Source organism: Rhodococcus ruitaii, from assembly GCF_055230935.1.
In genome coordinates this window covers 56,527-114,004 of the sequence record NZ_JBUYWC010000018.1, presented here as the reverse complement: position 1 = coordinate 114,004, position 57,478 = coordinate 56,527, and the positions used below count along the sequence as shown (strand labels likewise).

Genomic DNA, 57,478 nt, shown 5'->3' with positions numbered 1-57,478 from the left:
GTCGGCGCGGAGACCGATGTCGCGAGCACCGGCTCGGTGGACCCTATCGGATTCCCCACCGACGAAGTACCCGACTACGCCGTTCTACTGCTCGACGAGACGAAGGTGCGCGGCTCGAACACGTCGGAGCCGAACGACCGTGGACAGCGGGTGGTCCTCGAATCCATCGGGTCGCTCGACCGCGGCGATCGCCCGGTCGGAATGCAGTGCGCTGCCGGACGCACCAACGGGGTGGCCTGTACCTCCGGTGATGTACTCGTCGACTCGAACCTGATGTCGTCCGCACTACTGATGAAACCGGGTGATTCAGGGGGGCCGCTCGTCCGGGCCGACACCGGGGAATGGATCGGGCTCTCGGTCGGGTACCGGCCCACCGGCAGGGGGTTCGCGGCCTACCAGCGAGCGGATCGGATCATTGAGGAGATCGACACGCACCGCGGAATCGGTGCGGGCTTCGCCCTCGTCGATACTCCCTGAGCAGGTTCAGCTCGGATCGATGTGAGTGGTGATCGAGTCGAAGGCCGGCTTCCGAATGGTTGTCAGGGGCCGACCTGCCCGACGTCGTGGAACACGGCCCCGGGCGAATGGTGCCTGCGGTCGGGGTGAAGGCACCGTTCGCCCGGAGTTCTGGGGGGAGGCCGCCGATCCTGCACGAACAAGCCCCTACGCGAACCCGCGCTCGATGAGGTCGATCGCGCTCTCGTGCAGCAGGGGAGGCGTATTCACCGCTTCCTGACGGACGATCCACCCGTCGGGTCCGGTCGCGTCCCACCTACACAGCACCGTCGCCGTGTACCTGTTCTGCGGGAGCCAGAGGGTGATCGACTGGTCACTCGTCCAGTCCGACTCGTGGATGTCCGATGACGCCGGGCCCTGCGCCACCAATTTGCAGTCGGTGATTCCTTGGTCCTGGCCGATGTGGGCAGTGATCGAGTCGAAATCCGAGGTGACGTACACGTCTCTGGGGTCGTTACCGCCCATCGCGGTCGCGATGCCGGTGCCGGCCAGCGCGAGGGGAATGACGGCAGCTGCCGCCGTCGCGTATCCGAGAATCCTTCTGGAGGTCATGATCGGGTCCCTGTCGGTCGGTTCCGGCGTTCGGTGACACCGAGATGCACAGTGGGCTGGACTCATCGTCGCGCTGGAAGGCGCTCGAAACATCCGTCGAACGACGTAGTGGATTCTCGGGTATCCACCTGAAACGGACATGACCGACCTAATCTTGATCTCATGGAGGACGGTCGGACGCATCGTGCGGTTCTGGTCCGATCCCTCGCCGATGATGTACGCCGATACGTTCGTCGTACCGAGCACGGCGCGCTTGCGCTGGCCGGTTCGGTCGGTCTCGGAAAGACCACGATTCTTCGTGAACTCGCCGGCGAGCTGGACGATATCCGTGTCGTGACGACAACGGCAGACGAGCTGGACTCGCGCGCGGCCTTCTCCGTAGTCGGCCGCCTGTTCGCCGCGGGGGCCGACAGGCCGCTCGACCCGAAGCCCTTCGGATACGGCGTCGACAACCTCGATGAGATCTACGCCGCCGGCCCTGTCGCGCTCATCGTCGACGACGCGCATCTCGCCGATGGCGAGTCCCTGACCTTGTTGCATCGGATCAGCGCGGTCTCGGGCCGATTGCCGCTCGTGGTGATACTGGCCTACCGGCGGGTGCCGGAACGGGCGGCACTGACGATGTTCGCTGCACAACCTCATGTGCAGGCGGTCGAGCTCACCCCGCTCGGTTCCGACGAGGTCGCCGCCGTCGTGCGTCGGTATCTCGGTGGCAATCCCGCTCCCGACCTCACCCGGTATCTCGCCCATACCGGTGGGAACCCGCTCCACGTCGGTCAGCTCGTCGACCTACTCACCCGCGGCGGGCACACCGTGGCCGACGCGGAATCCGGACTGATCACGCTGCGTGGAACCGATGCGGAATTGTTCGATCAGCTCGGTACGAGTATTCGCTCGCATCTCGCGCGACTGCCCCCACGGGTACGCGACCTCGTGCAGGTGCTGGCTGTCGCAGACGGGCCGATGGCCGTCGACGAACTCGCGGATATCGGCGGTGAGGCACCTGCACGGTGCGCGGTCGCGATCACCGCCGCCGTCGACGCTGGGGTGATGCGCTGGCTCGACGACACCCGCCTCGACTTCGTCGCGCCCGCGTATCGGCAGATCGCGTACGACACCGTCGCACCGGGTGTGCGCAGACTCCTGCATCGTGCGGTCGCAGAAGCCCTGGCGCGCAGCGGTGCGCCCACTGCGGATCGGGTGTTCGTCCATCGCGAACGCGCCGACGCACCCGGCATATTCGTGCCGAGCAGGCAGCCCAGTTCGGTCCAGAACTTCGGCCTCTTCGATTCCGATGAGTTGGCGGCCACTGTGCACCGAAACCCCACCCTGGCGCGTGCTGCCGTGCTTGCGGAGTCCGGGCGGTTCCGGGCGGCAGCCGAGCTTGCCGACGGTGTGCTCGAGACCTCGGACGTCGTCGGTGAACGAGCGTTCGCCTTGATGGTGTGCTTGACGTCCCGGACGGTGCTGGGCGAGGTGCCCCGAATACGAGCCTCGATCGGCGAGCTTCTCGGATTGTCGCTGCCACCCGAGACACGCGTGTGGCTCGAGCAGTACGACGAATGGATAACCCTCATCGGGGGCGGTGCGCCGATGCCTGCCACCGTGCCGGCTCCACCGGCCCCCGATGCGGACTTGTCCGACTTCGGGCTCGACACGATCGTGCCGGGTGTCCACGCTGTGCTTGCCGGGGATGCCACCCGCGGGCTCGAGTGGTTCGAACGTGGGCAACAGGCCGCGAGCGGGCACGGCGTGCTCGATCGGGAGACGTCAGCGGCGGGCGCGTGGGCGATGTGGGCATCGCTCTACGCGCACGGACCCATCGCGGCGCTGGCGCGGCGGACGCCCATTCCGCGCGGCGGGCACACGATGGCCGAGATGTGGCTGCTACCGCTGCATCATTCGGTCACCGCATGGACATTGTTCACGCTCGGCCGGTGGGACGAGGCCGTGACGGCATGCGACGACGCGCTCGCGGTTGCGGCGCAGACGGATTCGGGTTGGGCATCGTGGGCAGTTGCAACCGCCGCGCTGGTCGATGTGCACCGGGGCGATCTCGAATCTGCAGAGCGACGGCTGCGGAGGTGGGAGACAGGGGACCGGCCTCAGCTGTTCGGAATGCCCGACATCGAGTACGTCCGTGCGGAATTGTGGTCTGCACTCGGTGAGCATGGGCGAGCTCGAGAGCACGCCGCGAATGCATGGGACGTCGCGGTGAGTGCCGGACGAATGGTGTGGGCGTTCCGATTCGGCCCGCACATCGCCCGGATTGCTGTGCAGACGTGCGACCGCGACCTGTTCGCGGAGGTGTACCGGGTTGTCCGGGAGACCCGCGCTGCGGGGTCGCCGGCAGTCGCTCCCGCAGTCGATTTCGTCGAGGCATTGAGCAAGAGTGATCATGTGGCCCTGGCCGAAGTGGCCGGCGTCTTCGCCTCCGGTGGTGACGCCGTTGCGGAGCTCGCCGCGCTCGAGGAGGCCGCGTGTGCTGCAGCCGGTTCGGGTATTCGCGACGAGGCGCATGCTCACGCTCGTCGAGCACACGATCTTGCGGTGCATCTCGGAGCGAGCACAGTCGCGGATCGGATTGCGAGCAGAGTGCGCGAGTGCGGAGTGTCGCTCGGTGCTGTAGGGGCGCGCAGAACAGCGCAGACCGGGTGGGACTCGCTGACGGCGGCGGAGATGCGGGTCGCGACTCTGGTCGGGCAGGGATTGTCCGGCCCGCAGATCGCTGCGCGGCTCGGGGTGTCGCCGAGGACGGTGCAGACGCATGTGTCGCACGCACTGGCGAAGCTCGGCCTTCGTTCGCGGGTGGGGCTCGCGCGTGAGGCCCTCGCCCACCGGTGACCGGCCGTCAGATCGGATCGGTCGCGTCGGGTGCTGGGTCGGTGTCTTCGGCGAGCAGCAGGTACAGCGACCTGCGTGCCTCGGTGAGTACCTTGTGCGCCGCGGTGATCTGGGCGTCGGTGCCGCTGCCGGCGACCACACGTGCTGCGGTCTGCAAGTCGCGGAGCGCTCCCCGCAGGTCGACGCTGTTTCCGTCGGCGGAATGACCTGCGAACGGGTCGGTCTGATCGTTGGCGGGGTCGTCGAGGTGGGCGCGACCCTCGTCGGTCAGCGTCACCAGTTTGCGTCCCGCATCTTTCTCGACGCGGACGAGTCCTTCGTCCTCGAGCTGCGAGATGGTCGGGTAGATCGCTCCGGGGCTGGGTTTCCAAGCACCGCCGGTGCGATCGGCGATCGCCTGCATCAGCTGGTAGCCGTGCATGGGCTCGTCGGCGAGTAGTTGCAGGACGGCCGCGCGGACATCGCCCCGCTGGGCACGTCCTCGGCGTCCGCCGCGATGCATGGGGCCACCGCGGTGACCTCTGCTGTGCTGGCCGTCGCCGAAGGGACCGCTGCGTCGGGGGTCACCGCCGGGGAACGGACCCCCGCGTCGGGGATCTTCGCCCAGGAACGGGCCCTCGGTGACGAACTGATTCATGGTGTGGGCGCGGCGTCCACCGCGCATCTGTCGTGTGTTTCGCATGGTGCGAACTCCTTATCATTGTTGATGCAGTCACGATAGTTCGCGATATATCGTTTGTCAACGACGCCGCCGTTCGGACTGTGTCGGTGCACGCCGGTACTCTCGCCGCGTGGCCCTGTACCGGAAGTATCGACCCGCGACCTTCGCCGAGGTGGTGGGGCAGGAGCATGTCACCGCGCCCCTCAGCACGGCTCTCGACACCGGCCGTATCAACCACGCATACCTGTTCTCGGGTCCGCGCGGTTGCGGCAAGACGTCGTCGGCGCGCATCCTCGCGCGGTCGCTGAACTGCGAACAAGGCCCCACCTCGGCGCCGTGTGGACGGTGCCGGTCGTGCGTGTCGCTCGGCCCCGGCGGGGGAGGGAACCTCGACGTCACCGAACTCGACGCGGCCAGCCACGGCGGCGTCGACGACACCCGAGAACTACGCGATCGAGCGTTCTACGCACCGGCCGAGTCGCGGTACCGGATCTTCATCATCGACGAGGCCCACATGGTCACCACACAGGGATTCAATGCCCTGCTCAAGATCGTCGAGGAACCACCGGAACACCTGATCTTCGTGTTCGCGACCACCGAACCGGAGAAGGTGCTCCCCACCATCCGGTCGCGAACGCACCACTACCCGTTCCGGTTGCTCGCTCCCACCACGATGCGAGGTCTCCTCGAGAAGATCTGCGTCCAGGAGAGCGTTCCGGTCGAGGACGCGGTGTACCCGCTGGTCATCCGGGCCGGCGGCGGTTCGCCCCGAGATTCGTTGTCCGTCATGGACCAGCTCCTCGCGGGAGCGGGCCCCGAGGGCGTCACCTACCCGCGCGCTCTGTCGTTGCTCGGTGTCACCGATGTCGCGCTGATCGATGAAGCCGTCGACGCGCTGGCGGCAAGTGATGGTGCAGCGCTGTTCGGCACCGTCGAGAAGGTCATGGACGCCGGCCACGATCCGCGCCGCTTCGCGACCGACCTCCTCGAGCGCCTCCGCGATCTCATCCTCATACGCAACATCCCGGATGCCGCGGAGCGCGGGCTCGTCGATGCGCCCGGCGACGTGCTCGAGCGAATGCGTGATGAGGCCTCGCGGCTCGGGCCGGCAACGCTCACGCGCTATGCGGAGATCGTCCATGCCGGGCTCGGCGAGATGCGCGGCGCGACGGCACCGCGCCTGTTGCTCGAGGTGATGTGCGCCCGCATGTTGCTTCCCTCGGCATCCGACGCCGAGTCCGCGGTGCTGCAGCGGCTGGAGCGACTCGAGCAGGGATTCGTCCCGAACACCACCGCGCACGATTCCGCGGCGACAGCGGGTTCCGTCGCGGCTCCCCGCCCGGCGGCACCGGAACCAGCCCCCGCTCCCATCGCGCCCGACGAGCCTGCAGCGCGTTTCCAGCGTCCGTCCCAGCGTCGTGCGGCCGATCCGGCGCCGAACGGGGCGGTCGTCGCACCGTCCGCGGAACCGGAGCGGCCGGCGCCGGAGCCTGCCCGAGCTCCCGAGCCGCGCGCTGAGACGCAGCCTCCTCCGCCTGTGGTGGCGCACCCGGCTCCCGAGCCCGACCCGGTTGCCCCCGAGCCTGAGCCGACACCCGAGCCGGCTCCTGAGCCTGCCGCGGCATCGGGGCCCGACGCAGCCGGGATCCGTGGGGTGTGGTCCGAGGTACGTGCGAAGGTCCGTGCCCGCAGCAAGACCGTCGAGGTCATGCTGTCCGGTGCCGCGGTTCGCGAGGTCGAGGGCACCCGGGTCGTCCTGGTCCATGATTCGGTACCGCTGGTCAAGCGTCTTGCGGAACCGCGCAACGCGACCGTGATCGCAGATGCGCTACGCGAACTGTTCGGTGTCGATTTCGAGGTCACGTGCATCCACGGATCTGCCGCACCTGCACCTGCGAAAGCTGCCGCAGCACCGAAGCAGCCGCGCCCCACCGGGCAACCGCGGTTCTCGCGGCCCAGCCAGGCCAAGCGGGCACCCGCACTCGACGCGTCGCTTCCGGCCGGTGACGAGCCGAGTGCGGTGCCGACACGGCGTCCGGACTACGACGACATTCCGCCACCGGACGGCCCCGATCAGCCCGACGATCCCGGTCCGGACGCGAATTACGATGCACCGCCACCGGATCCGTCGGCCGTCTCGCAGGAGGACGTCGACGAGATGTTCGCCGAGGCCGCGACGCCGGGAGACCCGTCGACCCGCCGCGACCCCGAGGACGTGGCGATGGAATTACTGAAGGACGTACTGGGCGCCCGGCCGATCGACGAGAAGTAGAGTGCCCGCTAGCGGATGAGGTTGCCGAGATCGATCGGAACCTGCGCACCCGTAATGTACTTGGCCTCGTCCGAGCACACCCACGCAACCACCGAGGCGACATCGTCGGCCTGAAGAATCTGGTACGGAAGCGAATTCATGAAGATGGGGCCCAGGGTCGCGCCGTACTCCGCGATCAGCGGATGCAGATCCGAGACGGTCATGCCTGTTTCGACGCCGGCGGGATGAACGGTGTTGACGCGGATGCGATGCTCGCCCAGTTCGTTCGCCATGGTCTTCGCGAGACCGACGATGCCATGTTTCGTCGCGGCGTAGTGACCGGTGAACGGGGTGCCCTTGAGACCCGACACCGAGCTGGTGAACACGATCGAACCGCCGTCGCCGGTCGCGAGCAGGTGCGGTACGGCGGCCTTCGCGGTGTGGAACACGCCGGTCAGGTTCACATCGACGGTCTCTTTCCATTGCTCGAGGGTGATCTCCCACGACATTCCGCCCGAGCAGATGCCTGCGTTGGCGACCACGACGTCGAGCCGACCGAATGCCTCGACTCCCGCTGTGAGCGCCCCCGACAGGGCATCGAAGTCGCGCACATCGGCGACTGTAGCGGTGATGCGTCGCCCGGTTGTCTCCACCAGGCGCACGGTCTCGTCGAGATCGTCCCGCGTCGCCCCGGCGTACGCGGTCGACGAGAATTCGCTGCACGCGTCGACAGCGATGATATCGGCGCCTTCCTGCGCGAACCGGACCGCTTCGGCGCGACCCTGTCCGCGCGCTGCGCCGGTGATGAACACGACCTTGTTCTCGAATCGGTGGGATTCGACGCGGCCGGTCGAGGTCATGAGGGCTCCTTCGGGTCTGATGTGCTTGTCCGGCGATTCTGTGGGGAGCCACCGTGCACCGGGTCGGGTGTTCCCGCTGAGCGAGAAACCGGGCACGATTCCGAGAGCCGGGTCGCGATTCACAGCAAACTCCCAGCGATACCGCAGTCGATTCACTGCGCGCGGCCTCAAGCTGAGGTGGTGAGTGCAGCGGCCCCGGTCGGTGCACCGGGAAGGAGACATCGTGAGGAAACAGCCCTCGACAACCCGCCAGGACGAATATGAAGGGCGCACCCTGCCCAGACCGCACGACGAGATCGTCGACCAGGGTTTGGCCTTCGACGTCGGGACTTTGCTGAGCCGCCGCAAGATGTTGACGTTCTTCGGGTTGGGTGCGGCCACAGTAGGCCTGGCCGCGTGCGGCGGCGGGAACAGCGGCACCGCCGCATCCGCGACGCCGACGGCGGCGGGCGCCTCGGGGCTGGTGGAGATCCCCGACGAGACGGCGGGCCCCTATCCGGGCGACGGATCCAACGGCCCGGACGTGCTCGAACAGAGCGGGATCGTGCGCAGCGACATCCGTTCGAGCTTCGGTGACGCCTCCGCGACGGCAGATGGGATCCCGATGACACTCGAGTTGTCCATCGTCGACCTTGCATCGGGAGGAGTTCCCTTTGCCGGGACGGCGGTGTACGTGTGGCACTGCGACCGTGACGGTGGCTACTCGTTGTATTCGGAGGGCATCACCGCAGAGAACTACCTGCGCGGCGTGCAGATCGCGGACGCCGACGGGAAGGTGCGGTTCACCAGTATCTTTCCCGCGGCCTATCCTGGCCGGTGGCCGCACATCCACTTCGAGGTGTACCCGGACGAGACGTCCATCACCGATTCCACCAATGCCCTCGCCACCTCTCAGGTGGCTCTCCCGCAGGATGTGAGCGAAGCGGTTTATGCCACACCGGGTTATGAGGCGTCGGTTGCCAATCTGGCGGCGCTCACCCTCGAGACCGACAACGTCTTCGGTGACGACGGCGGCGTGAGCCAGCTCGGCACGGTCACCGGCGACATCACCAGCGGATACCACGTCGTTCTCGCTGTCGGTGTCGACACGAACACGGAGCCCACGGGTGGAAGCATGCCGGGTGGAATGCCTCCCGGCGAGATGCCGCCCGGTGGAATGCCACCGGGAGGAGCCCCGCCGAGCGGTATGCCGGGCCCTCCCGCCAACTGACGGGAGGGCCGGGTCCGGTTCGGCTCAGTTCTCGCCGAGCCCCAGCTCTTCTGCGCGGACGAACTTTGCGTACTGGGCGGCCACCCGTTGCGGCATCGTCCGCAGGGTGTCGTCGTCGGGGTCGGTGTTCCCGACCGCGCGATGTCCGACGAGCTGAGCGACGTACGGACCGTAGGTCATCATGCAGTCCATCAGCCTGCCCTGAGCGATATCGCCGGCACGGCAGACGGTGTCGGGAACACCCTGTGGCGTAGGCTCGTCGACCAGATCAGGGTAGGTGTCGCGGCTCTGCTCGAGGAACGCCTCGCGCAATTCGCGGGCGGCGTCGGGTCCGCTGGTGCGATAGACGGTCGAATTGGCCAAAGCGACACGGTCGGTGCCGGTGGCTTCGAAGATGTCGGCCGTCTCTGCGGGGTGCGAATCGAAGTGCAGCCATCCGAGTGGCCCGTAGACTGCTGTGTCGGAGTTCCTGGCGTACTCGTTCTCGGTGAACCCGACCGCGCGCGCGAGCACCTTGTCGAGATCGACCGGAAGCGACTCGATTTCGTCGGTCGGTGAGAAGGGGAACCGCTCGATCAGCGAAAGCTGTTCTTCGAGGGCACGTGTCGTGGTATCGGAGGTCCACTCGGCGTCGTTGTCTTCCGCGGAGGTGTAGGTGTAGACCACGTGTGGTCCCCGCGCGGTGAAAGTGGACATGCTTGCGGTGTCGAGGCTGTCCCAGTAGTAGGTCGTGGCGAACGTGTCGGGCAACTGCGGAATCGAGGTCGGTGTCTGCGGACCCGAAGTGAATCCGACGTCCTCCGGTGCGAGTGCATTGTCGTGGAGGGCGGCCGCGGCCTGAGCGGCGCTGTCGTCGTCGGGGAATCGCCACACGGCGACACCGAGTTGGCGGGAGTTGTCGGGCGTGCTGCTGAAACTGCCGAAGCCCGTGATGATACCGAACGATTCGGCCACCTCGGTGGAGCCGCCGCCGCTGAGGACCTTGCCGATTCCGCCGACGCCGACGCCTGTCGCCATGCCGCCACCGTCGGTGAGCGTGGAGTCGATGGTGTAGGGGTGAATCACGAACTCGGCCATGCGCTGACCTTCGACTGCGGGACCGAAATCCCCGGCCGACTGGCCTTCGGCGATGAAGTCGCGGGGTTCGACGTTGTATTCCCCGGTATCGAGTGTGGCGACGTCGAATGTTGCTGTGGAGCTGTCAGTTCCACTTTCTGTGCCTTCGGCGATGGCGGTGCCGTCGGCGGTGCTGCTGCAGCCGGCCAGCGCGAGAGTGACTGCCGTGGCGGCGAGAATGACGCGTGAGGTACGCATGCTGGGGTGATACTCCTTGTCCTGCACTGTCCGGCAGGGTATCTCGAAGATGGATCAGGCTGGGATGAAATCGATTTGGGTGAGAAGGGACATTCCCTGCTCGGCGGAGTCGGTGGAGAACTGGATGAGCAGCCCCGTCGATCGGTCTATGGCCGTGAAGTAGGTGCCGTCCTGGCCCTGATCGATGATGCGATTGTTGTCCGGCGAGACGATCTTGGTGTTTCCGTCGTTGCTATCGCGCAGGCGTATGAAATTCGAGCGCGCGTATTGGTCGTCACGCCATGCGGTGACCGACTCGTAGTCGTTCTTTTCCATGCCGATCGCTTGGCCGAGCGAGGAATCAGGGTTGACCAGGCAGCGGACCTGCAAGGCCCCCTGGGTGCTGAAGCCTGACTTGTTGCATTCGGAGCTCGCGTCGATGAGCTTTCGTGGAAGTAGCGCGGTGACATCGTCGTAGGTCTCGCTGGTATAGCTCGAGTCGGCTGTGGCGGGCGGCTTCCCACCGTTGTCCGGTGCGGCTTCGGTGGTTGTCGCGGCGACTTCTGCGGCCAGGGCGTCGTCCTGCGTGCCGTAGTAGAAGCCTGCCGATGCGATAGCGACGGCCAGCACGGCTCCTCCGGCGAGTGCCAGTGTCTTCCGGTTGGTGCGTGTCGGCGCCGATGAGCCGGTATTCGGTTTGGCGAACGCGGAAGGCTGCGGGGGTGCCGACGCGGTGTTCCCGGGCGGCCTGCGCTCGAGCACCTCGGTGTCGATCATCGCGGGTGGGTCGGTGGCCCGGCCACCGCCGACGAACCCGGCGGCGCCCTTCGCGACGACGGTTTTCGGATCGTCGAGTGTGGCGATCGGGCCGAGTTCGGCCAGTCTGCGGTGCACGTAAGGGATTCGGGACGAGCCGCCGGTCAAGTACAGCGCCTGCAGGCCGCCGTCACCGATGCCTGCGTCGCGCAACACTGCGCGAGCCAGGTGGACGGCGCGGGTGATCTGCGGTTCGATCAACTGCTCGAACTCGTCCCGCGTCAGGGTCAGGGTCATGTCCGATCCGTTGCCTCGGACCCGGATCGTTGCCGACGGCGCTTCGGAGAGGAGTTCTTTCGCCTTGCGGATCTGGTCGTCGAGCGTGCGGCGGGTTTCGAGACCCTCCGGCGTGCGCAGCCATGCTGTGAGCTGCGGGTTCTCCTCGGCCAGGTGCTGATCGACCCACCGCGCGATTGCACCGTCGAGGCTTTTTCCTCCGAGCGCGTTGTCTCCACCGGCACGCAGGACCTCGAAGGTCCATTCGTTCGTTGCGGTGAGCACGGCCACGTCGAGCGTGCCGCCACCGAAGTCGAATACGCCGATCGTCGAGCCTTTCACGATCTTCGCGTCGTGCTGGCGAGAGTAGTAGAACGCGGCGGCGCGCGGCTCGGAGATCAGCGAGACACTCCCGCCGAGCCCCGCGACCGACGCGGCCTCGCGTAGCACCGACAGTTCCCGTGACGACCAGGCCTCGGGGTGGGTGAGCACGACCTCGGCCGGCGGTTCGTTGTTGTGTCGTTGGAGTGCCTGACCGTAGACGGTGCGCAGCACTGCCGCGATGATCGACGAGACGGGAACCTCACGGTCTCGGACGATGATCGCACCGGCACCGACGAGCGATTTCGGTGCGACCACGAATCCGGCAGGGTCGAGCGACGCCTGATTGAGCGCCACATCCCCCGTCGACATCGAATTCGGGCCGACGAACACCGACGACGGCAGCGCATTGCCGGTGTGCGTCAGTGGGAGCGTCTCGACCCGGTCAGGTCCGATTCGGTGCGCTGCGGCTGTGTTGGACGTGCCGAAGTCGACCGCTAGGACCCAGCTCATCGGTAGTTCTCCCTCATGATCATCGGTGCACACGCACCTTCACTTCGACATAGCGGATCATATGGCCGCGGTGTCGCCAGCCTGCTCGGACGGTCTCCTCTACGGAGTTCGGCTCCGTCCCGGACGTTGCGGGCACCACCGCGACCGCACGGTGCAGGGTGGGGTCGAACGGCGTGCCCGCTGCCGCGATCACGCGTTCGACCCCCAGCTCGGCGAGCCGGTCGATGATGCCGGTGCGCTCGTCGCCCTCTGCCGCCACGTCGGCCGCGGTGATCAGGTCGTCGATCCGATCAGCGATCGGTGGCGTACCTGCATCATCGGTTGCCATGACGGATCAGGCGAGGTCGGTGTTGTAGTCCGAGCTGCCGCCGGAATTGAACTCGCTGACATCGACGTAGTCGTCGGCGACGCCGTCCCCGTCGTAGTCCACTGCACCGGTGTGCAGGTCGATCACGGCATCGACATTGCCGTCGCCGTCGACATCGACCGCGGCAATATCGAGGCTGCCGTCGCCGTCCGTGTCGACGGCGGTGAAGTCGATACGACCGTCGCCATCGGTATCCATCGAGATCTGGTCGAGCACGCCGTCGCCGTCGCTGTCGGTGATGTTGGCGTCGATGCGGCCGTCGCCGTCGAGGTCGACGGTGGTCAGATCCACCACGCCGTCGCCGTTGGTGTCGTAGTCGATGTACTGGGAGCCGTCCGGGCCCGAGTACTCGTCGAGCACCACCGGCTGCGAGCCGGACGCGCCGGAGGGTGCGGAACCGGAGTTGCCCGACGTCACCGCACCCGTCTCGCTCGATCCGGAGGATGCAGCGCGCTCGCTCGCGTTGGTGGCCGACGAATTCGAACCGGCCGCACCGGTGTCGAACGATGCGGAGCGGTCGGCGGAATCGGTGGCGGAGGAAGAGATGCCGGCGTTGGCGGAGTCGGACGACGACGCGCTGTTGCTCGAGTCGGATGCCGACGAGGACGCACCGACCGAGGCCGACGAGCCGCTGTCGCTTGCTGATCCGTACGAGGAGTCGGAGCTGCTCGACCCCGACGAGTCGTAGCGCTCGTAGCGTTCGTACGACTCGTAGCTCACGGAGCCCTGGTCGCTGGCCGAGGAGGACCCGAATGACGAATCGCTGTCGAATGACGAGTTGGAGCCGTAGGACGAGTCGGCGCGGTCGCTCGCGGCGGATGCGGAGTCTGCGGAGGACGCGGTCGAGCCGAACGATGCGTCCGAGCGGGTGCTGTCGGTCGACTCGGCGGCCTCCGCGGATGATGCGGTGCCGAAGCTGGCATCGGAGTTGGTGCTGCCGGTGGACTCGGTGGCGGAGTTGGCCGAAGTGTTGGAGAAGAATCCGCTGGTCATGGTGTGCTCGCTTTCCATCGGTACGTTCGGATGCCGGTGACGGGGGCCGTTCGTGTGTGTCGGTGATATGAGGCGCGGACGGGGCGAAAAGTTCCCGCCGGAGTCGAGATTCTCGCAAGCGTGCCTATTTCCGCAGGTCAACCAAGAGTGAAGCGCAGAAGAAGGTGGTCTGGAGCATCTCGCCGCGGCTCGGTTCGGTCACGGAGCCCGATCGGTTCGGTCCTTATCACGGCCGGGGGTGCGCTCCTACGGTGGAGACGGAAGGTTGGGCGCGGACGTCCTCATGCGATGTCGCGTCACCACACCGTCAGTACGGGAAGGAACCTGCGCACTGTGACCACCGAGGCATTCATCTATGAAGCCATCCGAACACCCCGCGGCCGAGGCAAGAAGACCGGCTCTCTGCACACCGTCAAGCCGATCTCCCTGGTGACAGGTCTGATCGACGAACTGCGTGTGCGTTTTCCTGATCTCGACGAGAATCGCATCTCCGACCTGATCCTCGGCGTGGTCAGTCCGATCGGTGATCAAGGCGCTGACATCGCCCGCACCGCTGTCACCATCGCCGGGCTCCCCGTGACCACCGGCGGTGTTCAGATCAACCGCTTCTGCGCGTCCGGTCTCGAGGCTGTGAACATGGCGGCGCAGAAGGTGCGGTCGGGGTGGGACGAACTCGTCCTTGCCGGCGGTGTCGAATCCATGTCGCGTGTCGCGATGGGCTCCGACGGCGGCGCGTGGATGCTCGACCCCGCCACCAACTACGACAGCTACCTGGTTCCCCAGGGCATCGGTGCCGATCTCATCGCCACCATGGAAGGTTTCTCCCGCGAGGACGTCGATGCGTACGCCCTGCGGTCGCAGCAGCTGGCCGCCGCGGCGTGGTCGGGTGGCTACTTCGCCAAGTCCGTGGTCCCGGTCAAGGACCAGAACGGCCTGACCGTCCTCGACCGCGACGAGCACATGCGCCCGGACAGCACTCTCGCGGGCCTGGGTGCGCTGGCGCCGTCCTTCGCGGCTGTCGGCGAGATGGGTGGCTTCGATGCGGTTGCGCTGCAGAAGTACCACTTCGTGGAGAAGATCAACCACGTTCACCACGGTGGCAACAGCTCGGGCATCGTCGACGGTGCCGCTCTCGTCCTCGTCGGTTCCGAACAGGCGGGTAAGGATCTCGGTCTGACACCGCGTGCCCGGGTCGTGGCGACCGCGACCTCCGGAGCCGACTCGACGATCATGCTGACCGGGCCCACGCCTGCAGCCCACAAGGTCCTCGCCGCTGCCGGTCTGACCGTCGACGACATCGACCTGTTCGAGATCAATGAGGCATTCGCGGCGGTTGCCCTCAAGTTCCAGAAGGATCTGGGCATCCCGGACGAGAAACTCAACGTCAACGGCGGTGCCATCGCGATGGGACACCCGCTCGGCGCGACCGGTGCCATGATCACCGGCACCATGGTCGACGAACTCGAGCGTCGGGGAGCCAAGCGTGCCCTCGTCACCCTGTGCATCGGTGGCGGTATGGGTGTGGCCACCATCATCGAGCGCGTCTGACGCTCACGAACCGATCAGGAGAGACGAAATAGTGAGCGAACAGAACATCATCGCCTGGGAGCAGGACGCCGACGGCATCGTCGTGCTCACCATCGACGACCCGAACCAGGGCGCGAACACCATGAACGACCGGTACATCAGCTCGATGCGCGCGACCGTCGACCGGCTGCACGCGGAGAAGGACTCCATCACCGGTGTCGTGCTGACCTCCGGCAAGAAGACGTTCTTCGCCGGCGGTGACCTGAAGAACATGATCAAGTCGGGGCCTGAGGACGCCGAGCACATCTACAACCACAGCCTGAATCTCAAGGCCGACCTCCGTCGCCTGGAGACACTCGGTAAGCCGGTCGTCACCTGCATCAACGGTGCCGCACTCGGAGGCGGCCTGGAGATCGCGCTGGCCACCCACCACCGCATCGCCGCGGACGTCAAGGGCGTCAAGATCGGTTTGCCCGAGGTCACTCTCGGGCTGCTCCCGGGCGGCGGCGGCGTCGTCCGCATGGTCCGCAAGTTCGGCATCATGACCGCGTTGACCCAGCACCTGCTGCAGGGCCAGCAGCGGGCACCGAAGCAGGCGCTCGAGGCCGGTGTCATCGACGAGGTCGTCTCGTCCGTAGAGGAGTTGGTCCCGGCCGCGAAGGCGTGGATCACGGCCAACCCCGACAAGGGCACCCAGCCGTGGGACGAGAAGGGCTACAAGATCCCCGGTGGCACCCCGGCCACGCCGGCGTTCGCGGCGAACCTGCCCGCCATCCCGGCGAACCTGCGCAAGCAGCTCAAGGGTGCCAACATGCCGGCGCCGCGTGCGATCATGGCCGCCGCCGTCGAGGGCAGCCAGGTCGACATCGACAACGCCCTGACGATCGAGGCCCGCTACTTCACCTCGCTGGTCACCGGCGACGTTGCGAAGAACATGATCCAGGCGTTCTTCTTCGACATGCAGGCCATCGGATCCGGTGCGTCGCGCCCGAAGGACATCCCCAAGCGGGAGATCAAGAAGGTCGGTGTTCTGGGTGCCGGGATGATGGGCGCCGGCATCGCGTACGTGTGTGCGAAGGCCGGAATCCCGGTGGTACTCAAGGACGTCGAGCTTGCCGCCGCCGAACGTGGCAAGGGTTACGCGGAGAAGATCGAGGCCAAGGCGCTCTCCCGCGGCAAGACCACCGAGGAGAAGTCGCAGGCGTTGCTGGCCCTGATCACCCCGTCCGCGGACGCCGCGGACTTCGCCGGCGTCGACTTCGTTGTCGAGGCCGTCTTCGAGTCCCCGGACCTGAAGAAGAAGGTCTTCCAGGAAATCGAGGACATCGTCGACGCCGACGCCCTGCTGGGCTCGAACACGTCGACGTTGCCGATCACCGACCTGGCGACCGGCGTCAAGCGCCCCGAGGACTTCATCGGCGTGCACTTCTTCTCCCCGGTCGACAAGATGCCGCTGGTCGAGATCATCCGCGGTGAGAAGACCTCCGACGAGGCCCTCGCCCGGGTATTCGACTTCGTGCAGAAGATCCGCAAGACCCCGATCGTGGTCAACGATTCGCGCGGCTTCTTCACGTCCCGCGTCATCGGCACGTTCGTCAACGAAGCCATCGCGATGGTCGCTGAGGGCATCGAGCCGGCGACCATCGAGCAGGCGGGGATGCAGGCCGGTTATCCGGCAGCGCCACTGCAGTTGTCGGACGAGCTGAACCTGACCCTGATGCAGAAGATCCGTGCCGAGTCGAAGGCCGCCGCCCTCGCCGAGGGCAAGACGCTTCCCGCCGACCCGGCCGGTGACGTCATCGGTTTCCTGGTCGAGGGTAACGACCGTAAGGGCCGCCTGGGTGGTGCCGGCTTCTACGACTACGAGGACGGCAAGCGCACCGGTCTGTGGCAGGGCCTGCGGGAGCACTTCAAGTCGGGCTCGGCTACCCCGCCGATTCAGGATCTGATCGACCGGATGCTCTTCATCGAGGCGATCGAAACCGTCAAGTGCTTCGACGAGGGCGTCATCACGTCGTCTGCCGACGCCAACATCGGTTCGATCATGGGAATCGGTTACCCGGCCTGGACCGGTGGCGTCAGCCAGTTCGTCACCGGCTACCCGGGCGGCAAGGAAGGCTTCGTCGCCCGCGCCGAGGAACTCGCCGCCAAGTACGGCGAGCGTTTCACACCCCCGGCCAGCTTGCTGGGCTGAGCGGTCGCACCGCGGTAGGACACACACCCCCGGCCGGTTCGTCCGGTCGGGGGCGTGGCGTCACACGAGCCGCAGCGGCAGCACACTCCGGTGGGTCCTGTCGTCGAGATCGACCTCGGACAGGTGCACCTCCACACCGAAGGTCTCGCGCAGGTTGTCAGTGGTGATCATCTCTTCGACGGGCCCGAATCGTGCTGTCCGATCCTGGCCGAGGATCATCGCGTGATCGGCGACCCGTAGCGCGTGTGAGGGATAGTGGGTGTTCATGACCACCAGCAGGTTGCGTCGGGCGACAAGTTGTTCGAGCAAATTCAACACGATGAGCTGATTGCGGAAATCAAGCCCGGTTTCCGGTTCGTCGAGCACGAGGATCCGCGGATTCGCGGCGAGGGCTCGCGCGATCAGGACCATCTGGAACTGTCCGCCGCTCATCTGACCACATGGTACCCGTGCCAGGTGCGTGATGCCGATCTCGGCCATCACCGCCTCTGCAGCGGCCTCATCTTCGGCACGAGGCTGCGCGAGAGTGTGTAAATGTGCTGCGCGGCCGATGATCACCATGTCCAGCCCGCTCAGTGACAGGGCGCCGGCGTTTCTTGCCTGGGGAACGTAGGCGACCGTTTTCCAGAGATCTGCATTGCGTATCCGTGTGATTTCCACGTCGTCGATCAAGGTGCGTCCGGAGGTCCAGGACAGCAGCCCGAGCATGCAGCGCAGCAAGGTGGTTTTTCCCGCGCCGTTGGGTCCCAGAACGGCCAGTAGATGGCCGGGGCCGAGTTCGAGATCGATTCCGGTGAGGATGGGATTCGACCTCCGATATCCGAAGCAGCCCTTTTCGATTCGCAGCATCACCAGCCGCCTCCCGTCCGGCGCAGAAGGTAGATGAAGAACGGCGCTCCGAGCACGGAGGTGACCACCGAGATCGGAATCTCCGAGGCCGCGACCGACCGTGCCACGGTGTCGATCGCGACGAGGAATATCGCACCCAGCATGGCACCTACCGGTACGATGAATCGGTTGTTGTTACCGCAGATCATGCGCGCGCAGTGCGGGATCAACAGGCCGATCCAGCCCACCTGGCCGCACATCGACACCACCGAGGCGGTGATCAGCGTGGCCGCCCCGATGATCACCGCTCTGATGCGGCGTACGTTCATGCCGGCTGCCCGGCTTTCGTCGTCACCCAGCGAGAGGATGTTCAGCCGCCACCGAAGCAGGTAGATGATCGCGATGCCGCCGAGGATGAACGGGGCACCGATGAGCAGACTGCCGAAGCTGGCCCCGGCGAGGCTGCCCATGAGCCAGTACGTGATCTGCGGAAGCTTGTCGTTGGGGTCGGCGGTGTACTTCAGAATCGAGATCGCCGCATTCGCCAGCGCACCGACCATCACGCCCGCCAGGATGAGCATCACGATGCCGGTGCCCTGTTTGGTCTTGGAGATCATCGTGGTGAGTACGACTGTGACGACACCGGCAACGAGCGCCAGCAGTTGCATGCCGATCAAGGACATGTTCAGAAGTAATGCGACCACGGCACCGACCGAGGCGCCAGAGGTGACTCCGAGGGTGTCGGGGGTGGCCAAGGGGTTTCCGAACAGGCTCTGAAAAGCAGCGCCGGCACAGGCCAGGCCTGCGCCGGCCAGTGCAGCCAGCAGGATGCGGGGCATGCGCAGGCCGAAGACGACGGAATCGACCGGTTCGCCGAAAGTGCTGCCGTTCATCGCTGCAGACAGTGATCCGACGACCTCTCCGATCGTCAGCGGATAGCGGCCGAGCATCAGGCTGACGAGTACACACCCGGCGAGTCCGGCAACGAGCACCAGCGCCACGGAGCGGCGCAGGTGCCCGTCGCGGACGGCAACGAGCGTCATCCGGACGTGGATCCGAGCAGAATCGACTCGGCTTGTTCCGCTGTCAGCTCGAAGCTGTAGACGCGCTCGTAGTATTCCTGTGTCATACCGGTGAGGTCGGCGTCGGCGAATTGCTCGGGGTAGATCACCGACCCGATCCAGTTGGCGACCAGCGGAGCATCCGGGTTCGGCGTGAACCAGCTCCACATGCCCAGCTCGTTCGAGTATGCCTCGTTCTCCTGGACTGCGCGCAGCGAGGCCAGGTTCAATCCGTCCGCGGTATCACCGAGGAGCTGGTCGACTGTCAGCCCGGCTTGACCGGACCCGCCGATCAGCACGACATCTGGATCCCACGCGAGTACCTGCTCGGCGTTGACCGGCGCGAGTGGTTGCTCGGCACCGACTGCCGCATTGTCGGCGTTCGCCGTCTGCAGCCAGTAATAGCCGAAGAACGGGGTTTCTCCGGCCACTCGTAGCGTTCCCGCGGAGTAGTTGAAGATGATCATCGCGTTCTTGCGGGTATCGTCGGTCACCCGGCCGGTGCGTTCCTTGGCCTCGGCGATCAATTCTTGCCCGTACTCGACGATCTCATCCGTTTTCCCGGGCTCCTGGAACACCTGCTCCAGGAGGTCCAGCCAGTCGGCGTAGACCGTTGCAGGATCCCCGTTCGTCGCGAACCCGACGGCCGGAATCCCGGCGGCTTCGAAGAGCGCGCCGTGCTCGGAGTTGTTGGCGTTGTAGAACACGACATCGGGGTTCAGGGTGAGGAGCGTTTCGACATTCAACTCACCGTCGGAGTAGTAGCTCGAATCGACGTCGAGGATCTCAGGGGCCATGTCCGCAACCACGGTGTCCTGCAACGAATCGACAACGGCCTGGGACATACCCACCAGGTATGGGGCTTCGCCACCGTGGTAGGCGAGATAGGTCGACGCGATGGGGATTTCGTCGACCGCTACTCGCTCGATATCGGCCGGAATCTCCACCTCTTCGCCGGTGTGGTCGACGATGGTGATCGTCCCGGCATCGGAATTCGCGGTGTCGGTAGAAGTGTCGCCCGATGATCCGGTCGCACATCCGGACAGGGCGAGGGCCGCGATGATCGTGGGGACGGTGAGTCGCCACGATGTCTTTGCTTCGCGCGTTCTATTCATTTCTGTCATCCGAGGAGGAAGGTCACGATGACTCGGGCGGTCTCCACGGAGTGCACGGCGTGCGGGACCCCGGCCTCCAGGTGCAGGATTGCTCCCTGCTCCATGCGGTACGTGGTCTCACCCACGACGAAGTCGACCGAGCCCTGTGCGATCTGCACGATGATGGGAGACGCCGCGGAGTGTTCGGGCAGTTCGACTCCTGCGTCCAGTGCCACATGCGTGATCCTGAATCCTTGTCCGGAGTGTGCGCGATGCGGCGAGTAGGTTCCGGGCTTGACGGGATTCTGCCGCTCGAGGTCGGCGAGGCTTCCGGCAATGAGCACGGAGGACGTTGTAGTGGACTCGGCAGATGACATGCTGGTGGAACCCTTCGTGGTGGCCGGGGCAGGCTGCGACGTTCTCAGAGCCTGCTCGCCGAGACTTCGATTAGTAATGTTAGCCTTCACTTACTCAACCCCTAGTGTGGCAGCTCCGCGAAGCGCTGTCGGTTGCCACGGCAACATTCGGTGGAAGGAGCGAAAATGACTCTTGCGGGTTCGCAGTGCGAGGAACTTCATGCTGACATCGTGCAAGCCGCAACCATCTTCGCCGGTTTCACTTACGACGAGATCCTCCGAGTCACCGCGTGCCTCGGTGCCAGGAGCATGAGCTTCGGTCGAGGTGAAGTGCTGGTGCGTGAGGGCGAGAGGGCTCACGCAGTCGGCCTGGTGATGGAGGGGACGGTGCTCTCGAGCCAGACCGATGTCGATGGTTCACGGCACCTGATGGAGATCGTCGAAGCAGGCGACGTCTACGGTGAGGACCTGCTGAGAGGCTCGGATCAGCGAACACACCGGACGATCACGTCGGCGTCGCCAGGCCGGGTGCTGCTCGTCGGCATGGACCGCATCGTCAATCCGAACGGGCCCCTGTGCGAACTGCGCTCACGTGTTGTGGAGAACCTGTTCAGGGTGATGACGAGCAAACATCGCCAGCTCGAGTCGTACTCGAGGATGGTATCGCAGCGATCGTTGCGGTCGAGAGTCGCTCACTTCCTCGCCGAACAGGTCGAGCGCAACGGCTCGTCGACGTTCATTGTCTCGTTGAACAGATCGCAACTCGCTGACCACCTCAATGCCGATCGTACCGCGCTGTCCCGCGAGCTTTCCCGGATGAGATCGGAGGGATTGATCGACTATCACCGCAGCAGCTTTCGGGTCCTCGACTCGCACCCGGCGGGTCGACGCCGTTGATGTCGGAGTGCGCCGAGAACCTGAGCGGCGATGCCGTTCTACGCCACCCACCAGGGGCGCAGCGGAACCTGGGATGCTTGATCCTCGCCGAGTTTCACGCCGAGGATCTGGTGGAGTTGGACACCGTTGCTCTCGAAGCCCACCCGCGACCCCGCCATGTACAGACCCCACAGGCGTGCGGTGGCCTCGTCGACTTCGGAAAGTGCTGAATCCCAGTTCTTCTCGAGGTTCTCGCACCACGCCTGCAAAGTCAGGGCGTAGTGCTGGCGGAGGTTCTCCTCGTGCATCACCTCGAATCCGACGTTCTGAGCCTCCGAAATGAGTCGACCCGATCCGGTGAGCTCCCCGTCGGGGAAGACGTAGCGGTCGATGAATCCGCCGGCCTTGAGCCGCCCGCGGTTGTGCGGGCGAGTGATGCTGTGGTTGAGGAGCAGACCGCCGACACGGAGCCGTTCGTGCAGGAACCGGAAGTACGACGGGTAGTTCGCGGCACCGATGTGCTCGGTCAGGCCGATCGACGAGATCGCGTCGAACCCGGTCTCCGGCACGTCACGGTAGTCGGAGTGCCGCACCTCTGCGAGGTCGCCGAGACCTTCTTCGGCAATGGCGCGTTGCGCCCACTCGGCCTGCTCCTTCGACAGGGTCGCGCCGATGGCTTTCACGCCCCGGCGCGCGGCGTAGCGCACCATACCGCCCCAACCACAGCCGATGTCGAGCAGGCGATCCCCGGGCTTCAGCCGAAGCTTCTCGAAGACAAGGCGGTACTTGTTCTCCTGGGCGTCCTCGAGACTCTGGTTCTCCGACTCGAACACCGCGCAGGTGTACGTCATGGATGGGCCGAGGACGTACTCGTAGAACGTGTTCGACACGTCGTAATGGTGATGGATCGCCTCGGCGTCGCGTGTCTTCGAATGGCGAAGCCCCTCGGCGACGCGGCGCCAGCGGGGAAGATGCTCCTGCGGCGGCGGCGCGATCGGCTTGATCAGGTCGGGACCCAGCGACCGCACGATCTGCGCGAGAGTGCGCGCCGGTGGACGTTCGAAGTGCACACCGCCGAGCGCCTTGAGCAGAGGGTACGGATCGGCGGGGTGTACGCCCTCGGCCTCGAGTGTGCCCGAGACGTACGCGCGCGCCATGCCGAGGTCGCCCGGGGCGGTGACGATGTACGTCGCGCCTTCCGGGGCGGTCAGGTTGAGTCCGAATGGGGCGTCTTCGGGGCCGGTTGAGGAACCGTCGTATGCGCTGAACCGCAGCGGCATCTCACCGCCCGTTGCGATCTCGACGATCTGGGCCAGATTGAGCTTGTCCGTGTGGTGCCCGGAGGGCTCCGCTTTGAATGTGGTCAATGTCGTTGCACCGCCTTTGCGAACAGGTCTGTCAAGCGAGACCCCGGATCGTATCTATCCTTGAGCTCGGGGTATTCCCCCTCGCCGTAGTAGAGCTTCTCGAATTCGTCACGGCTGTAGAAAGAATCGGAGTACAGCGACTTGTGGCCGTCGAGTTCCGCCACCCTACGCTCGATACGGCGATTCGCGGCGCCTTCGATGTCGCCGCCGACCGCAGGCACCGACGACCAGAAGCCGATGTTGACGTAGGTGCGTTTCGGTTCGAGCGGATACAGCGGCCATGGGCGACGAGGGTCCTGCGACCCGGAACTATTGCGTAGTCGCAAGGGGCACAGCCAGATCGGTTCGATGGGAATTTCGTCGAGGAACCAGCTCAGGAACTCGTCGGTCCGTTCGATGGGGACCTCGATGTCTTGGACGACACGTTCGCGCGGCGGGTTGCCCTTGCGGGCTTCGATGCGATCTGCGATCGAGTACTTGTGATCGAGCGCGATGAGCTTCCAGTAGATGCTGCTGCGCAGCAGTTTCTTCGGCCACAGCTTCCGGATACGGGGATTTTGGGCCCCGAATGCGCGGGAGCACCAGAACCAGTCGGTATCCCACCGCCACAGGTAGTCGCGGATGGTGAGGCGGTCGGCCTTGGGGTGGTTGACGGATTCGTGCCGGATCGACTGATAGAAGATGTTCATGTGGGTGTAGTCGGATACCGGGCCGGCTTCGGCGGTCTGCATGCCGAGGGTGAGATAGCTTTCGTCGGCCGAGAACACCACACCGTCGACGTAGTCCACGGCGACTCCGGCGTACACGCGGTCGGTGGTGATCCGGTCGAGTGTCGATTGGAGGTCGGCCAGCGACGTGAAACGCAGGTGGCGCAATGCGACGAACGGCTTCACCGGTTCGAGTTCGATCCGCAGCCTCGTCGCATACCCCAGTGACCCGTACGAGTTCGGGAAACCGTGGAAGAGATCGGCGTATTCGCCGTCCGGTGTAGCGGTGATGATCTCGCCTTCGCCGGTGAGAATATCCATCTCGAGGACAGACTCGTGTGGTAGTCCGTTGCGGAACGAGGTGGATTCGATGCCGAGTCCGGTGACCGCTCCGCCGAGGGTGATCGTCTTGAGCTGCGGAACGACGAGCGGCGCGAATCCGTAGGGGAGTGTCGCGTCGACGAGGTCTTCGTAGGTACACATGCCGGCGACGTCGGCTGTGCGTGCCTGCGGGTCGACAGAGATGACGCCGCCGAGCCCCGACACGTCGAGGCCCGGTGAATCGACCTTGGCCCGTGCGCGGAACAGGTTCGACGTCTTCTTTGCGAGCCGCACCAGCGCATCGGCGGGGATGGCGCGATACGAGCGCAGTAGGCGTTGCACACCTTCGCGGTGGATCGAGTCTCCGTACGGTTCGACACCTCGTGACGTATTCAGCATTCGACTCCCCTGCAGCAGAGCACCAGTGGTGAAGTCCACCATAGACCGGCCGAACGTCTGCGTCTCGGTACCGGCAGGCAGGATGGAGAGTCGGCGAGCCCCTCGGCTCGAATCGAACGTATCAACTGTTGAAGAGGAGCCCATCGTGGCACAGGTCAGTGCAAGCAGCTCGATCCAGCTGGCAGCGGCACCCGAGAAGGTGCTCGCGGCACTCGCGGACTACGAGACCGTGCGCCCGCGCATCCTCTCCGACCACTACCGGGACTACCGGGTGATCTCCGGAGGGCAGGGCGACGGCACAGTCGTGCATTGGCTGCTCCAGGCCACCGAGAAGCGGGTGCGCGACGTACAGGCGAAGGTGACGACTTCCGGCAGCACGATCACCGAGACCGACGCGAACTCGTCGCTCGTCACCACGTGGAGTGTGGTGCCCAACGGCACCGGATCGACGGTCGTCACCCTCACACAGTGGAACGGTGCGGGCGGCATCGGCGGGTTCTTCGAGAAGACGTTCGCGCCGATCGGCCTGCGCAAGATCCAGCAGCAGGTTCTGGAGAATCTGAAGAGCACCGTCGACTGATGTTTTGCGGGTGTGCCGGGCGGACCGGAATGGGACTAACCTGGCAGACGAAACGCCAGGTAGAAGAACCCGGTAGACAGAAGTCCCAGTACACAACAACCGTCAGCAGACGGAAACCAGTAGTCGGAGAACAGGAAGGACGTGTCCGTGCAACCCGGTGGTATGCCCGACATGCAGCAACTCCTCGCCCAAGCTCAGCAGATGCAGCAGCAACTCATGGCCGCGCAGAACGAGATGGCGCAGTCCGAGGTCACCGGTCAGGCCGGTGGCGGCCTCGTGACCGCAACCGTGAAGGGCACCGGAGAGGTCGTCGCTGTGCAGATCGACCCGAAGGTCGTCGACCCGGACGACGTCGAGACCCTGCAGGATCTCATCGTGGCCGCGGTGGGTGATGCGTCCGCGAAAGCTCAGGACATCGCTTCCGAGAAGCTCGGTCCGCTCGCGGGCGGACTCGGTGGCGGCCTCCCCGGCCTGCCCGGCTTCTAGAGGTTCGCGTGTACGAAGGACCGGTTCAGGATCTCATCGACGAACTCGGAAAGCTGCCGGGTGTCGGTCCGAAAAGCGCTCAGCGGATCGCATTTCATCTGTTGTCCGTCGAGCCCCCCGAGATCGACCGGCTGCAGGCCGCGTTGCAGAAGGTCCGCGACGGAGTCCAGTTCTGCGAGGTGTGCGGCACGGTATCGGATCGGGAACGTTGCCGCATCTGCGCCGATTCGCGCCGCGACCGCACGCAGATCTGTGTGGTCGAGGAACCCAAGGACGTGCAGGCGATCGAGCGGACCCGTGAGTTCCGGGGGCTGTACCACGTGCTCGGTGGTGCGCTCGACCCGCTGAGCGGTGTGGGTCCCGACCAGTTGCACATCCGTGAACTGCTGACCCGGATCGGCAATCAGGAGGACGGTGTCGATGTCGCCGAGGTGATCATCGCGACCGACCCGAACACGGAGGGTGAGGCAACGGCGACGTATCTGGTTCGGATGTTGCGCGACTTCCCGGGGTTGTCGGTCACCCGATTGGCGTCGGGTCTGCCGATGGGCGGCGACCTCGAGTTCGCCGACGAACTGACGCTCGGTCGCGCGCTGTCCGGAAGGAGGGCGATGTGACCGAGTACGACGCTCGCACGGTCACGAGTGCCCCGGACAGGAAGCGACGAACGTCGGAGGAGACACGTCGGTTGATTCTCGACGCGGCCGGACTCGCTTTCGCGACGCGCCCGTATCGCGAGATCACCCTCAAGGACATTGCCGAGGATGCCGGGGTCAGCGCGCCGCTGATCATCAAGTACTTCGGGTCCAAGGAGCAGTTGTACGACGCACTGGTCGACTTCAAGGCTGCCGCCCAATTGCTGTACGACGGACCGTTCGACGACCTGGGGAAGCGGATGGTCGAGATCTTCGCGCGGCAGTCCGCGAGCCACAAGCCGTTGTCGATGGCTCTGCTGTTCATGAGTGGATCCAGCGAGGAGAGCAACCGCAAGCTGCGTGAGAACTACTCGTCGCAGATGATCGACGCGTTGGTGCTGCTGATGAAGGGCCCCGACGCCCGGATGCGTGCGGAACTCGTGTTCTCGATGCTCCTGGGCGTCGCGTTCATGCGTCGCCGGATGATGCAGGAGAAGGCCGCGGGGTCGGTGGACGAGGTGGTGGCGAGGTATGCGCCGCTCGTCCAGTCGCTGCTCGACGGATGAACAGAATTTGAGACTATGCCCACTTCGGTTGTGGGGTAAATGGCTGTTCACCTAAGGTGGTGAACAGCCATTTACTGCATCCGGAGGGAGTCGCGTGACAGTCTCGTTGCCGCTCCGGCTCCACGTTCCAGGCCTGAATCGCGGCGCGACCCTGCGGCGACGTTCCGTGCACCGTTCCGGCCGCCCGGACCTGTCGAAGTTCGTCTTCCCCGTTCTCGCGGTGGGCGCGATCTTCCAGGCCGTCATGCAGACCGTCATCGTGCCGTTGCTGCCGAGCCTTCCCGGTTTCACGGGCGCGAGCCCCACCGCCGTATCGTGGCTGGTCACGAGCACGCTGCTTGTCGGCGCTGTGATGACGCCCATTTTCGGGCGCCTCGCCGACATGATCGGCAAGAAGCAGATGCTCCTCATCGCCTTCGGGATGATGACCATCGGGTCGCTGATCTGCGCACTCACGTCGAACATCGGATTGCTGATCTTCGCTCGGGGGCTCCAAGGTGCAGGCGCTGCCGTCCTCCCGATCGGCATGGCGATCCTGCGCGAGGTCATGCCGCGCGACCGAGTCGATCGCTCCATTGCCGTCCTCAGCTCCACGCTCGGTATCGGTACGGCCGTGGGTATCCCGTTCGCCGCCGCGATCGTCCAGTTCGCGGATTGGCACCTGCTGTTCTGGGTGACCACGGCGATCGGCGCGGGGGTCGCCGTCGCGGCGTCGTTCGTCATCGCCCCGTCGACGACCCGCACCGGTGGTCGGTTCGACGTCGGCGGAGCCGCCGGTCTCTCCGGCGCACTGATCTGCCTACTGGTGCCGATCACGCAGGGCAGCGCGTGGGGGTGGACGAGCGTCGCGGTCCTGACCATGTTCGCCTGCTCGATTCTGCTGTTCGCGGTCTGGAGTTTCCAGCAGCTACGGAACCGGAATCCGCTCGTGGACCTGAGGGTGTCCGTGCGGCGTTCGGTCCTGACCCCGCACCTGTCCGCGCTGCTCGTCGGCTTCGCCTTCTACGGAAACACTCTCATCACGACGCAGCTGCTCCAGGCATCGCCAGAGCACGGGGCAGGCTACGGCCTGACCATCCTGCAAGCGGCGATATGTCAGCTACCAGCCAGCTTCGCGATGATGATCTTCGCCCTTGTGGCCTCACGGGTCTCCGACCGGTTCGGCCCGAAGATCGCGATCATGATCGGCGCGACGTTCCTGATCGTGGGTTACTCCGTGCACGCGGTTCCGGACAAGCCGCTGTGGACGGTCGTAGCGGCCATCTTCATCGCCGCGATCGGAACGACCTTCGTGTACTGCACACTGCCGATCCTGCTGCTCAGCGCCGTCCCACTGTCGCAGAACGCGTCCGCCAACGGTGTCAATGTCCTGCTCCGGACTGTCGGCAGCACCGTGTGTAGCGCGGTGGTCGCGACGGTGCTCGCTGCGCACATGGTTGCGGGCGGCATCGACCCCCGCGGGTTCGTCATCGTGTATCTGGCGTGCGGCGCCTGCGCCATCGTCGTGTTCGCGTCGGCGTTCGCGTTGCCGTCTCTCGGGTCGAGGATGCCCAAGCGCGCGACGGTATGAGCCTGCGCGCGGGCACGTCCAGTTCAGTGTGCGGCGGCGATCGCTATCAGACGCCGAGATCCCGCGGACGATAGCCCAGTGGGTAACCGGGATACGTGCGGTTGGTGGCATTGCCTCCCGACACCGATATCCTGCGCTTGGGGAATCTGCGGACAAGAGCGGAGCGCATCCGCAGTGCGCTCTCCGACACTGCCCGCATGCGCGGTGACCCTTTGGGGAATCCGAACGCCCTGGCCATCCGGTCGTCGATCAGGGAGTACACGACCTTCTCGACACCGGGACCGAGTGCCTTCGGGTACCACGACTTGAAGAGATCGAGCGTGTAGGTCCCGATGGCGTGGTTGTCGTCGCTGTAGTCGAACATCTTCCGCTCGTATTCGAGCTTGAACCGATGGAACTCCTGGAACGACTCCGGGATGTCCTTGATGCCCATCCGTATTCCGACCTGCCGGTAGAAGTAGAACGACGCGAGCCGCTCCTTCGGATGCAGGCGACGCCAGCCGTAGTTGTCGATCCAGTCCAACGGGTCGTACACGAATGTCGACAGCACGTACAACATGTCGTCGTTGTCGATCGAGTACTTACCGTGCATACGGTTGATGTTGCGCAGCGATTCACGCCCGCGTTCGGCGTCGTACCCGTGCTCGATGAGTTCGGCCATCAACAGGGCGGTGTCGTCGTATCGCTTCTGCGGCCGACGCTCGAACTCGCCGGTGCGGGCGAGCAACTCGGAGATGGTCGGCACACAGTACGTGCGGAACAGCGCGAACTCGAGCGACCGCTGGTAGTCCCACGGGAACTCGTATCCCGCGGTGATCCGCAGGATGTCCTGGTGATGGGTGAGGGGGTCGAGGTCCTCGACTACTTTCAGCCAGCCGTATCGCCCGGCTTTCGGATGCGGGTCGCGATTCGGTCCGGGAAACGTCCCTGCCTTCTCGATCGGCCCTGCCTTCTCGATCGGCCCTGCCTTCTCGCTCCGCGCTTCGGGCGGCGTGGCGACGGCCGGCTTACGCGACCGCTTCGCCCGCGGTCCTGTGGTGGTCATCTGTCTACCTCCCGTGCATGAACTTCAGCATCTTTGCGGACAGGTTCAGGTCGCGCTCGGGTCGTTCGAGGCTCATCAGCTTCAGCGGCGAGCTGAACCTCTCGACCGTGACCGACTTGGGTCGGCTGAACTCCCGGAGTCCGTCGGCGCCGTGGATGCGACCGAATCCGGATTCGCCGATACCGCCGAACGGCAGCGACGGGATTCCTGCGAAGCCGAGCACCGAATTCACCGAGACCATGCCGTTGCGGAGGCGTTCGGCCAGTTCACGACCTTTGGACTTGCTACCGATGAAGATCGATGCGCCGAGGCCGTACGCCGTGCCGTTGGCCCGGTCGACCGCCTCGTCGAGGTCGCGCACCCGGTTGACGACGACGGTGGGACCGAAGGTCTCCTCGCACACCGCGCGCGACGTCTCGGGCACGTCCGTGAGGATCACGGGCTCGATGATGCGTTCGCCCACAGACTCGGTGCCGCCGACCACCGCGGTGCCCCCGCTGGAGAGTGCATCCTCGATGTGGCTGCGCACGATATCGACTTGGCGGGGCAGCGTCATCGGGCCGTATGTCGACTCGTCGCTTCCGCCTGGCGTGGCCCGCTTCACGATGGCCGTCAGTTTGTCGAGGAACTCCCGGTAAACGGACTCGACGACGTAGATGCGCTCGACGCCCGCGCAGGTCTGCCCGGCATTGCCGAACGCGCCGAACGCTGCGAAGTCCACCGCTTTGTCGATGTCGGCATCGGCCGCGACGATCATCGCGTCCTTGCCGCCGCACTCGGCGACGAGCGGGGTGAGCGACTCGGCACACACGGCCATCACCTTGCGGGCAGTCGGGCCGGAACCGGTGAACGCGATCTTGTCGACACCCGCGCGAGTAAGCGCAGACCCGGTTTCGCCGAGGCCGGTCACGACCTGGAGCACGGGCTGGGTCGGTGCGATGGAGTTCCACTTCTCCTCGAGCCACTTGCCGACACCCGGCGTCAACTCGCTCGGCTTGAAGACGATGGCGTTGCCGGCGGCGAGGGCGTAGGAAATCGAACCCATCGGGGTGTATACGGGGTAGTTCCATGGGCCGATGACACCGACGACACCGAGTGCCGTGTACCCGAGCGTTGCGGCCTGGTTGAAACTCGCGATTCCCGAGGGCACCTTCCGAGCTCTGAGTACCTTCTTCGCGTTCTTCGCTGCCCAATCCAGGTGTTCGATCGCAAGCATGACCTCGAGGAATGCGTCACCGTACGGCTTGCCGGTCTCGCGTGAGACCAGCGTCGCAAGGGCGACCGCATCCTGGGCGACAGCCTTCTTGAATTCGAGGAGCCATTCGCGACGCCCGCGGTACCCCTGTGCATCCCACCAGCGTGTGGCGATACGAGCACGGTCGACTGCCTCGTCTACCGCTGCCTGATCGGCGATGGGATACTCGGCGATCACGTCGCCTGAGCGTGGGTCGAGGCTGGCGAAGGTGGTGGCGGACGACTCGCCCCCGGTCTTCGAGGTGGTGGTGTCCGAGCCCGTCGTACTGCTCTTCTGTGTCATTTTTTGACGCTTTCTGACGGATCGCCTCACATATATTTGATGTGATTGGCTGTAGTGGAGCTCACACTATGCGCCTCGCACCGAACGGACAAGCCCGATCCACTCGCCCTCTGGGCCGTCAGGAGAAGCACATGGCCCTTCCGGCACGCGCAACCGATGCCGTTGCTGCCGAACGCAACGCATCGCGATCTGTGTCGTCACGCATGCGGCGGCGCCCCCAATTGTCCGACGAGGTGGCCGCTCACCTGCGCAGCTCAATCATGTCGGGGGCCTTCCGGCCAGGCGACTTCATCCGATTGGACGACACTGCAGCCGAACTTGGAGTCAGCGTGACCCCGGTGCGGGAGGCGTTGCTCACGCTCCGCGGTGAGGGCATGGTCGAGTCCGCGCCGAACCGTGGGTATCGTGTGTCGCCGTTGACCAACTCCGATATCGACGACATCTTCTGGCTGCAAGGGAAACTCGCGGTGGAGCTCGCCTTGCGGGCGACCGACCACGCCGATGCCGGCAACCTCGAGGTTCTGGCGGGGCTCAACGAGCGTCTGCGTGTTCGCGTGACGGCGTCGAATGGTTCGCCGGTTTCGGGTGGAGCGCCGGACGTCGAACGTATTGCTAACGCCGAGTGGTGCTTTCACCGCGAGGTGAACCGCATAGCGAACAGCCCGAAGCTCGCGTGGTTCCTCGATACCGCCGCGCGCACCCTGCCGTATCGGCTTTTCGCACGGGATCGGCAGTGGGGAGTCGTTGCCGTGCGGTCGCACGAGCGGCTCATCGCCGCGATGCGTGCGGGTGATCGGGGTGAGGTCACCACGCAGACTCTCGTGCAGTTCGAGGATGCTGCAGTCCGGTTGCTGGCGCACCGGACACGGGTCGCCGAGGCCGACGGCGGAAATTAGGGAGCAAGCCCTCTTGCTTATCTGAACACGGTCGTGCACACTTTGGATGACAGTGCAGCATCCGTCCTTCGCCGAGGAGGCGACCCATGGCATCATCAGTGGAAGCGAACGGGCCCAGTGTGGTGGCAGGGGGCGACGACACCGATGGCCGCGCCGATTTCGCTCCGATCGAGCGGGGTTCGGTCGACATTGCGGACTTCGTCGGTGAATCGATGCTTCTCCTGGGGGCTGGATCGACCGTGCTGCTGCAACTCGCTGACCGAGGCACCGGGCACGGTGTGGCCGACCACAGCACTACTCTCCATCGTCCACTCGACCGGCTGCGCACCACGATGACCTATGTCTACGCGGTTACTCTCGGCAGTCCCGAGGAGCGCAAGCAGATCGTCCGGATGGTCAACCAGGCCCACGTTCCGGTGCGGTCCGAGACCTACAACGCGTTCGACCCTGAGCTTCAATTGTGGGTTGCGTCAACGCTCTACCGCAACGGCGTCGAAATGTATGAGCGCATGTTCCACAAGCTCTCCGACGCCGACCTCGAGTGGATCTACCGACAGTCCGCGGTCTACGGCACGGCGCTTCAGGTCAAGGAAGACATGTGGCCGGCCACCCGCGCGGAGTTCGACGCATACTGGGACAACATGATCGCGACGATGGAAGTCGACGAGAAGGTGCGTTCCTTCGCCCGCGGTCTGCTCCAGGGCGGAGACTCGCCCCTGCCTGTGAAGCTACTCATGCCGCTGCAGCGTTTCATGACTACCGGCCTTCTGCCGCAACGCATGCGCGACGAGTTCTCCCTGCCGTGGAGCCCCCGCGACCAGCGCCGGTTCGATCTGTTCTGGAAGGTCTTTCCCCCGGTGTACCGAAAGGTGCCGCGGCCGATCCGGCAGCTGTCGGCCACATATTACCTGCGCGATATGCGGCGCCGATTCGCCTCGGGCCGCCGCATCGTCTGACACCGCAACGGCGGATGCCGCCCCCGGCCGAGTCGCTCGGCGGAGGGCGGCATTCACATGTGATCGGTGAATCAGAGTGCGACGTCGCGTTCGAGGCCGAACCAATAGTGCTCGCCGTTGTCGAAGACGAGACCGCCCTTGCCGTTCATCACGCCGATCACGGTATCGTCGTCGACCTTCTTGAAGTGGTCGAACACCGGCATCCCGTCGTACACCATCGTTGCGGTCACCTCGCCCCGGAACACCACGTCCCACAGGCTCGCTTCGCCACGACCGGTCTTCTTGTCGGAGAACAACTCCCCGTCCTCGTCCCGGCACACGAGAGGCTGGACCTCGGAGACCGACGCGAACGACTTCCCGTACCAGCGGGCGCCGCCGAGCATCTCGTGGGTGCGATGGCCGGTGTCGAAACTGAATCCCTTCCAGCGATATCCGATCAGGTCGTCGATTCGTGCGGGCTCGAGTCGTTCCCAGAGGGCATCGAGCTCGCGAGGATCGATCCGGTCGGTACGGCTACGCAGTGCTGCAAGCTCCTGGCCAACGTCCATGTCGGTTCCTGTCAGTCGAAGGTGAGTACGGCCTTGACGACCTCACCTGCGGCTACCGCGGTGAAGGCGTCGTCGAGCTTATCGAAAGGGAATGTGCTGGTGATCTTCTCGACCGGGAAACGACCGTCGCGCCAGAATGCGGCGAGTTCGGGGAGGAAGATGTGCGGGTCGGCGTCGCCCTCGATGACCCCGGTCAGGGTGCGACCACTGAGCAGATGTGTCTGATCGATCGTGATGGGGTTCCGTCCGCCGCGTAAACCGAGGGTCGCGCACACTCCGGGGCTCGTGAGTGACGACATCGCCTGGCGGATCACTGCTTCGGCCCCCACCGATTCCACCGCGCCGAGACCGAATACGGGCCGATGACCACCGAATCACCCACGCGCAGGCCCACGACGCTCGACCCGACCTCCGCGACAACCCCGGACCCCTCATGGCCCAGTACGGCAGGAAGCGGAATCGGAACTCCGCCGGCCGCTGCGGTGAGATCGGTGTGGCAGATCCCGACCCCGCGGATCCTCACAAGGATCTCGTCGGGCCGAAGCTCGGGGACGACAACGGGTTCGATCCGCAGGGGAGCGTCGTGTTCGCGCAGTACGGCTGCGCGCGCGACGCGGGTCATGAGGACGCTTCCTCGACCGGAACGCCGCGGTTGCCCACGAGTACCGCCAGCATCAATTGCTGCACTCGACGCTGGTTGGATTCCGTTCGCCGGAAGTGCATCACCTGCCCGACGTCGAGCGAGAGGATGAGCGCAGCGTGGACGAGGAAACGGCATTCGACGGCGGAGAGATCGGCGCGCAATTCGGCGACGATGCGTGCCCACTCCTCGATGTTCAGGCGCTGGATGTTGCGGAGGTTGCTGCGATGAGGCTTCGGGAGGTTGCCGATCTCGGCGAAATAGACCGACATCAGCTCACTGTGGTCGAACGCCAACCGAACGAACACGTCCACGAGGTGCTCGAGTGCCTGGTCGGGGGTGGACGATCCGGTCAGGGCTGATTCCACGGACATCGCCACGCGATCGCCCGCGCGGTGGAAGGCTGCGGCGAGTAGATCGGCCTTGCTCGGGAAGTGCCGGTACACGCCCGAGGCGTTGATGCCCGCTGCAGCGCCGATCTCCTCGATGCTCACATCGTGATAGCCGCGCGCGTCGAACAGTAGAACCGCTTCGTGCAGTAGCACTTCACGCTTGTTGGATGTCGCGAGACCGCGTTTGGCCTGTGGTTTCCCGGAATCCGAATCGACGGGGACGAGCGGTGTCGCCAGGATCGAGTGGCACGCGCCCAACAGGAGCTGCTGGAGTCGACGGTTCGACAGTGGCGCGCGGTGCGTGGTGATCGACCCGATCGTGCTCAGTAGCGCGGTACTGAGCACGACGTCGTCGGAGTCGGTGAGATCGGGGCGCAGCTGTGCGGCGAGGTGGGCGAGGCGCCGATTGATCGCGACCATCTTGTCGCGAACCTGCAGGCCGTCGTCCTTCGACAGGTAGCGGCGTTCCCAGCGGTACAGGCCACCGGTCCGGCGGTTGGCGATGGTGGTGCGGATAGTCGCAGACAGGAGACGGTCGAGGGTGTCGCTCGGGTCGGTGTTGTCGACGGCGTCGAACTCGTCGACGGCCGCTTCGAGCGAGTCTGCCAGCTCGTTGACCGCATACAGGAACAGCGCGTACTTGTTCGGGAAATGGCGGTAGAGGGCCGGCCCGGAGATTCCGACGGTCTTCGCGATCTCGTCGATGCTCACGCCGTGGTAGCCACGCTCGCTGAATGCCTCGGCAGCGACGGCTGCGATCTGCGCCTTGCGGTTCTTGGGTCGGCGGCGCACCGCCGTGGTGTTGCCGGCCATGGTCTTCCCGGCCGTGGTCTTGCTACCGGAGTTCGCTCGTGCGCGCGCCCCGACCTGCGCGTGTTCGGCCACCCTGAACTCCTCGTCGATTGTGTCGGATCCGCGACCGATCGCGGAGAGCCACCCAACTCTAAAGGTAACAGCCGAAACCTCTGAATCGGAACGCGAATATGGCATCGAATTCACATCAAAACCGCAGAACACGGTGTATTGACAAATTCTGTGACGACCATCAAAGTTAACACCGATTCTTCCTGTCCACTCGGGAAGGACGGTGACGTGGGGGGCGTAGTGCAGCGTCCTGCGCCGATTCGAGGAGGACACTTGAGGACCCGATTCACCGAGCCGTTCGGTGTCAACCTCACCATCCTGCCGTCGATCACACCGCCGCCGTACGCCGAGTATCGCGCCGCGATCATCGAGTCGGGCGTCAAGATCGTCGAGACTGCAGGGTCCACCCCGGTCGATGATCTGCCCTTCTTCAAGGATGTGGGAATCAAGGTCATCCACAAGTGCACGAGTGTTCGGCACGCCCTCAAAGCGGAGCGAGTGGGAGTCGATGCCGTGAGCATCGACGGTTTCGAGTGTGCCGGGCATCCCGGCGAGGACGACGTTCCCGGTCTGGTCCTCATTCCCGCCGCCACCCGCAGACTCCGGATTCCGGTGATTGCGTCCGGCGGCATCGCCGATTCACGCGGTCTCGTCGCCGCGCTCGCTCTCGGCGCCGACGGCGTGAACATGGGCACCCGATTCATGTGCACCGTCGAGTCGCCTGTGGCGCAGCGGGTCAAGGAACAGATCGTGGCGAACAGCGAGCTCGACACGAAGCTGATCTTCCGCACGCTGCGCAACACGGCACGTGTCGGGGCGAACGCGGTGAGTAAAGAGGTCGTCGAAATCGAGTCCCGCGGTGCGGAGCTCGCCGACATCGCGACGGTGGCTGAGCTGGTCGAACGAATGATCTCCGAAGCCGAGGAGATCATCACCGGACGCCTGAACGGCATCGTTGCTGCGAAGGCAGGAGTGCGAGCATGACCGAGACGACGGAAGGAGTCGCCGTGGAAGGGCTGCGCTCGACGCTCGAGGGTGGAATTCTCCGTCTCACGATCAACCGTCCGAAGCGGATGAACGCGCTCGATCTCGAGACGATGGGTGCATTGGCTGACGCGGTGACCGCGGCCGGGAGGGGCGAGCAGGTACGCACCATCGTTCTCACGGGTGAGGGCGCCGCGTTCTGCACCGGAGCAGACCTCGCGGCTGCCGGAGCGAACCCGGCAGATCCGAATGTCGTGATGGACACCGCTAACTCGGTGATTCGCGCGATCGTCGACTCGCCCGTGCCCGTCATCGCGGCAGTGAACGGGCCGGCCGCCGGCGTCGGTGTGTCGATCGCGGTAGCGGCCGATCTCACGTACGCGGCCGACAGTGCGTATTTCCTCTTGGCATTCGTCAACATCGGGCTCATGCCCGACGGTGGATCGAGCTTGTTGGTGCCGGCGGCCATCGGCCGTGCCCGCGCGGCTGAGATGGCGCTGCTTGGCGAACGTGTCTCCGCGGCCGACGCCGACCGCTTCGGTCTCGTGGCCCGCACCCTCCCGGACAGCGAACTCGCTGCGCACGTCGATGCAGTGGCAGCCCGCTCGGCGAGCGGGCCCCGGCGGGCTCTGGCGCTCACCAAGGAGGCGCTCAACAACGCGACCCTGCCGGCTCTCGAGGATGCGCTGGTGTTTGAGAAGGCAGGTCAGATCGAACTGCTCGCCTCCGCGGATTTCGCGGAGGGTGCCATGGCCATGCTGCAGAAGCGACGGCCCAAGTTCGCCTAGAGGCCGTATGCACATGTCGTGAGCGGAACGGGTGCGGACACGGTCCCGAAACGCGTTTCCACCCGATCACCAAATAGCTGATCACATGCTATTTAACGCGCGTTTCTTCGGGAGGTGTGCTGCGTGCCGGCGGATTATTATCTCGGTCGATGTTATGAGAATCTCCGTTAACAAAGCTCTGGTCATAATCGGAGTTTGCCTGTAGTGTGCATCACACCGGAACCCGGCAATTGCCGCGCCCTTCGTCCCGAACCTTTCCTGTCTCGAAAGGACCGTCGATGGTTTCCTCCTCTGTCTCGGATGCCCACCGCTACCGCAGTAACAATTGGAACAACCAGGTCGCGCGTCACGCGCTGATGACGCCCGACCGCACCGCGTTCCGTTTCCTCGGCGAGTCGACCACCTGGTCGCAGCTGGACGAGCGCATCGAGAAGCTTGCGGATGCGCTGTCACGTCGCGACATCGGGTTCGGCGATCGCATCATCATCCTGATGCTCAACCGCCCCGAGTATGTCGAGATCGTCCTGGCAGCCAACGCAATCGGAGCGATCGCAGTACCGGTCAACTTTCGTCTCACCGCATCCGAGGTCGCGTTCCTCGTGGCGGATTCCGGTGCGAAGGCGATCGTGGCCGAGGGCCCGCTCGTGCCGCTCGCTGCCGCCGCCCGAGCGCAGTCCGAAGGCATCGACCTGGCGATCACCATCGGCGCAGAACCCGAGGGTGACGCGGTGTCGTACGACACCCTCGTGGCCGAAGAGGGCGACCCACACCCACAGGTCGATATCCCGAACGACACCCCGGCTCTGATCATGTACACCTCGGGCACCACCGGCCGACCGAAGGGCGCGGTACTCACCCACTCGAACATGGAAGCTCAAGCGCTCACCTGCATCCGGGCGTTCCAGCAGTTCGACGAGTCCGGCATCGGCTTCTGTGCCTCGCCGATGTTCCATATCGCTGCGCTCGGCTCGATCGCGCCGAGCCTCATGCTCGGCACCAGCACCGTGATCCACCCCGTCGGCGCATTCGACCCCGGTGCGCTGCTCGACGTGCTCGAGGCCGAGCAGGTCACCAGCTTGTTCCTCGTGCCGGTGCAGTGGCAGGCCGTGTGTGCCGCACAGCAGGCGAACCCGCGCAAGCTCGCTCTGCGCAACATCTCGTGGGGTGCCGCGCCGAGCTCCGACACCATTCTGCGCGCCATGGCCGAGACCTTCCCGGACGCATTCAACGTCGCAGTGTTCGGCCAGACCGAGATGTCGCCGATCACGTGCGTGCTCGACGGCGCGGACGCGATCCGCAAGCTCGGTTCCGTCGGTCGCGTCATCCCGACAATCCAGGCGCGAGTGGTCGACGACGAGATGAACGATGTCGCTGCCGGTGAGGTCGGCGAGATCGTCTACCGCGGCCCCACCATGATGCGCGACTACTGGAACAACCCGACGGCCACGTCGGATGCCTTCCACGGTGGATGGTTCCATTCCGGCGATCTTGTGCGAGTCGACGACGAAGGCTTCGTCTACGTCGTGGACCGCAAGAAGGACATGATCATCTCCGGCGGCGAGAACATCTACTGCGCCGAGGTCGAGAACGTCCTCTTCGGGCATCCCGCGATTCTGGAGGCAGCGGTCGTCGGCCGGCCCGACGCGCAGTGGGGCGAGATTCCCGTCGCGGTCGTCGCGCCGACGCCGGACCGCGGCAATCTCACCCTCGAAGAGCTGCAACCGTACTTCGACGAGCACCTCGCGCGCTACAAGCACCCGAAGGAGATCGTGATCGTGGAGGCGTTGCCGCGTAACGCCAGCGGCAAGGTCGTCAAGGGCGATCTGCGGGGCGGACTGTCCGCAGTCACGCAGGGCTGAGCTCCGACGCAGGGGCTGGGCTCCGACGCAGGGCTGGGCTCCGGCGCAGGGGACGAGCCGGACACAGGTCGCCGAGCCCCGGCATGTGAACAGTGGGCACCGAGGGGGTGGGGAACGTGGCATTCGAGCTACCGAAGGCGAAAGGCCCGGCGCACGATCTTGCTATCCAGATCGGCGCGTTGGTCGGCTTCTCGCTCGAGACGCTCGTCGCGGCGTTCCGTGTCATCATCGAGCGGAAGCTGTCTCTGGGGGAGACGATCACGCAGGCTCTGTTCATAGCAAGGGTATGCAGCGGACCGTCACTGCTGCTCATGTTGCCGATCGGTGTGCTCATCGCCGTGTCGGTGGGATCCCTCGCCGGACAGCTCGGCGCCGGCGCCTATTCCGGCGCGATCGTGTCGTTCGTCGTCGTGGGGCAGGCTGCGGCACTGGTGGTCGCGCTGATGCTCGCCGGGGTCGGTGGTTCGGCGATCTGCGCCGACCTCGGTTCGCGCACCATCCGCGAAGAGATCGACGCGATGGAGGTATTGGGTCTCAATGTGATCGAGCGCCTCGTGGTGCCGCGACTCATCGCGGCGGTGCTCGTGTCGATGATTCTGTGTGCGCTCGTCACGGTCGTCGGTATCGGCGCCTGCTACCTGTACGAGATATATCTCAACGACGGGTCCGGTGGAGCGTTCCTCCGTACCCTCTCCGAGTACGGGCGACTGTCGGACTTCGCCATGGCGATGGTCAAGTCGGCCTGTTTCGGGGTCACGTCGGCCCTCATCGCGTCGTTCAAGGGGCTTCATGCCAAGGGCGGCCCGAGTGGTGTCGCCGATGCGGTCAACGAAGGCGTGGTCCTCGCCTTCATCATGGTGTTCGTCGTGAATACCGTTCTGTCCCAGATATACACCGTGATGGTGCCGGCGGTGGGTACGTACTGATGATCTCATACACCGCCGCGACCCGGGCGCGCTCGGCAGTAGGCCGGCCGGTCGCCGCCGTCGTCGACGAATGCGCCGAAGTCGGCCGCCATGTCGTCTTCGCTTTTCGCGTGATAGCCGGTATCCCCACGGCGTTGCACCGGTACTTCTCGCATGTCCTACGCCATGTCGGGGAAGTCAGCTTCGGTTACGCGTCGCTGTTGGCCGGCGGCGGCACGATCGGCATCGTGCTCGCGATGTCTGCGGTTGCCGCCATGATGGTGGGTGTCGAAACCCAACGAGGTCTCGAACTCATCGGCATGACGTCGCTGTCGGGGATGCTCTCCGCGATCGCCAATACCCGCGAACTCGCTCCGGTTGTCGCGTCGATCGCGTTGGCCGCCAAGGTCGGTACCGGCTTCACCGCGCAACTCGGCGCGATGCGGATCTCCGACGAGATCGACGCACTCGACGCAATGGCCGTGAGATCGGTTCCCTTCCTTGCAAGTACCCGCCTCATTGCGGCCGCGGTGTGCGTCATTCCGATCTACATGGTCGGTCTGCTGGGTTCCTATGTCGCTACCCGGCTCGTCGTCGTGAACTTCCAAGGAAACTCCGCGGGCACCTACGACTACTACTTCCATCTCGCATTGTCGCCGACCGACCTGTGGTACTCACTCACCAAGGCCGTGGTGTTCGCGATAATCGTCGCGATCGTCCACTGCTCGTACGGGTTCTACGCTTCGGGCGGGCCCGAGGGTGTGGGCCGCGCCGCCGGGCGTGCATTGCGTACGAGCATCCTTGCGATCGGGATCACCGATGTGGTCCTGACGTTCGCGCTGTGGGGTCTGGTTCCGACGATCCCGGGGGTCGGGCTGTCATGACGACCACTGCCACCGTCGAACGAGTGGGAACCGAGAGCGGCTCCTGGATGCGACGTAAGAACCGGACCGAGGGGCCGAGCAGAGGCATGCTCGCCGTCATCGGTACGGTCGCGTCCGTCGTCCTGGTCGCGGTCGGAGCGCTGCTCGTGGCTTCGGGCGCGGGTTCGCTCTCGCGTGATCCGCAGGTCACGGCGACGGTCCCGGCGGAAGCGGGCCTGATCCATGATGCCGCGGGTGTGCAGTACCAGGGGGTACATGTCGGTTCCGTCGTCGGTATCGATGCGGGGGTCGCCAGCTCTCGCCTGACCATGCAGCTCGGCCAGGGCCGGATCGCCGAGATCCCCGCGTCCGTCATGGTGCGGATCGTGCCGCGCACGCTGTTCGGCGACGTGTTCATCGAACTCGTCCCACCGGAGGACCCGGCGATCGGCCCGCGGCTCTCGGGTGGCGACGAGGTCACCGTCGATACGTCGGACGAGGCCGTGCAACTCGCCAACCTCTACTATCGTGCCGCCGACCTGCTCGAACAGTTGCGTCCCGAACAGCTGGCCACCGCGCTCGACGCCGTGAGCCAGGCTCTGAACGGTCGCGGAGAATACCTGGGCGCGACGATCGACCGGATGGCCGCGCTGACGGAGGACCTGGGCCCGCTCGTCGACGCCGGTATCGCAGCGGCGCCGCAGATGGTTGCCGTGGCCGAATCGATGTCCGCCGCCACCGACGATGTCATCACCGTCATGCAGAGCGCCTCGGAGCTGTCGCGGATCGTCCTCTCGCGCGAGGACGGGATCGCCCGTCTGCTCTCCGGCGGTGCCGCACTCGGAGCACGGGGAGCCGACCTCGTCTCCTCGAACACCGACAACATGATTGCGGTCGTGCGCAACGGAGCACCGGTCGTCGGAGCCTTCGCCGGCAACACGGAGGGTCTCGACGAGACATTGAAGTACCTGGGAGTCTTCGGTGAAGCGGGCGCGCGAGTGTTCTCGACCGGACGGTTCAACATCACCGCCATCGCCGATCTCGCCGACCCCATGCCGTATACCAGCGCGGATTGTCCGCGATACCCCGGCATGGAGGGAGCGAACTGCGGCGACCCGGTCCAGACCTCGGCGACCGCTCGCCGACAGGTCGTGTCGGCCGCCGAGGAGAGCGCGCCGCTCGGATTCCTCGAGCAGATCTCCGCCGGTCTCGACCCCGCCGACCCTGCAGCGCTACTACGCGATCCGTCCACTGCGGCCTCGGTCCTTCTGGGCCCGCTCGTCCGAGGAGCGGCGGTGAGTATTCCGTGAAGTCGAATATCGGTCCGGGGATCCAGCTCGCCGGGTTGTGCATGGTCGGAGTGCTTGCCGCGGTCGTCGTCGGTAACACCCTGGAGCGTCCCATCATCGGATCCACCAGCGACTACGCTGCGGAGTTCACCAACGTCGAAGGCCTCACCCCCGGCAGCGACGTCACACTCGCGGGCGTGCGTGTCGGCCGGGTGTCGGAAGTGAGATTCGAGCCGCAAGACGACGGAACATCTCTTGCTGCAGTCGAATTCGAGATCGAAACCGGTCACGAACTCACCACCGACGTACTCGCCGACATCAACTACGGCGACATGATCGGTGTCCGGTACGTCGCCCTGAGCCTGCCCGACGGCACATCCGGCCCGGTGCTCGAACCGGGCTCGACCATTCCGATCGAACAGACCACACCCCCTGTCGACCTCACGGCCCTGCTCAACGGGTTCAAGCCGTTGTTCGAGGCAATCGATCCGGCGCAGATGAACTCGTTGGCGTCCTCGGTCGTCGACGCGTTCCAAGGGCAGGGCGCGACTCTCGAATCCCTGCTGCTGCACGTGGCTTCCGTCAGCACCGACATCGTCGAGCAGGAGCAGGTCCTGGGTGACGTCATCGTGAACCTCGAACAACTCGCAACGGTCGTCGATCGTCGAAGCGGCGAAGTATCGCAACTCATCTCGGGTATGAACGTGGTGGGGCAGGCGCTCGCGGGCGACACCGGCCAACTCGCCGCCCTCATCGATCGCGGTTCCTCGGCGGTGCGATCCACCGCGGTGCTGATGTCCGGTGCCATGGCGCCGCTGGACACCACCGTCGCTGACCTGCGGGCGATGACCGATGCCTGGATTCCGCAGACCGACGAGTTCAACCGATCGATGACGTTGCTGCCGGAACTCGGCCACAAGATCAACAGGATCGGCGATTACGGTGGCTGGCTCAACCTCTACATGTGCAACTTCACGATCGAATCGAACGACTTCGATACGAACATCTTCGGGTCGACCTATTCGGAGGTGTGCCGATGAGCCGCTTTCGGCGTGGGACGTCTCGGTGTATCGTACGCACACTTCGCGACACATTCGCCGCGATCTTCTCGGGCCGGCACGACCGCAATGCGAACCCGGTGATTCTGGGTGTCGCCGGTATTGCGTTGGTCACAGGCCTCATGCTGGTGGCGCTGGCAGCTCCGACGGTGACGTACTGGCTCCGCACGGATTCGTACACCGCCGAACTCGCCAATGCGGCCGGCTTGACGCCGAACGACCCCGTCTACGTGGCCGGAGTCCCGGCCGGACGGGTCGAGTCGATGGAACTGTCGGGTGATCGCGTGATCGTCGACTTCCGAGTGGACCGATCGCAGAACCTCGGCGACCGCACCACGGCAGAGGTGAAGCTCGAGACCGTCCTCGGCAAGCGGTATCTTTCGGTGAGTCCCGCCGGAGCCGGTGAACTCGACGACGGGTCGATTCCGTTGGCGCGCACCGGTGTGCCCTACAGCCTCGACGAGCTCGCCACCGACGCCGAGCACGTGGCCGACGGACTCGATGTCGACGGGCTCGAGGCGATGATGCAGACCCTCGCCGATACGATGCCCGCAGATTCGGAGCAGATCTCCTCCGCGCTCGCGGGGGTGGAGGCGACCTCGCAGATGCTGATTCGCAACGACGCACGGGTCACGTCCCTACTGAAGGCCTCGAAATCACTCACGTCGATCGTCAGCGAGCAGAGCGAAGACGTTGCCGCGCTCGTGGAGAACTCGACCGCGGTGGTAAGCATCCTTTCCGCCAGAAAGGAAGGGCTGTCCCAGCTGGTCGAGGATCTTCGCACACTCACGGAGTCGGCCGCGACGTTCCTGACCGACAACTCCGACGACCTGAACGGGCTGCTCGTGAACATGCGTTCGGTGACCGAGACACTCGCGGCGAACGCCGACAACATCGACCGTATCCTTGTCGAATTCCCGTCGGCCCTGCGCGCAGCCACGAATGCCGCGGGTAACGGGACGTGGGTCGACGTCCATGCCCCTGCCGGGCCGATTCCGGACAATTTCCTGTGCTCCATCGGAGTGATGGAGGGTTGCAAGTGAATCCGGTGCTGAAGACGCGGTCCATCCGTATGGTTGCGATCCTCGCGGTGCTGGCGTTGTGCGCGGCCGGAGTCTGGTACGTCGTGGGTCCCGACCGGACCCGCACCGTCACCGCGCAGTTCGCCACCGTGAGCGGGATCTACCCGGGTAGCCACGTGGCGGTGCTGGGCCTTCCCGTCGGTACGGTCGAAGAGGTGCGTCCCGCCGGGACCCACGTCGAGGTGACGATGAGCGTGCCGTCCGACATCGGGCTGCCCGAGGACGTCTCGGCGTTCGTGATGAATCCATCCGTGATCAGCGACAGGTTTGTGGAACTCGCGCCCGCCTACCGCGACGGAGCCCAATTCTCCTCCGGAGACGTGATTCCCGTCGAGCGCAGTCATTCTCCGATCAATTGGGACGAGATGCTCGAGAGCATCGATACTCTCGCCGCCGCCATGGGTCCCGAGGGCGGCGACCTCGGCCGCACACTGGAAGTGTCCGCCGAGGCCACGGAGGGGCTCGGTGAGCAGATGAACGAGGCGATCATCGCGCTCAGCCAGGCAACATCGGTAGTCGGCGCCAAGTCGGAAGGCATCGGCGAATTCATCGACGATCTCGGGACGGCCGTGGACGCGGTGAACTCTCGTGAGGGATCGCTCGAAGTACTCGTCGACGGCGTCGCTGAACTCGGTGAGGAACTCCAGCGACAGAACGTCGATGTCTCGGCACCGATCACGCAGCTGACCACGATCCTGGATCAACTCGACACGCTCCTCGCCGAGCGTGGTGGCGACACCCGAGAGCTCATGGCGAACGCCCGCACCCTCACGGATACCTTCGCCGCGAACGAGGTGGGATTCGCGGAACTGTTCGACGTCCTGCCGCTCGCCATGCAGAACATCGACCAGGCGATCGGAGAGAACGGGCGTGGCCGCATCCGGTTGAACATCTCGACGCAGATCAGCCAGTTTCCGCGCGCGCAGGAGTTGTGCGCCCGCGACCCGCTGCCGCTGTGCACCGGTGCAGGCTTCACGAATCCGATCACCGTGCCGTTCGACCTGTCCGACCCGTTCGAGGACCTCGTGCCCGAGTCGTTGGATCGTGCGCTGGGCGAGGGAGGCCCGCGATGATGCGGAGTAGGACCGTGGTTGTCGTCCTGGTCGCGGCGGTCGCGCTGCTGACGTCCGGCTGCGCCCTGAGCTTCCAGAGTCTGCCCATGGGCCGGACCGGCCCCGGCTCCACGTACACCGTGACCGCGATCTTCGGAAGCGCCGACCGCGTCGACCTCGGTGCCGAGGTCCGCGCCGGGCAGGCCATCGTGGGCCGCGTGAGCTCGATGTCGACCGACGGTCGGCAGGCCTTCGTCGAATTCAGCATGACCGAGTCCGTGGATCTGCCAGCGAACGTCGGTGCGTCCGTGCGACTGCAATCGGCGCTGGGGAGCCCGTACATTCGGATAGACATGCCGGACGAGGCGTCGAAAGAACTGCTCGCCGACGGAGACACCATCACCCGGACCGAACTCGGCCCCGATATCGAGAGCACTTTCGCGATGCTCGGCAACGTCGTGAACGGTAGTGGACTGGACCAGCTCCGCACCATCACCACCGAACTCGATGCGGCCTTCGGCGGCCGTGGGGAGTCGATCCGCACGATGCTCACCGAGCTCGACTCCACTATGGCTCTGGCCGACGAGAACACCGAGTACCTCGAAAGGACACTCGCGGCCGTCGATTCGGTGACCGCGCGGCTCGTACAACAGCAGGAACTGATCGACAACGGGATCGCCGACAGCGCTGCGCTGATCGGGGTCCTCGCCGCGCAACAACAGGACCTCCGGACATTGGTGTCGAGTACGGCGAGAGCCGTGTCGTCGATCGACACGGTGATGGCCGATGAAACCACGATCGGCGTCGCGGTCGACGACCTCGCAGAGGTCACCGCGGGAATCCGCGACTTCAACACGACGGTGGGGTCGATGCTCGTCAACGTCAACGACTTCATCACCGGCTTCAACTCGGCAGTGCGGGGCGACTACCTGCTGTTCGACGGTGCTTTCGACATTCCTGCCGCGATCGACCTGCTCGTGACCGGCGGTGTGCCGACCAGTGCGGAGACCGACGCACCGCCGCCGCCCGACATCGCGTCGAGCCTGACCGATCTGCTGCAGGGTGGAATCGGATGACCCGCCCCGTTCTCATCCAGCTGGTCGCGTTCGTGCTGGTCGGTGTCTTCGCGACCGCGTTCGGCGTCCGGTACGTGCTGGGCCCGCAGAGCTTCGGCGGGGCCGTCGAACTGACAGCGCATCTGGCCGATGCACGCAGCATCGGACCGGGCACCTCGGTCACCTACCGCGGTGTGGCGGTGGGGACCGTCGAGTCGGTCACGATCAACCCGGGTGGCGTCGGGTCGACAGCGGAACTCTCGCTCGACCCCGGGACACAGATCCCGGTCGGTAGCGTCGGCCGGGTGTCCACTGCAACGGCCATCGGCATCCTTGCCCTCGATATCGAGCCCGAGACCGAGCACGGGCCGTATCTGCGCAGCGGCGACACGCTCGAGGTGCCGGAGGAGATGCAGGGAATGCGTCTCGACAAGTTGCTGGTGCACATGACCGAGCTGATCGAGAGTGTCGACGCCGATTCGATCGTGTCGCTGGGCGACACCTGGGGTACCGCGTTGCGCGACACCGGTCCGGAACTGCAGGCACTGATCGAGAACGCCGACGCTCTGTCGACGATGGTCTCAGAACGCGCGCCGACCATTGCTACGCTGCTCGACGAAGGCCTGGGCCTGGTCGACTCACTCGCGCGCAATTCGGAGGGGTTCCCGGGCTCGATGCGCGCGTTCCGCGACGTATCGGACCAGCTTGTCGGGAGCAAAGAATCGCTGGTGTACTTGCTCGACCGGTCGCCCGATGCGCTTGCACGCACCGAAGAATTGTTCGCCGGGACGACGGACAACTTCGGCGTGCTGATGACGAACCTTGTCACGATCGGGGAGGTGGCCGGTCCTCGCGCGCCGGCGGCCTCCGCGCTCCTCGATGCGATGCCGGCGACGCTCGCCGACCTGTCCGGCATCGTCAAGGGGGACCGCGCCGACTTCTCTCTGGTCGGGACGCAGGGGCCGGTCTGCGTCTACGACACTCAGCGGATGATGGTCGGTGACGAAGGCCCACGTGAGCCCAACCGGACGCTGTACTGCCCGCCCGGAGAAGATCTCTCCCAACGCGGCGCGCGTGCCGCTCCGAGACCGAACGATCTGGGCCTGCAGGGGCAGACCACTCCCGGGAGCGTGGTGGGTCCCGACATGGCCGACGATCCGCTCCTGATCCCGACCGGGGTCGAGGCCCTGAACTACTGGCGGAACCTCCTGGAAGGACTCGGGCAATGACCGACGAAGACCCGACCCGAAAGTCGGTGAACGCCGCGACCGAAGAGTCGGCATCGGCGGCTGCGGAGACCGACGAATTGGATCAGCGGCCCATGCGACGCTCCGGAATCGGACGGGCGGTCGCCATCGTGGTCATCGTCCTGCTGGCTGTCGTCGCCGGTTTCTTCGGATTCCGGTGGTGGCAGGCAGAGCAGACCGACTCGCTGCGTATCGAGGCGGTCGACGCCGCTCGCGAGTACGCGACAACTCTGGGCACCTACGATTACCAGTCGTTCGACGATTCACTCGAGGCCGTGGCCGCGGCCTCCACCGAAGAGTTCGCGGCGAAGTACTCGGGTGTCGCGGGCGACCTGCGCGGACTCGTCGAGAACGGGCAGGGCTCGTCAGTTGCGACGGTCTCGCACGCCGGTCTCGAGACGCTCGCCGGCGACACCGCCACGGTGCTGGTGTTCCTCGACCAGGACGTCAAGAACGTCGTCGTCCCCGAGGGGCGAACCGACGCAACGCGGTTCCTCATCACCGTGAAGCGCATCGACGACACGTGGATGCTCGACGGCGCCGACGCGAAGTAGCGACACCGAACCGAGGAAAGGTCTCGCTGCGAGCCTGTTGCATCATCCGAGAATATGACTATCTTGAATCGGAAGGATTATTTTCTCGATTCAGAATCCTAGTCGGATTCTCAGGTGCGACGAGGCAGGCGATGCGCTTCATCTTCCATTACCCGGAGACCAGCGGCTCCGACGGTGATGTTCTCGATCCGGGACCACTGCGCGACGTTGCCGTCGCGGCGGAGCGGGCCGGATTCGATGCGTTTTCTTTCAGTGAGCATCCGGCGCCGGGTGCGAAGTGGCTCGACCGCGGAGGCCACCAGACCCTCGACTCGTTCGTCGCGCTCGGATACGTGGCCGGCGCGACCGAGCGACTGAGGCTGCTCACCTATCTTGCAGTGGTTCCCTACCGCAATCCGTTCCTGCTCGCGAAGGCCGCCGCCACGCTCGACAAGCTGTCCGGCGGACGGTTCACCCTCGGCATCGGAACCGGGTACCTGAAGCGCGAATTCCATGCACTCGGCGTCGACTTCGACGAGCGCAACGCCCTGTTCGACGAGGCGCTCGACGTGCTCCCGCTGCACTGGAGCGGCGAACCTTTCTCGTATCAGGGGCGGCATTTCAGTGCGCAGGACATCATCGCCCGACCTCGCCCCGTCCAGGATCCGATCCCGATCTGGATCGGAGGCAACTCCACACTGACCAGACGACGCGTTGCCCAGCGTGCTCAGGGCTGGATGCCGATGTCCGGCGGCGCGACCCTGAGCACCACGGCGCGCACCGCAGCGCTCGGCCCGGTCGAGCAACTCGGCGGTGATATCGCCGAACTTCGTGCACAGGCGGTCACGGCCGGCCGCACCGACCACATCGACGTCGTCTACTCGTACAGCCAGGAAATCATGTCGCCGCCTGTCGAGGCCGACCGTCATCGCGACGTGCTCGAGCAACTCGAGAAGGCAGGCGTCGATTGGGTACTGGTGTCGTGTCCCATAGGCGGACTCTCGGCCACCACAGACTTCCTCGAGTCCTTCGGCGCCACCTACATCGGAAGCAGATGAGCGCCATGAGCTGGTTCGAACAGCGCGCGGGGCTCGACGCGACGGTCGCAGTGGTCACCGGCGGTGCCGGAGGCCTCGGTGCCGCCATCGTGGAGGATCTCGCCGCGAACGGAGTGCGTCCCGCCGTCATCGACCTCGACGACACCGCGGTGAAAGAACTGGGCGATGTGCTCGACAAGCAGGGCGTCGACCACATCGTTACGCAGGGCGACGCCCGCGACCCCGACGCGCTGACAGTGCTGTTCGAGCAGGTCGACGAGCGTTGGGGTCGCGTCGACACCCTTGTCAACATCGTCGGCGGCACGTTCCGGGCACAGTTCGTCGACACCGGCGCGAAGGGATGGGATGCGATCCTGCGCACCAATCTCTCGCATGTGCTCCACGCATGTTCGCTCGCGGTGCCACGAATGCAGGCCGGCGGTCGCGGCGGAAGCATCATCAATCTCACGACCATCGAAGCGCATCGCGCGGCACCGGGTTTCGCCGTCTACTCGGCTGCGAAGGCGGCTGTCGAGCAGTTCGCACGAACGCTCTCGATCGAGGTCGCGCCCGACGGAATCCGAGTCAACAATGTTGCGCCCGACTATGTTCCGACACCCAACCTTGCCAAGCTCGCTTCGCTGGGCGGCGGCGACTCGTCCCTGTCCACGCCTGAAGGGGTCCGCGTCGCGATCCCGATGGGCCGGGCCGGGCATGTCACCGATGTGTCGAACAGTGTGGTGTTCCTGGCGTCGAAGCTGTCGTCGTTCATCACTGGCACCACACTGCACCCGGACGGCGGGACCTTCGCTTCGTCGGGATGGTTCAACTGGCCCGAGTCCGGGTGGGCGAACCATGTTCCGTCTCGGATTCTGGCCAATGCAACCCTGGCCGACGCAACCGGGGCGTAGCCGAGACGCTGGATCAGGCCGTGGCCTTCATGGTGACCCACGCGCCGTACCCGCCGATCAGATCGGTCACGTCTTGGAAACCTTTCGCGCGCAACAGTGATGCAGCGACACTCGACCGCCATCCGCCGGCGCAGTGCACGACGATCGGCTTCCCTGTCGGCACCTGATCGAGCCTGGTCCGGAGTTGTGCGAGCGGAACCGTGACGGATCCGGCGATGGCCCCGGCGGCGCGTTCACCGGGATTGCGGATGTCGAGCAGCGTGATGCTGTCGGCCGCGAGAAGTTCCAGCAGTTCGTCTACGTCGATGCGACGAGCGGTGCGGACCAGATCGGTGAGTTCGGCCGGGAACCGTCCGTCGTGGTCGACGCAGAGATAGCCGATCACATTGTCCTGGCCGATGCGTGCGAGCCGGAGTGCAGCCATCTGTTCTTCGCCGGGGTAGGTGATCAGCACGATCGGTTCGCCCACCTCGGCGACCATCCCGCTCGTCTCGGCGAATCGCCCGTCGAACCCGACGTTCACGGAGCCGCGTAGGTGTCCGGTGGCGAAATCGTCGACGCCGCGGGCATCGAGAATCACTGTGCAGGAGTCCGATTCCTTCCGTACCTCGGTGGGGGAGAGCTCCGGGACAGTGCGCGTGGAACTCAGGAGCGGATGGACGTGCTTGTTCATTTCGGCATCGGTGGAGAAGTAGCCGGGGGCTGCGGGCTGCCCCGCGGTGATCAGGGTGACGAATTCGTCCTCGGGCATCGGCTGCACTGAGGGGTTCGTGAGGCGCTGCCGGCCGATCGTCGAGGTGAGCTCTGACGAGAGGTTCTTCCCGCAGGAGGATCCGGCGCCGTGCGCGGGCATCACGATGGTGTCGTCGGGGAGCTTCAGCAAGGTGTGGTGGATCGTGCGATACATGGCGTGGGCGAGATCCGCCGTCGAACCGTCCCCCAGATTCGCCAGATCGGGGCGGCCGACGTCGCCGATGAACATCGAATCTCCGGTGAGGACCGCGGTGGGTTCGGCATCCGGATTCTCTCTCACCAGGATGCTGATCGATTCCCAGGTATGACCGGGTGTGGAGAGAATCTCCAGGTCCACTTCTCCGAGCGAGATGTGCTCGCCGTGTGCGAGGCGTCGGATCGGGTATTCGGTTTCGGCCGCTTCACCGAATCCGATCCAGGCACCCGTCGCCTCGACGAGTTCGAGATGTCCGGATACGAAATCGGCATGGAAATGGGTGTTGACGACGCCTTCGATGCGCAGGCCGAGGCGGTCGGCATCGGTCAGGTATTCGCCGACGTCGCGGCGGGGATCCACCACGATTGCGCGGCCGGTGGTGTCGTCGCCGATCAGGTACGACGCATGCGAGAGGCATTGGAGGTAGTACTGCTCGAGGATCATCGGGGTCCCTCCCCGTCGAGGGGTCGTGTTTGACGACCGGTCCGTGGCGAGAATGTGCGGTGGTCATCCGCGTCCGTTGTGCAGCACGCGCTGCGTGATGCGCCAGGAGTGCGATATCAGAATACTGCGCTTGACGGACAGGGTGTGATGTAGCTAACATCGGAGATGCGAATCGAGCAGACGTCCGAGGACGACAGAGGCTCGTGAAGCAGAGATCCGGCCCGGAGATCGCGCAAAGCGAATCGACGGGCCGAACCCCTGTTCGGGGTAGGTGGAAATGGTCCTCACCCACATCCCGAACAACTGAATCTGCTACGTGCGTAGGCGCTCCCGACGGAGCTGTTCGACTTCCGGTAGATCGAGTGGCGGCAGCGACTCGATACCCAGTGCACGAACGAGCAGGTGGTCGGCGAACTCGGGATTACGTGCCAGCACGGGGCCGTGCAGATAGGTTCCATAGACAGAGCCCTGCACAGCGCCTTCGTTTCCGTCGCCGACGCCGTTTCCCACGCCGCGGGTCACCTTCCCGAGGGGTCGCGCATCGGGTCCGAGCGTCGTTCCACCGCGGTGGTTCTCGAAGCCGGAGATCGGCAGGGTGAGACCCGTGCTGCTCGGAGCAACGACGATTTCGCCGATCGCCCGGGTCTGCTGCGGCGACGTCGTCGCGTCGAGGAGACCCACACCCTCGACCCGTTCGCCGGACGAGGTTTCGTACCAGTGCCCGAGCACCTGGATGGCCGCGCAGATCGCCAGGACGGGTGCACCGCGTTCCGCCGCTTTCTGCAGACCCGGGTAGCGCTGGAGGTGGCGTGTCGCGAGGCGCTGCGCCGCATCTTCGGCACCGCCGAGCGTGTAGATGTCGAGGGAATCGGGGACGGGATCACCGAGGCCCAGTTCGACGATTTCGGCAGCGTGATCGCGCATCCGGAGTCGTTGCTGCAGTACCAGCGCGTTGCCTCCGTCACCGTAGGTGCCCATGACATCGGGCAGGACGAGTCCGATCCGCACGGTCGACTCAGACACGGGTGGCTCCTTTCGCGATCGCGGTGTTCAGATCCCGGAACGCTGTGTAGTTGGCGAGTACTTCCACGCGTCCGGGAGGGCATGTGGCGATGGCGCGCAACGGATCCGCAACGAGCGTGTGGTCGACTCCGGCATATGTCAGGCGTACGGCAAGGTCGGTGCCGCGCTCACCCGCGGCAATCACTTGGATCCCTTCGAAGTGCTCGAAGCGCACGTCCCACAGCCACGACAGGTCCTCGCCGTCCGGTACCTGACCGTTGACCGCGATCACCAGGCCGTCGACGGTCGGATCGATCATCGACAGCGCTTCTTGCCAGCCGGCCGGGTTCTTCGCCAGCAGCATGTGGACGGAATGCGGACCGACCTGCACGGTCTTGTAGCGTCCTGCGACCTCGTCGACCACGGACGCTGCCGCCGCGGATTTCGCCGGGTCCGCGCCGAGCGCGACGGCCGCGGCCACGGCCTGTGCCGCATTGCCGCGGTTCGCGCGACCCGGCAAGATCAGCTTCAAGGGAAGGACGAGCCCGTCGGGTCCGTAGAGATTGTCGTCGTCGACCCACCAGTCGGGTGTGGGCCGGGCGAAGTCCGACCCCGTGCTGTACCAGTGGTCGCCATCGCGCACGATGGGCTCGCCGGTGCGGGGGCAGCTGACGGAGTCGCCTGCCCACCCGGCTCCGGCCGCGACCCACACGACATTCGGGTGGTCGAAAGCGGCGGAGGTCACCAGCACGTCGTCGCAGTTGGCGATGATCGTCGCGCCGGTGTGGCTCTGCAGCGCGGCGCGAAGTTTGCGCTCGATCATGTTGATCTCGCCGACCCGGTCGAGCTGATCCCGGGTCAGGTTGAGCAGCACGATCGCTTCGGGTTCGAGCGCATCGGCGACGTGCGGGGTGTGCAGCTCGTCGACTTCGATCGCGGCGAGCCGAGCGGTGCGGTTCGCCGCGAGCGTCGACACGATGCCCGCATCCATGTTCGCGCCGTCGGGCTGGGTCACGACGGAGTCGAGAGTCTCGAGCGCTGCCGCGGTCATGCGTGTCGTGGTGGATTTACCGTTGGTGCCGGTAACGAGCACGGTGCGTCGCCCGCGGCCGAGCTGCGTCATCAGGCCGGGATCGATCTTGAGGGCGATGAGCCCGCCGATCATCGAGCCGTTGCCGCGTCCGGCCTTGCGTGATGCCCACGCAGCCGCTTCGGCCGCGCGTAGCGCGATGCGTCCGCGCGTGGTGATTCCAGTGCTAGTAGCCACCCCGGCGAGTTTTCCACAGTCGTGTTACGCGCTCGTACCCTGCCCAAGCCGAGCCAATGGATCCCTCGTCTCGTTCACCGGACGCGATGTGCCATTCGTTCGAACGGATCAGGCCAGTGCCTTCGCCTTCAGAACTTGGAACTCGTCCTCGGTGATCGTGCCCGAGTCGAGCAGGGTTTTCGCATCGGAGATGTGCTCGGCGGGAGACTTCTTCCCCGCGACATCTCGGATGTAGTCGTCTTGCGCCGATTTGATCTCGGCGGCGTCTCGCGCCGACCGTTTTGCCATTCCGTCGCCGTGCACAATCAGGTACACGAGGGCAGTGAGCCACGGCACGATGAACAGGAAGACGATCCAGACGGCCTTCACCCAGCCCGACTGTTCTCGATTCCGGAACAGATCACTGATGATCATCCACAGCATGATCAGGTAAGCGATGAAGGCGAATGACACGATGATGAACCAGATGACGTCCCAGAAATCCATGTGACTCTCCGTCTGTGTATGGACTGCCCTGTGCGCAAACTGAATTCGGAATTCGACGGAGTATCGCAACCCCACGAGGCTTGGGATTGTGACGGCTGTCGAGATGCCATCAGAAGATTACCGCCCCGAATGTCCCTTTGCAGGGTATTGAGATCTTCGAAATGAGCGGGGCAGACGACGAACGCGGCGGGCCCTGTCGGACCCGCCGCGTTCGTGCTGTCGGAGTGTCGCGTCAGGGAGGGGTGCGATTCACCTCTGTCGCGTCAGCGGTGGGCACGATTGACTGCCGAGACGACGGCGCGCAGCGACGCGACGGTGATCGACGGTGCGATCCCCGCACCCCACACCAGCGCGGTGGTGCCGTCGGGTCGTGTCACGTCGGCTTCGACGAACGCCGCGGCGTTGGCGTCGTCACCGGCGGACATCGCGTGTTCGGCATAGCCGCGCACCGCCACGCGATATCCGAGGGATTCGAGGCCGTCGACGAATGCTGCCAGCGGTCCGTTTCCGGAGCCGGTGATCTCCTTCTCGACGCCGTCGACCTTCAGTACGGCGACCACGGAGTCCTCGCCGTCGTCGGTCTCGGCGGCCGTCACCTTCTGCCGGATGCGCTCGAGCGGAGAAATGGGGGCCAGGTATTCCTCGTTGAAGATGTCCCACATCTCTTTGGGGCTGACCTCGCCGCCTTCGCCGTCGGTGACCTTCTGCACTGCCTGCGAGAATTCGACCTGCAGGCGACGGGGCAGATTCAGTCCGTGGTCGTGCTTCATGATGTACGCCACGCCGCCCTTGCCGGACTGCGAGTTCACCCGGATCACGGCCTCGTAGCTGCGGCCGACGTCTTTCGGGTCGATCGGCAGGTACGGAACTGCCCAGGTGATGTCGTCGACGTCTGCGCCCGCAGCATCGGCGTCGATCTTCATGACGTCCATACCCTTGTTGATCGCGTCCTGGTGGCTGCCGGAGAACGCGGTGTAGACCAGGTCGCCGCCGTAAGGATGACGCTCCGGAACGGGCAGCTGATTGCAGTACTCGACGGTCCGTCGGATCTCATCGATGTCCGAGAAGTCGATCTGGGGGTCGACGCCGCGGCTGAACATGTTCAGGCCCAGCGTCACCATGCACACGTTGCCGGTGCGCTCACCGTTGCCGAACAGGCAGCCCTCGATGCGGTCGGCGCCGGCCTGGTAGCCCAGCTCGGCGGCGGCAACTCCGGTACCCCGGTCGTTGTGCGGGTGCAGCGACAGGATGATCGAGTCGCGCTTGGCCAGATTTCGGTGCATCCACTCGATCGAGTCGGCGTAGACGTTCGGCGTTGCCATCTCGACGGTGGCGGGCAGGTTGATGATGACCGGGTTTTCGGGGCTGCCACCGAGGGTCTCGACGACCGCGTCGCAGACCTCCTTGGCGTACGACAGTTCGGTGCCGGTGTACGACTCGGGGGAATATTCCCACCGCCAGTTCGTGTCCGGGTAGTTCTTCGCCGTCTCGATCACCATGTGCGCGGCGTCGGTTGCGATCTTCTTGATGGTGCCCTGGTCGGCCTTGAACACGACCCGACGCTGCAGGATCGACGTCGAGTTGTAGAAGTGCACGATCACGTTCTGTGCGCCGGCGCAGGCCTCGAAGGTGCGGGTGATCAGCTCGGGTCGCGACTGTGTCAGTACCTGGATGGTGACGTCGTCCGGGATCGCGTTGTCCTCGATGATCTCCCGGACGAAATCGAAATCGGTCTGGCTCGCCGACGGGAAGCCCACCTCGATCTCCTTGTAGCCCATGCGGACCAGCAGGTCGAACATGCGGCGTTTGCGTGCCGGGCTCATCGGGTCGATGAGTGCCTGGTTGCCGTCGCGCAGATCGACGGCGCACCAACTCGGGGCGCGGTCGATGATCTTGTCGGGCCAGGTCCGGTCGGGCAGCGCGACAGGCTCTACCTCTTCGGCGAAAGGCCGGTACCGGTAGGTCGGCATGGACGAGTTCTTCTGCGTGTTCCACGGTGCCTGGTCGGCGGGAGCAGGCTTGCTCGGCGGCGTGATGTTGCGCGAATTGGAAGTGAAAGCGTCGGCGGGTGACATGACGTACTCCAAGAAAAGGGGACTTGTGAGTCCAGATCAGGATATCGACCGGCGCGACGAAACCCCGCGACGGGAGGCCGGTCTGGTCAAATCCCGCCGCGGCGGCCGAGGAGAAGCGCGCGCTGCATGCCAAGCAGTGTAACGCGCGCTACCGGGCTTCGCCCAGGGGCCGTCCGCCTGCGTCGGCCGGATGGTCGGTGGTCTGAACGCGGTGCAGTCGTGACCCGATCGAAATCAGTGCTTCCCGCATGGTCGTGCCCTGACGTTCTACTGTGCTCAGAGAGAAACTCGAGTATCACCAGTCACATAAGTAACAGACGAGTGGCAAGGGGTGTAGTTCATGCAGGCTCTGAGGACAGCAGCCGCCGGAGGCTGCGCCCTGGTCCTTGCATTGGGTGGAATGGTGCCGTTTGCCACGCAGGCCGGTGCTGAGCCGTGCGGTCACGAAAGCCCCAGTGATAGCGGGCTCGGCAGTGGCGGCAGCTTCGACTTCCTGCCCGATGCGCCCGACGAGCGGCTTCCGGACCTGGGACCCGGCCCCACACGGGCCGTCGCGTGGGTCACCGGGCCACACAGCGACAACCGGACCGATGCACGATTCTCGATCTCGGGCACGGACCTGGCCATCATGTGGGACAACGGCGCATCCGAGCCGGACCGCAGAATCCTCATGGCCTTCGGCGACACCTTCGGCGACTGCTCTTCGCCGGGGGAGGAATGGCGGCACAACGTCCTCATGCGCAGTGCAGACAGTGAGCTGTCCGACGGCATCGACGTACCTGATCCGGTTCCCGGCGACATCCACGCCGGATCACCGGTGCACGCCCACGCTCCCGATTTCTCCCGTGAGCTCGTGGGGGCGCTCGGGATCGAAGGGATCGAAAAGACCGTCATCCCCACGGCGGGGATCTCCGTCGACGGGGTGCAGTACATCAACTTCATGTCGGTGCGGGCCTGGGGTGACCACGGCGAATGGTGGACCAACGCGTCGATGATCGGCACGTCGGCCGACAACGGCGAGACCTGGCAGGTCGACCCGGCCACCGCGCGACTCAACGTTCCCCTCGATATTCCGGGTATCCAGCAGCTGTCGGTGGGCAATGCCAATTTCCAGCAGCACGCATACGTACGACACGGCGGTTACCTCTACGACTACGGGACTCCGCAGGGGAGATTCGGTGCCGCGTTCCTCTCACGAGTTCCCGAACATCGGATTCTCGACCTCGCTGCATACGAGTACTGGACCGCCGACGGTTGGATTCCGGGTGATGTCGACCGTGCGGTTCCGATCCTCCCGGGGGCGGTCGGCGAGCTGTCGGTGCACTTCACCGGCGAGACGTTCGTCATGCTCTACGGGAATGACGCGAGCGGTGCAATCGAGCTTCGTACGGCGTCGTCTCCCGAGGGGCCGTGGAGCGAACCTCGCGCGCTCGTGACCCACGACGAGGTCGGCGGTCTCTACGCTCCGTTCATCCACCCGTGGTCGTCGGGCGACGACCTCTATTTCACGGCGTCACGCTGGAGTGATTACAACGTCATGCTTCTGCATACGACTGTATCCGGATAGGGCGGGACCTGCCTGGCCCGCCGACATCGGTAAGCTTGCTTCCTGGACTTGTACCCAAGACCCCCGGAGGTTCGCCAGCGTGGCACTCGTCGTCCAGAAGTACGGAGGATCATCGGTCGCGACGGCCGAACGGATCCGGCGCGTCGCTGAAAGGATCGTCGAGACGA

Annotated in this window: 52 protein-coding genes and 1 pseudogene (2 of these 53 running past the window's edge); 30 read left to right on the top strand and 23 right to left on the bottom strand. The window is 65.2% G+C overall.

Annotated elements, in window-relative coordinates; all coding sequences use genetic code 11:
* Window positions 1-477 carry the 3' portion of a trypsin-like serine protease gene (locus ACZI8W_RS22010; protein ID WP_463370636.1) on the top strand. It extends 267 nt beyond the left edge of the window, so the window shows 477 of its 744 coding nt (coding positions 268-744); the start codon falls outside the window, past its left edge; it ends in the stop codon at window positions 475-477.
* A gap of 186 nt (window positions 478-663) precedes the next feature.
* On the opposite strand, the gene ACZI8W_RS22005 is transcribed toward ACZI8W_RS22010, so the two are convergent.
* A complete protein-coding gene (locus tag ACZI8W_RS22005) occupies window positions 664-1,068 on the bottom strand; it encodes a hypothetical protein (RefSeq protein WP_463370635.1) in 405 nt (134 codons plus the stop codon).
* A gap of 162 nt (window positions 1,069-1,230) precedes the next feature.
* On the opposite strand from ACZI8W_RS22005, the gene ACZI8W_RS22000 reads away from it, so the two are divergent.
* Window positions 1,231-3,912 carry a LuxR C-terminal-related transcriptional regulator gene (locus tag ACZI8W_RS22000; RefSeq protein ID WP_463370634.1) on the top strand — a complete coding sequence of 894 codons (2,682 nt, stop codon included), beginning with the start codon at window positions 1,231-1,233 and terminating at the stop codon, window positions 3,910-3,912.
* A gap of 7 nt (window positions 3,913-3,919) precedes the next feature.
* Here ACZI8W_RS22000 and ACZI8W_RS21995 read toward each other — a convergent pair whose 3' ends face one another.
* Entirely contained in the window at window positions 3,920-4,594 is a 675-nt protein-coding gene (locus ACZI8W_RS21995) for a PadR family transcriptional regulator (protein ID WP_463370633.1), read from the bottom strand.
* A gap of 109 nt (window positions 4,595-4,703) precedes the next feature.
* Here ACZI8W_RS21995 and ACZI8W_RS21990 point away from each other — a divergent pair, with 109 nt between their 5' ends.
* Entirely contained in the window at window positions 4,704-6,845 is a 2,142-nt protein-coding gene (locus ACZI8W_RS21990; RefSeq protein ID WP_463370632.1) for a DNA polymerase III subunits gamma/tau, read from the top strand.
* A gap of 8 nt (window positions 6,846-6,853) precedes the next feature.
* On the opposite strand, the gene ACZI8W_RS21985 is transcribed toward ACZI8W_RS21990, so the two are convergent.
* Window positions 6,854-7,684: a mycofactocin-coupled SDR family oxidoreductase gene (locus ACZI8W_RS21985; RefSeq protein WP_463370631.1), complete on the bottom strand. Its 831-nt coding sequence runs from the start codon at window positions 7,682-7,684 to the stop codon at window positions 6,854-6,856.
* Between the two features lie 223 nt (window positions 7,685-7,907).
* On the opposite strand from ACZI8W_RS21985, the gene ACZI8W_RS21980 reads away from it, so the two are divergent.
* Window positions 7,908-8,894 (top strand): intradiol ring-cleavage dioxygenase, encoded by a 987-nt coding sequence (locus ACZI8W_RS21980; RefSeq protein WP_463370630.1) that lies wholly within the window; start codon window positions 7,908-7,910, stop codon window positions 8,892-8,894.
* A 24-nt stretch (window positions 8,895-8,918) separates the two neighbouring features.
* Here the strand turns inward: ACZI8W_RS21980 and ACZI8W_RS21975 are convergent, their stop codons facing one another.
* The 4 genes from ACZI8W_RS21975 to ACZI8W_RS21960 are packed head-to-tail and all read right to left on the bottom strand — an operon-like array spanning window position 8,919 to window position 13,413.
* Window positions 8,919-10,208: a DUF7373 family lipoprotein gene (locus ACZI8W_RS21975; protein ID WP_463370629.1), complete on the bottom strand. Its 1,290-nt coding sequence runs from the start codon at window positions 10,206-10,208 to the stop codon at window positions 8,919-8,921.
* Window positions 10,209-10,262: 54 nt separating this feature from the next.
* A complete protein-coding gene (locus ACZI8W_RS21970; RefSeq protein ID WP_463370628.1) occupies window positions 10,263-12,053 on the bottom strand; it encodes an Hsp70 family protein in 1,791 nt (596 codons plus the stop codon).
* 19 nt (window positions 12,054-12,072) lie between these two features.
* Window positions 12,073-12,381, bottom strand: a complete 309-nt coding sequence (locus tag ACZI8W_RS21965; protein ID WP_463370627.1) for a nucleotide exchange factor GrpE — start codon at window positions 12,379-12,381, stop codon at window positions 12,073-12,075.
* Window positions 12,382-12,387: 6 nt separating this feature from the next.
* Window positions 12,388-13,413, bottom strand: coding sequence for a hypothetical protein (locus ACZI8W_RS21960; protein ID WP_463370626.1), 1,026 nt, complete (start codon window positions 13,411-13,413; stop codon window positions 12,388-12,390).
* Window positions 13,414-13,746: 333 nt separating this feature from the next.
* Here ACZI8W_RS21960 and ACZI8W_RS21955 point away from each other — a divergent pair, with 333 nt between their 5' ends.
* On the top strand, window positions 13,747-14,961 hold the full coding sequence (locus tag ACZI8W_RS21955; protein WP_463370625.1) for an acetyl-CoA C-acetyltransferase: 1,215 nt from the start codon (window positions 13,747-13,749) through the stop codon (window positions 14,959-14,961).
* Window positions 14,962-14,992: 31 nt separating this feature from the next.
* Entirely contained in the window at window positions 14,993-17,134 is a 2,142-nt protein-coding gene (locus ACZI8W_RS21950; protein WP_463370624.1) for a 3-hydroxyacyl-CoA dehydrogenase NAD-binding domain-containing protein, read from the top strand.
* A gap of 60 nt (window positions 17,135-17,194) precedes the next feature.
* Here ACZI8W_RS21950 and ACZI8W_RS21945 read toward each other — a convergent pair whose 3' ends face one another.
* From ACZI8W_RS21945 to ACZI8W_RS21930, 4 genes are read right to left on the bottom strand one after another with little or no spacing between them, the layout of a single operon-like run.
* Window positions 17,195-17,983, bottom strand: coding sequence for an ABC transporter ATP-binding protein (locus ACZI8W_RS21945; RefSeq protein WP_463370623.1), 789 nt, complete (start codon window positions 17,981-17,983; stop codon window positions 17,195-17,197).
* Window positions 17,983-19,005 carry a FecCD family ABC transporter permease gene (locus ACZI8W_RS21940; protein ID WP_463370622.1) on the bottom strand — a complete coding sequence of 341 codons (1,023 nt, stop codon included), beginning with the start codon at window positions 19,003-19,005 and terminating at the stop codon, window positions 17,983-17,985. The genes ACZI8W_RS21945 and ACZI8W_RS21940 overlap by 1 nt, the downstream gene beginning before the upstream one ends.
* Complete coding sequence (locus tag ACZI8W_RS21935; protein WP_463370621.1) at window positions 19,002-20,138, bottom strand: ABC transporter substrate-binding protein; 1,137 nt, start codon at window positions 20,136-20,138, stop codon at window positions 19,002-19,004. Before ACZI8W_RS21935 ends, ACZI8W_RS21940 begins: the two co-directional genes overlap by 4 nt.
* 5 nt (window positions 20,139-20,143) lie before the next feature.
* Entirely contained in the window at window positions 20,144-20,494 is a 351-nt protein-coding gene (locus ACZI8W_RS21930) for a cupin domain-containing protein (protein WP_463370620.1), read from the bottom strand.
* Window positions 20,495-20,659: 165 nt separating this feature from the next.
* Between ACZI8W_RS21930 and ACZI8W_RS21925 the strand changes: the two genes are divergently transcribed.
* Entirely contained in the window at window positions 20,660-21,370 is a 711-nt protein-coding gene (locus ACZI8W_RS21925; protein WP_463370619.1) for a Crp/Fnr family transcriptional regulator, read from the top strand.
* A 38-nt stretch (window positions 21,371-21,408) separates the two neighbouring features.
* Here the strand turns inward: ACZI8W_RS21925 and ACZI8W_RS21920 are convergent, their stop codons facing one another.
* Complete coding sequence (locus ACZI8W_RS21920; protein ID WP_463370618.1) at window positions 21,409-22,716, bottom strand: class I SAM-dependent methyltransferase; 1,308 nt, start codon at window positions 22,714-22,716, stop codon at window positions 21,409-21,411.
* Window positions 22,713-24,143, bottom strand: a complete 1,431-nt coding sequence (locus tag ACZI8W_RS21915) for an FAD-binding oxidoreductase (protein WP_463370617.1) — start codon at window positions 24,141-24,143, stop codon at window positions 22,713-22,715. Before ACZI8W_RS21915 ends, ACZI8W_RS21920 begins: the two co-directional genes overlap by 4 nt.
* A 145-nt stretch (window positions 24,144-24,288) precedes the next feature.
* Here ACZI8W_RS21915 and ACZI8W_RS21910 point away from each other — a divergent pair, with 145 nt between their 5' ends.
* The 5 genes from ACZI8W_RS21910 (at window position 24,289) to ACZI8W_RS21890 (ending at window position 27,980) form a co-directional block, all read left to right on the top strand.
* Window positions 24,289-24,723 carry an SRPBCC family protein gene (locus ACZI8W_RS21910; RefSeq protein ID WP_463370616.1) on the top strand — a complete coding sequence of 145 codons (435 nt, stop codon included), beginning with the start codon at window positions 24,289-24,291 and terminating at the stop codon, window positions 24,721-24,723.
* Between the two features lie 147 nt (window positions 24,724-24,870).
* Complete coding sequence (locus ACZI8W_RS21905; RefSeq protein ID WP_463370664.1) at window positions 24,871-25,209, top strand: YbaB/EbfC family nucleoid-associated protein; 339 nt, start codon at window positions 24,871-24,873, stop codon at window positions 25,207-25,209.
* Window positions 25,210-25,217: 8 nt separating this feature from the next.
* Window positions 25,218-25,826, top strand: coding sequence for a recombination mediator RecR (gene recR / locus ACZI8W_RS21900; RefSeq protein ID WP_463370615.1), 609 nt, complete (start codon window positions 25,218-25,220; stop codon window positions 25,824-25,826).
* Window positions 25,823-26,410, top strand: coding sequence for a TetR/AcrR family transcriptional regulator (locus ACZI8W_RS21895; RefSeq protein WP_463370614.1), 588 nt, complete (start codon window positions 25,823-25,825; stop codon window positions 26,408-26,410). The genes recR and ACZI8W_RS21895 overlap by 4 nt, the downstream gene beginning before the upstream one ends.
* A gap of 94 nt (window positions 26,411-26,504) precedes the next feature.
* Window positions 26,505-27,980, top strand: coding sequence for an MFS transporter (locus tag ACZI8W_RS21890; protein ID WP_463370613.1), 1,476 nt, complete (start codon window positions 26,505-26,507; stop codon window positions 27,978-27,980).
* A gap of 46 nt (window positions 27,981-28,026) precedes the next feature.
* On the opposite strand, the gene ACZI8W_RS21885 is transcribed toward ACZI8W_RS21890, so the two are convergent.
* Together ACZI8W_RS21885 and ACZI8W_RS21880 are read right to left on the bottom strand one after the other, a co-directional pair.
* Entirely contained in the window at window positions 28,027-29,025 is a 999-nt protein-coding gene (locus ACZI8W_RS21885; RefSeq protein ID WP_463370612.1) for an oxygenase MpaB family protein, read from the bottom strand.
* 4 nt (window positions 29,026-29,029) lie between these two features.
* Window positions 29,030-30,562: an aldehyde dehydrogenase family protein gene (locus ACZI8W_RS21880; RefSeq protein WP_463370611.1), complete on the bottom strand. Its 1,533-nt coding sequence runs from the start codon at window positions 30,560-30,562 to the stop codon at window positions 29,030-29,032.
* A 131-nt stretch (window positions 30,563-30,693) separates the two neighbouring features.
* On the opposite strand from ACZI8W_RS21880, the gene ACZI8W_RS21875 reads away from it, so the two are divergent.
* Complete coding sequence (locus ACZI8W_RS21875) at window positions 30,694-31,458, top strand: GntR family transcriptional regulator (RefSeq protein WP_463370610.1); 765 nt, start codon at window positions 30,694-30,696, stop codon at window positions 31,456-31,458.
* An 86-nt stretch (window positions 31,459-31,544) separates the two neighbouring features.
* Window positions 31,545-32,414 carry an oxygenase MpaB family protein gene (locus ACZI8W_RS21870; RefSeq protein WP_463370609.1) on the top strand — a complete coding sequence of 290 codons (870 nt, stop codon included), beginning with the start codon at window positions 31,545-31,547 and terminating at the stop codon, window positions 32,412-32,414.
* Window positions 32,415-32,485: 71 nt separating this feature from the next.
* Here the strand turns inward: ACZI8W_RS21870 and ACZI8W_RS21865 are convergent, their stop codons facing one another.
* The 3 genes and pseudogenes from ACZI8W_RS21865 to ACZI8W_RS21855 all read right to left on the bottom strand — a co-directional run bounded on the left by ACZI8W_RS21865 (window position 32,486) and on the right by ACZI8W_RS21855 (window position 34,879).
* The gene (locus ACZI8W_RS21865) at window positions 32,486-32,962 is read right to left on the bottom strand and encodes a DUF4334 domain-containing protein (protein ID WP_463370608.1); all 477 of its coding nucleotides are present in this window, start codon (window positions 32,960-32,962) and stop codon (window positions 32,486-32,488) included.
* Between the two features lie 11 nt (window positions 32,963-32,973).
* A pseudogene (locus ACZI8W_RS21860) lies at window positions 32,974-33,584 on the bottom strand (alcohol dehydrogenase catalytic domain-containing protein).
* Window positions 33,581-34,879, bottom strand: a complete 1,299-nt coding sequence (locus ACZI8W_RS21855; RefSeq protein WP_463370607.1) for a TetR/AcrR family transcriptional regulator — start codon at window positions 34,877-34,879, stop codon at window positions 33,581-33,583. Before ACZI8W_RS21855 ends, ACZI8W_RS21860 begins: the two are co-directional and overlap by 4 nt.
* A 252-nt stretch (window positions 34,880-35,131) precedes the next feature.
* Here ACZI8W_RS21855 and ACZI8W_RS21850 point away from each other — a divergent pair, with 252 nt between their 5' ends.
* The 14 genes from ACZI8W_RS21850 (at window position 35,132) to ACZI8W_RS21785 (ending at window position 49,521) form a co-directional block, all read left to right on the top strand.
* Complete coding sequence (locus ACZI8W_RS21850) at window positions 35,132-35,842, top strand: NAD(P)H-dependent flavin oxidoreductase (RefSeq protein ID WP_463370606.1); 711 nt, start codon at window positions 35,132-35,134, stop codon at window positions 35,840-35,842.
* On the top strand, window positions 35,839-36,630 hold the full coding sequence (locus ACZI8W_RS21845) for an enoyl-CoA hydratase (RefSeq protein WP_463370605.1): 792 nt from the start codon (window positions 35,839-35,841) through the stop codon (window positions 36,628-36,630). The genes ACZI8W_RS21850 and ACZI8W_RS21845 overlap by 4 nt, the downstream gene beginning before the upstream one ends.
* Window positions 36,631-36,908: 278 nt before the next feature.
* Window positions 36,909-38,489 carry a fatty-acid--CoA ligase FadD5 gene (fadD5, locus tag ACZI8W_RS21840; RefSeq protein WP_463370604.1) on the top strand — a complete coding sequence of 527 codons (1,581 nt, stop codon included), beginning with the start codon at window positions 36,909-36,911 and terminating at the stop codon, window positions 38,487-38,489.
* A gap of 116 nt (window positions 38,490-38,605) precedes the next feature.
* Window positions 38,606-39,415, top strand: a complete 810-nt coding sequence (locus tag ACZI8W_RS21835; protein ID WP_463370603.1) for an MlaE family ABC transporter permease — start codon at window positions 38,606-38,608, stop codon at window positions 39,413-39,415.
* Window positions 39,415-40,278, top strand: a complete 864-nt coding sequence (locus tag ACZI8W_RS21830; protein WP_463370602.1) for an MlaE family ABC transporter permease — start codon at window positions 39,415-39,417, stop codon at window positions 40,276-40,278. Before ACZI8W_RS21835 ends, ACZI8W_RS21830 begins: the two co-directional genes overlap by 1 nt.
* The gene (locus ACZI8W_RS21825) at window positions 40,275-41,567 is read left to right on the top strand and encodes an MCE family protein (protein WP_463370601.1); all 1,293 of its coding nucleotides are present in this window, start codon (window positions 40,275-40,277) and stop codon (window positions 41,565-41,567) included. Before ACZI8W_RS21830 ends, ACZI8W_RS21825 begins: the two co-directional genes overlap by 4 nt.
* A complete protein-coding gene (locus tag ACZI8W_RS21820) occupies window positions 41,564-42,586 on the top strand; it encodes an MCE family protein (RefSeq protein WP_463370600.1) in 1,023 nt (340 codons plus the stop codon). Before ACZI8W_RS21825 ends, ACZI8W_RS21820 begins: the two co-directional genes overlap by 4 nt.
* Window positions 42,583-43,647 (top strand): MCE family protein, encoded by a 1,065-nt coding sequence (locus tag ACZI8W_RS21815; protein ID WP_463370599.1) that lies wholly within the window; start codon window positions 42,583-42,585, stop codon window positions 43,645-43,647. Before ACZI8W_RS21820 ends, ACZI8W_RS21815 begins: the two co-directional genes overlap by 4 nt.
* Entirely contained in the window at window positions 43,644-44,759 is a 1,116-nt protein-coding gene (locus tag ACZI8W_RS21810) for an MCE family protein (protein WP_463370598.1), read from the top strand. The genes ACZI8W_RS21815 and ACZI8W_RS21810 overlap by 4 nt, the downstream gene beginning before the upstream one ends.
* Complete coding sequence (locus ACZI8W_RS21805) at window positions 44,756-45,814, top strand: MCE family protein (RefSeq protein WP_463370597.1); 1,059 nt, start codon at window positions 44,756-44,758, stop codon at window positions 45,812-45,814. Before ACZI8W_RS21810 ends, ACZI8W_RS21805 begins: the two co-directional genes overlap by 4 nt.
* A complete protein-coding gene (locus ACZI8W_RS21800; RefSeq protein WP_463370596.1) occupies window positions 45,811-47,022 on the top strand; it encodes an MlaD family protein in 1,212 nt (403 codons plus the stop codon). Before ACZI8W_RS21805 ends, ACZI8W_RS21800 begins: the two co-directional genes overlap by 4 nt.
* A complete protein-coding gene (locus tag ACZI8W_RS21795) occupies window positions 47,019-47,594 on the top strand; it encodes a hypothetical protein (RefSeq protein WP_463370595.1) in 576 nt (191 codons plus the stop codon). Before ACZI8W_RS21800 ends, ACZI8W_RS21795 begins: the two co-directional genes overlap by 4 nt.
* A 131-nt stretch (window positions 47,595-47,725) precedes the next feature.
* Window positions 47,726-48,631, top strand: coding sequence for an LLM class F420-dependent oxidoreductase (locus ACZI8W_RS21790; protein WP_463370594.1), 906 nt, complete (start codon window positions 47,726-47,728; stop codon window positions 48,629-48,631).
* A gap of 5 nt (window positions 48,632-48,636) precedes the next feature.
* Complete coding sequence (locus tag ACZI8W_RS21785; RefSeq protein ID WP_463370593.1) at window positions 48,637-49,521, top strand: SDR family NAD(P)-dependent oxidoreductase; 885 nt, start codon at window positions 48,637-48,639, stop codon at window positions 49,519-49,521.
* A gap of 13 nt (window positions 49,522-49,534) precedes the next feature.
* Here the strand turns inward: ACZI8W_RS21785 and ACZI8W_RS21780 are convergent, their stop codons facing one another.
* The 5 genes from ACZI8W_RS21780 to leuA all read right to left on the bottom strand — a co-directional run bounded on the left by ACZI8W_RS21780 (window position 49,535) and on the right by leuA (window position 55,744).
* Window positions 49,535-50,914 carry an MBL fold metallo-hydrolase gene (locus ACZI8W_RS21780; protein WP_463370592.1) on the bottom strand — a complete coding sequence of 460 codons (1,380 nt, stop codon included), beginning with the start codon at window positions 50,912-50,914 and terminating at the stop codon, window positions 49,535-49,537.
* A 312-nt stretch (window positions 50,915-51,226) separates the two neighbouring features.
* On the bottom strand, window positions 51,227-51,937 hold the full coding sequence (locus ACZI8W_RS21775) for a type 1 glutamine amidotransferase (RefSeq protein WP_463370591.1): 711 nt from the start codon (window positions 51,935-51,937) through the stop codon (window positions 51,227-51,229).
* Window positions 51,930-53,183 carry a Mur ligase family protein gene (locus ACZI8W_RS21770; protein ID WP_463370590.1) on the bottom strand — a complete coding sequence of 418 codons (1,254 nt, stop codon included), beginning with the start codon at window positions 53,181-53,183 and terminating at the stop codon, window positions 51,930-51,932. Before ACZI8W_RS21770 ends, ACZI8W_RS21775 begins: the two co-directional genes overlap by 8 nt.
* Before the next feature lie 108 nt (window positions 53,184-53,291).
* Window positions 53,292-53,669, bottom strand: a complete 378-nt coding sequence (locus ACZI8W_RS21765) for an SHOCT domain-containing protein (protein WP_463370589.1) — start codon at window positions 53,667-53,669, stop codon at window positions 53,292-53,294.
* Window positions 53,670-53,932: 263 nt separating this feature from the next.
* The gene (gene leuA, locus ACZI8W_RS21760; protein WP_463370588.1) at window positions 53,933-55,744 is read right to left on the bottom strand and encodes a 2-isopropylmalate synthase; all 1,812 of its coding nucleotides are present in this window, start codon (window positions 55,742-55,744) and stop codon (window positions 53,933-53,935) included.
* A 340-nt stretch (window positions 55,745-56,084) separates the two neighbouring features.
* On the opposite strand from leuA, the gene ACZI8W_RS21755 reads away from it, so the two are divergent.
* Entirely contained in the window at window positions 56,085-57,311 is a 1,227-nt protein-coding gene (locus ACZI8W_RS21755; protein WP_463370587.1) for a glycoside hydrolase family 183 protein, read from the top strand.
* Window positions 57,312-57,390: 79 nt separating this feature from the next.
* A protein-coding gene (locus ACZI8W_RS21750) for an aspartate kinase (protein ID WP_463370586.1) crosses the window boundary here: on the top strand, window positions 57,391-57,478 show its 5' portion. 1,178 nt of this gene lie beyond the right edge of the window; 88 of the gene's 1,266 nt are visible here — the first part of the coding sequence; the start codon lies at window positions 57,391-57,393; the stop codon falls past the right edge of the window.

What these genes read in the sequence shown, in the direction of transcription:
- ACZI8W_RS22005 (WP_463370635.1), bottom strand. Translation starts at nt 1,068, where the DNA reads ATGACCTCCAGAAGGATTCTCGGATACGCGACGGCGGCAGCTGCCGTC.
- ACZI8W_RS22000 (WP_463370634.1), top strand. Translation starts at nt 1,231, where the DNA reads ATGGAGGACGGTCGGACGCATCGTGCGGTTCTGGTCCGATCCCTCGCC.
- ACZI8W_RS21995 (WP_463370633.1), bottom strand. Translation starts at nt 4,594, where the DNA reads ATGCGAAACACACGACAGATGCGCGGTGGACGCCGCGCCCACACCATG.
- ACZI8W_RS21985 (WP_463370631.1), bottom strand. Translation starts at nt 7,684, where the DNA reads ATGACCTCGACCGGCCGCGTCGAATCCCACCGATTCGAGAACAAGGTC.
- ACZI8W_RS21975 (WP_463370629.1), bottom strand. Translation starts at nt 10,208, where the DNA reads ATGCGTACCTCACGCGTCATTCTCGCCGCCACGGCAGTCACTCTCGCG.
- ACZI8W_RS21970 (WP_463370628.1), bottom strand. Translation starts at nt 12,053, where the DNA reads ATGAGCTGGGTCCTAGCGGTCGACTTCGGCACGTCCAACACAGCCGCA.
- ACZI8W_RS21965 (WP_463370627.1), bottom strand. Translation starts at nt 12,381, where the DNA reads ATGGCAACCGATGATGCAGGTACGCCACCGATCGCTGATCGGATCGAC.
- ACZI8W_RS21960 (WP_463370626.1), bottom strand. Translation starts at nt 13,413, where the DNA reads ATGACCAGCGGATTCTTCTCCAACACTTCGGCCAACTCCGCCACCGAG.
- ACZI8W_RS21945 (WP_463370623.1), bottom strand. Translation starts at nt 17,983, where the DNA reads ATGCTGCGAATCGAAAAGGGCTGCTTCGGATATCGGAGGTCGAATCCC.
- ACZI8W_RS21940 (WP_463370622.1), bottom strand. Translation starts at nt 19,005, where the DNA reads ATGACGCTCGTTGCCGTCCGCGACGGGCACCTGCGCCGCTCCGTGGCG.
- ACZI8W_RS21935 (WP_463370621.1), bottom strand. Translation starts at nt 20,138, where the DNA reads ATGAATAGAACGCGCGAAGCAAAGACATCGTGGCGACTCACCGTCCCC.
- ACZI8W_RS21930 (WP_463370620.1), bottom strand. Translation starts at nt 20,494, where the DNA reads ATGTCATCTGCCGAGTCCACTACAACGTCCTCCGTGCTCATTGCCGGA.
- ACZI8W_RS21925 (WP_463370619.1), top strand. Translation starts at nt 20,660, where the DNA reads ATGACTCTTGCGGGTTCGCAGTGCGAGGAACTTCATGCTGACATCGTG.
- ACZI8W_RS21915 (WP_463370617.1), bottom strand. Translation starts at nt 24,143, where the DNA reads ATGCTGAATACGTCACGAGGTGTCGAACCGTACGGAGACTCGATCCAC.
- ACZI8W_RS21885 (WP_463370612.1), bottom strand. Translation starts at nt 29,025, where the DNA reads ATGACCACCACAGGACCGCGGGCGAAGCGGTCGCGTAAGCCGGCCGTC.
- ACZI8W_RS21880 (WP_463370611.1), bottom strand. Translation starts at nt 30,562, where the DNA reads ATGACACAGAAGAGCAGTACGACGGGCTCGGACACCACCACCTCGAAG.
- ACZI8W_RS21875 (WP_463370610.1), top strand. Translation starts at nt 30,694, where the DNA reads ATGGCCCTTCCGGCACGCGCAACCGATGCCGTTGCTGCCGAACGCAAC.
- ACZI8W_RS21870 (WP_463370609.1), top strand. Translation starts at nt 31,545, where the DNA reads ATGGCATCATCAGTGGAAGCGAACGGGCCCAGTGTGGTGGCAGGGGGC.
- ACZI8W_RS21865 (WP_463370608.1), bottom strand. Translation starts at nt 32,962, where the DNA reads ATGGACGTTGGCCAGGAGCTTGCAGCACTGCGTAGCCGTACCGACCGG.
- ACZI8W_RS21845 (WP_463370605.1), top strand. Translation starts at nt 35,839, where the DNA reads ATGACCGAGACGACGGAAGGAGTCGCCGTGGAAGGGCTGCGCTCGACG.
- fadD5 (WP_463370604.1), top strand. Translation starts at nt 36,909, where the DNA reads ATGGTTTCCTCCTCTGTCTCGGATGCCCACCGCTACCGCAGTAACAAT.
- ACZI8W_RS21830 (WP_463370602.1), top strand. Translation starts at nt 39,415, where the DNA reads ATGATCTCATACACCGCCGCGACCCGGGCGCGCTCGGCAGTAGGCCGG.
- ACZI8W_RS21825 (WP_463370601.1), top strand. Translation starts at nt 40,275, where the DNA reads ATGACGACCACTGCCACCGTCGAACGAGTGGGAACCGAGAGCGGCTCC.
- ACZI8W_RS21815 (WP_463370599.1), top strand. Translation starts at nt 42,583, where the DNA reads ATGAGCCGCTTTCGGCGTGGGACGTCTCGGTGTATCGTACGCACACTT.
- ACZI8W_RS21805 (WP_463370597.1), top strand. Translation starts at nt 44,756, where the DNA reads ATGATGCGGAGTAGGACCGTGGTTGTCGTCCTGGTCGCGGCGGTCGCG.
- ACZI8W_RS21800 (WP_463370596.1), top strand. Translation starts at nt 45,811, where the DNA reads ATGACCCGCCCCGTTCTCATCCAGCTGGTCGCGTTCGTGCTGGTCGGT.
- ACZI8W_RS21795 (WP_463370595.1), top strand. Translation starts at nt 47,019, where the DNA reads ATGACCGACGAAGACCCGACCCGAAAGTCGGTGAACGCCGCGACCGAA.
- ACZI8W_RS21790 (WP_463370594.1), top strand. Translation starts at nt 47,726, where the DNA reads ATGCGCTTCATCTTCCATTACCCGGAGACCAGCGGCTCCGACGGTGAT.
- ACZI8W_RS21785 (WP_463370593.1), top strand. Translation starts at nt 48,637, where the DNA reads ATGAGCTGGTTCGAACAGCGCGCGGGGCTCGACGCGACGGTCGCAGTG.
- ACZI8W_RS21780 (WP_463370592.1), bottom strand. Translation starts at nt 50,914, where the DNA reads ATGATCCTCGAGCAGTACTACCTCCAATGCCTCTCGCATGCGTCGTAC.
- ACZI8W_RS21765 (WP_463370589.1), bottom strand. Translation starts at nt 53,669, where the DNA reads ATGGATTTCTGGGACGTCATCTGGTTCATCATCGTGTCATTCGCCTTC.
- leuA (WP_463370588.1), bottom strand. Translation starts at nt 55,744, where the DNA reads ATGTCACCCGCCGACGCTTTCACTTCCAATTCGCGCAACATCACGCCG.
- ACZI8W_RS21755 (WP_463370587.1), top strand. Translation starts at nt 56,085, where the DNA reads ATGCAGGCTCTGAGGACAGCAGCCGCCGGAGGCTGCGCCCTGGTCCTT.